Source organism: Sphaerisporangium dianthi, from assembly GCF_042654065.1.
GTDB classification, from domain to species: Bacteria; Actinomycetota; Actinomycetes; order Streptosporangiales; family Streptosporangiaceae; genus Sphaerisporangium; species Sphaerisporangium dianthi.
On sequence record NZ_JBHSFP010000012.1, the window covers coordinates 57,554 to 115,224 of the forward strand.

The 57,671-nt window shown below is 71.2% G+C and carries 44 protein-coding genes and 1 tRNA gene (2 of these 45 running past the window's edge); 35 read left to right on the top strand and 10 right to left on the bottom strand.

Features of this window, described 5'->3' with window-relative positions:
• The 11 genes from trpB to pyk all read left to right on the top strand — a co-directional run.
• Positions 1-592: the 3' portion of a tryptophan synthase subunit beta gene (gene trpB, locus ACFO60_RS19085; protein ID WP_465269884.1), read on the top strand. The gene continues 599 nt to the left of window position 1, outside the view; the window shows 592 of its 1,191 coding nt (coding positions 600-1,191); the start codon falls outside the window, past its left edge; the stop codon is at positions 590-592.
• A 33-nt stretch (positions 593-625) separates the two neighbouring features.
• Positions 626-1,420 (top strand): tryptophan synthase subunit alpha, encoded by a 795-nt coding sequence (trpA, locus tag ACFO60_RS19090; RefSeq protein ID WP_380841810.1) that lies wholly within the window; start codon positions 626-628, stop codon positions 1,418-1,420.
• Between the two features lie 381 nt (positions 1,421-1,801).
• Positions 1,802-2,347 carry a DoxX family protein gene (locus ACFO60_RS19095; protein ID WP_380841812.1) on the top strand — a complete coding sequence of 182 codons (546 nt, stop codon included), beginning with the start codon at positions 1,802-1,804 and terminating at the stop codon, positions 2,345-2,347.
• 40 nt (positions 2,348-2,387) lie between these two features.
• Entirely contained in the window at positions 2,388-3,140 is a 753-nt protein-coding gene (locus ACFO60_RS19100) for a DsbA family protein (protein ID WP_380841814.1), read from the top strand.
• Positions 3,141-3,166: 26 nt separating this feature from the next.
• Positions 3,167-4,504 (top strand): prolipoprotein diacylglyceryl transferase, encoded by a 1,338-nt coding sequence (lgt, locus tag ACFO60_RS19105; RefSeq protein WP_380841816.1) that lies wholly within the window; start codon positions 3,167-3,169, stop codon positions 4,502-4,504.
• Positions 4,501-5,385, top strand: coding sequence for a hypothetical protein (locus tag ACFO60_RS19110; protein ID WP_380841818.1), 885 nt, complete (start codon positions 4,501-4,503; stop codon positions 5,383-5,385). The genes lgt and ACFO60_RS19110 overlap by 4 nt, the downstream gene beginning before the upstream one ends.
• A gap of 11 nt (positions 5,386-5,396) precedes the next feature.
• A complete protein-coding gene (locus tag ACFO60_RS19115; RefSeq protein ID WP_380841819.1) occupies positions 5,397-6,047 on the top strand; it encodes a hypothetical protein in 651 nt (216 codons plus the stop codon).
• A 341-nt stretch (positions 6,048-6,388) separates the two neighbouring features.
• Positions 6,389-10,903 (top strand): glutamate synthase large subunit, encoded by a 4,515-nt coding sequence (gene gltB, locus ACFO60_RS19120; protein WP_380841821.1) that lies wholly within the window; start codon positions 6,389-6,391, stop codon positions 10,901-10,903.
• A 14-nt stretch (positions 10,904-10,917) separates the two neighbouring features.
• On the top strand, positions 10,918-12,402 hold the full coding sequence (locus ACFO60_RS19125) for a glutamate synthase subunit beta (protein ID WP_380841822.1): 1,485 nt from the start codon (positions 10,918-10,920) through the stop codon (positions 12,400-12,402).
• A 211-nt stretch (positions 12,403-12,613) separates the two neighbouring features.
• Positions 12,614-14,389 carry a S8 family peptidase gene (locus ACFO60_RS19130; RefSeq protein WP_380841823.1) on the top strand — a complete coding sequence of 592 codons (1,776 nt, stop codon included), beginning with the start codon at positions 12,614-12,616 and terminating at the stop codon, positions 14,387-14,389.
• Positions 14,390-14,692: 303 nt separating this feature from the next.
• A complete protein-coding gene (pyk, locus tag ACFO60_RS19135; protein WP_380841824.1) occupies positions 14,693-16,123 on the top strand; it encodes a pyruvate kinase in 1,431 nt (476 codons plus the stop codon).
• A gap of 129 nt (positions 16,124-16,252) precedes the next feature.
• Here pyk and ACFO60_RS19140 read toward each other — a convergent pair.
• A tRNA-Leu gene (locus ACFO60_RS19140) sits at positions 16,253-16,325 on the bottom strand.
• A 50-nt stretch (positions 16,326-16,375) separates the two neighbouring features.
• Here ACFO60_RS19140 and ACFO60_RS19145 point away from each other — a divergent pair.
• The 6 genes from ACFO60_RS19145 to ACFO60_RS19170 all read left to right on the top strand — a co-directional run bounded on the left by ACFO60_RS19145 (position 16,376) and on the right by ACFO60_RS19170 (position 22,174).
• On the top strand, positions 16,376-16,966 hold the full coding sequence (locus tag ACFO60_RS19145; RefSeq protein WP_354846057.1) for an ANTAR domain-containing response regulator: 591 nt from the start codon (positions 16,376-16,378) through the stop codon (positions 16,964-16,966).
• A 350-nt stretch (positions 16,967-17,316) separates the two neighbouring features.
• A complete protein-coding gene (locus ACFO60_RS19150) occupies positions 17,317-18,465 on the top strand; it encodes a branched-chain amino acid ABC transporter substrate-binding protein (RefSeq protein WP_380841992.1) in 1,149 nt (382 codons plus the stop codon).
• Positions 18,466-18,572: 107 nt separating this feature from the next.
• Positions 18,573-19,541: a branched-chain amino acid ABC transporter permease gene (locus ACFO60_RS19155; RefSeq protein ID WP_380841825.1), complete on the top strand. Its 969-nt coding sequence runs from the start codon at positions 18,573-18,575 to the stop codon at positions 19,539-19,541.
• Positions 19,538-20,689, top strand: a complete 1,152-nt coding sequence (locus ACFO60_RS19160; protein ID WP_380841826.1) for a branched-chain amino acid ABC transporter permease — start codon at positions 19,538-19,540, stop codon at positions 20,687-20,689. The genes ACFO60_RS19155 and ACFO60_RS19160 overlap by 4 nt, the downstream gene beginning before the upstream one ends.
• The gene (locus ACFO60_RS19165) at positions 20,686-21,468 is read left to right on the top strand and encodes an ABC transporter ATP-binding protein (RefSeq protein WP_380841827.1); all 783 of its coding nucleotides are present in this window, start codon (positions 20,686-20,688) and stop codon (positions 21,466-21,468) included. The genes ACFO60_RS19160 and ACFO60_RS19165 overlap by 4 nt, the downstream gene beginning before the upstream one ends.
• The gene (locus tag ACFO60_RS19170) at positions 21,458-22,174 is read left to right on the top strand and encodes an ABC transporter ATP-binding protein (RefSeq protein WP_380841829.1); all 717 of its coding nucleotides are present in this window, start codon (positions 21,458-21,460) and stop codon (positions 22,172-22,174) included. Before ACFO60_RS19165 ends, ACFO60_RS19170 begins: the two co-directional genes overlap by 11 nt.
• An 82-nt stretch (positions 22,175-22,256) precedes the next feature.
• Here the strand turns inward: ACFO60_RS19170 and ACFO60_RS19175 are convergent, their stop codons facing one another.
• Positions 22,257-22,814 (bottom strand): DUF4352 domain-containing protein, encoded by a 558-nt coding sequence (locus ACFO60_RS19175; RefSeq protein ID WP_380841830.1) that lies wholly within the window; start codon positions 22,812-22,814, stop codon positions 22,257-22,259.
• A 188-nt stretch (positions 22,815-23,002) separates the two neighbouring features.
• On the opposite strand from ACFO60_RS19175, the gene ACFO60_RS19180 reads away from it, so the two are divergent.
• From ACFO60_RS19180 to ACFO60_RS19190, 3 genes are read left to right on the top strand one after another with little or no spacing between them, the layout of a single operon-like run.
• Positions 23,003-23,839, top strand: a complete 837-nt coding sequence (locus ACFO60_RS19180) for an ABC transporter substrate-binding protein (protein ID WP_380841832.1) — start codon at positions 23,003-23,005, stop codon at positions 23,837-23,839.
• 4 nt (positions 23,840-23,843) lie between these two features.
• A complete protein-coding gene (locus tag ACFO60_RS19185) occupies positions 23,844-24,695 on the top strand; it encodes an amino acid ABC transporter permease (protein WP_380841834.1) in 852 nt (283 codons plus the stop codon).
• A 5-nt stretch (positions 24,696-24,700) separates the two neighbouring features.
• A complete protein-coding gene (locus ACFO60_RS19190; protein ID WP_380841836.1) occupies positions 24,701-25,492 on the top strand; it encodes an amino acid ABC transporter ATP-binding protein in 792 nt (263 codons plus the stop codon).
• A gap of 293 nt (positions 25,493-25,785) precedes the next feature.
• Here the strand turns inward: ACFO60_RS19190 and ACFO60_RS19195 are convergent, their stop codons facing one another.
• On the bottom strand, positions 25,786-26,205 hold the full coding sequence (locus tag ACFO60_RS19195; protein ID WP_380841994.1) for a PaaI family thioesterase: 420 nt from the start codon (positions 26,203-26,205) through the stop codon (positions 25,786-25,788).
• A 71-nt stretch (positions 26,206-26,276) separates the two neighbouring features.
• Between ACFO60_RS19195 and polA the strand changes: the two genes are divergently transcribed.
• Positions 26,277-28,979: a DNA polymerase I gene (gene polA, locus ACFO60_RS19200; protein WP_380841838.1), complete on the top strand. Its 2,703-nt coding sequence runs from the start codon at positions 26,277-26,279 to the stop codon at positions 28,977-28,979.
• A 56-nt stretch (positions 28,980-29,035) separates the two neighbouring features.
• Here polA and ACFO60_RS19205 read toward each other — a convergent pair whose 3' ends face one another.
• Positions 29,036-29,833: a DUF2127 domain-containing protein gene (locus tag ACFO60_RS19205; protein WP_380841839.1), complete on the bottom strand. Its 798-nt coding sequence runs from the start codon at positions 29,831-29,833 to the stop codon at positions 29,036-29,038.
• Between the two features lie 105 nt (positions 29,834-29,938).
• On the opposite strand from ACFO60_RS19205, the gene ACFO60_RS19210 reads away from it, so the two are divergent.
• The 4 genes from ACFO60_RS19210 (at position 29,939) to coaE (ending at position 34,022) form a co-directional block, all read left to right on the top strand.
• Positions 29,939-31,021: a polysaccharide deacetylase family protein gene (locus ACFO60_RS19210; protein ID WP_380841841.1), complete on the top strand. Its 1,083-nt coding sequence runs from the start codon at positions 29,939-29,941 to the stop codon at positions 31,019-31,021.
• Between the two features lie 221 nt (positions 31,022-31,242).
• Complete coding sequence (gene rpsA, locus ACFO60_RS19215; protein ID WP_380841843.1) at positions 31,243-32,721, top strand: 30S ribosomal protein S1; 1,479 nt, start codon at positions 31,243-31,245, stop codon at positions 32,719-32,721.
• 212 nt (positions 32,722-32,933) lie between these two features.
• Positions 32,934-33,392, top strand: a complete 459-nt coding sequence (locus ACFO60_RS19220) for a GNAT family N-acetyltransferase (RefSeq protein WP_380841845.1) — start codon at positions 32,934-32,936, stop codon at positions 33,390-33,392.
• 21 nt (positions 33,393-33,413) lie between these two features.
• Positions 33,414-34,022, top strand: coding sequence for a dephospho-CoA kinase (gene coaE / locus ACFO60_RS19225; protein ID WP_380841847.1), 609 nt, complete (start codon positions 33,414-33,416; stop codon positions 34,020-34,022).
• A 275-nt stretch (positions 34,023-34,297) separates the two neighbouring features.
• Here the strand turns inward: coaE and ACFO60_RS19230 are convergent, their stop codons facing one another.
• Complete coding sequence (locus tag ACFO60_RS19230; protein WP_380841848.1) at positions 34,298-40,333, bottom strand: WD40 domain-containing protein; 6,036 nt, start codon at positions 40,331-40,333, stop codon at positions 34,298-34,300.
• Positions 40,334-40,549: 216 nt separating this feature from the next.
• Here ACFO60_RS19230 and ACFO60_RS19235 point away from each other — a divergent pair, with 216 nt between their 5' ends.
• Complete coding sequence (locus ACFO60_RS19235; RefSeq protein WP_380841849.1) at positions 40,550-41,740, top strand: ArsB/NhaD family transporter; 1,191 nt, start codon at positions 40,550-40,552, stop codon at positions 41,738-41,740.
• Here the strand turns inward: ACFO60_RS19235 and ACFO60_RS19240 are convergent.
• The 3 genes from ACFO60_RS19240 to ACFO60_RS19250 are packed head-to-tail and all read right to left on the bottom strand — an operon-like array spanning position 41,730 to position 44,224.
• Positions 41,730-42,539: an inositol monophosphatase family protein gene (locus tag ACFO60_RS19240; RefSeq protein WP_380841850.1), complete on the bottom strand. Its 810-nt coding sequence runs from the start codon at positions 42,537-42,539 to the stop codon at positions 41,730-41,732. The two genes, ACFO60_RS19235 and ACFO60_RS19240, sit on opposite strands and share 11 nt — an antisense overlap.
• A gap of 9 nt (positions 42,540-42,548) precedes the next feature.
• Positions 42,549-43,199, bottom strand: a complete 651-nt coding sequence (locus ACFO60_RS19245) for a hypothetical protein (protein ID WP_380841851.1) — start codon at positions 43,197-43,199, stop codon at positions 42,549-42,551.
• Positions 43,196-44,224 (bottom strand): hypothetical protein, encoded by a 1,029-nt coding sequence (locus ACFO60_RS19250; protein WP_380841852.1) that lies wholly within the window; start codon positions 44,222-44,224, stop codon positions 43,196-43,198. The genes ACFO60_RS19245 and ACFO60_RS19250 overlap by 4 nt, the downstream gene beginning before the upstream one ends.
• Positions 44,225-44,386: 162 nt before the next feature.
• On the opposite strand from ACFO60_RS19250, the gene uvrB reads away from it, so the two are divergent.
• Both uvrB and ACFO60_RS19260 read left to right on the top strand, forming a co-directional pair.
• Positions 44,387-46,495 carry an excinuclease ABC subunit UvrB gene (gene uvrB, locus ACFO60_RS19255; RefSeq protein ID WP_380841853.1) on the top strand — a complete coding sequence of 703 codons (2,109 nt, stop codon included), beginning with the start codon at positions 44,387-44,389 and terminating at the stop codon, positions 46,493-46,495.
• Between the two features lie 341 nt (positions 46,496-46,836).
• Entirely contained in the window at positions 46,837-47,451 is a 615-nt protein-coding gene (locus ACFO60_RS19260) for a DUF4126 domain-containing protein (RefSeq protein ID WP_380841855.1), read from the top strand.
• A gap of 95 nt (positions 47,452-47,546) precedes the next feature.
• Here the strand turns inward: ACFO60_RS19260 and ACFO60_RS19265 are convergent, their stop codons facing one another.
• A complete protein-coding gene (locus ACFO60_RS19265; RefSeq protein ID WP_380841856.1) occupies positions 47,547-48,686 on the bottom strand; it encodes an NAD(P)H-dependent flavin oxidoreductase in 1,140 nt (379 codons plus the stop codon).
• Positions 48,687-48,874: 188 nt separating this feature from the next.
• Positions 48,875-49,780 (bottom strand): DapH/DapD/GlmU-related protein, encoded by a 906-nt coding sequence (locus tag ACFO60_RS19270; RefSeq protein WP_380841857.1) that lies wholly within the window; start codon positions 49,778-49,780, stop codon positions 48,875-48,877.
• A gap of 153 nt (positions 49,781-49,933) precedes the next feature.
• On the opposite strand from ACFO60_RS19270, the gene ACFO60_RS19275 reads away from it, so the two are divergent.
• The 7 genes from ACFO60_RS19275 to ACFO60_RS19305 form a co-directional block, all read left to right on the top strand.
• Entirely contained in the window at positions 49,934-51,604 is a 1,671-nt protein-coding gene (locus ACFO60_RS19275; protein ID WP_380841858.1) for a CTP synthase, read from the top strand.
• Positions 51,601-52,257 carry an NUDIX domain-containing protein gene (locus ACFO60_RS19280; RefSeq protein WP_380841859.1) on the top strand — a complete coding sequence of 219 codons (657 nt, stop codon included), beginning with the start codon at positions 51,601-51,603 and terminating at the stop codon, positions 52,255-52,257. The genes ACFO60_RS19275 and ACFO60_RS19280 overlap by 4 nt, the downstream gene beginning before the upstream one ends.
• Before the next feature lie 39 nt (positions 52,258-52,296).
• Positions 52,297-53,202 carry a tyrosine recombinase gene (locus ACFO60_RS19285; RefSeq protein ID WP_380841860.1) on the top strand — a complete coding sequence of 302 codons (906 nt, stop codon included), beginning with the start codon at positions 52,297-52,299 and terminating at the stop codon, positions 53,200-53,202.
• Between the two features lie 90 nt (positions 53,203-53,292).
• Positions 53,293-54,219, top strand: a complete 927-nt coding sequence (locus ACFO60_RS19290) for a ParA family protein (RefSeq protein WP_380841861.1) — start codon at positions 53,293-53,295, stop codon at positions 54,217-54,219.
• Positions 54,220-54,264: 45 nt separating this feature from the next.
• Positions 54,265-55,167: a segregation and condensation protein A gene (locus ACFO60_RS19295; RefSeq protein ID WP_380841862.1), complete on the top strand. Its 903-nt coding sequence runs from the start codon at positions 54,265-54,267 to the stop codon at positions 55,165-55,167.
• The gene (scpB, locus tag ACFO60_RS19300; RefSeq protein WP_380841863.1) at positions 55,157-55,843 is read left to right on the top strand and encodes an SMC-Scp complex subunit ScpB; all 687 of its coding nucleotides are present in this window, start codon (positions 55,157-55,159) and stop codon (positions 55,841-55,843) included. The genes ACFO60_RS19295 and scpB overlap by 11 nt, the downstream gene beginning before the upstream one ends.
• Positions 55,840-57,671: the 5' portion of a pseudouridine synthase gene (locus ACFO60_RS19305; protein WP_380841864.1), read on the top strand. Its footprint extends 115 nt past the window's final position; the window shows 1,832 of its 1,947 coding nt (coding positions 1-1,832); it begins with the start codon at positions 55,840-55,842; its stop codon lies off the right edge, out of view. Before scpB ends, ACFO60_RS19305 begins: the two co-directional genes overlap by 4 nt.

Consider the following 57,671-nt stretch of genomic DNA (forward strand, 5'->3'; position numbering starts at 1 on the left):
GTTCCCCGAGATCGTCCGCGACTTCGCGCGCATCATCGGCGTCGAGGCCCGCCGCCAGGTGCTCGAGCTCACCGGCCGCCTGCCCGACGCCGTCGCGGCGGCCGTCGGCGGCGGCTCCAACGCCATCGGCATCTTCCACGCCTTCATCGGCGACGAGGGCGTCGCGCTGCACGGCTACGAGGCCGCCGGGCACGGCGTCGAGTCCGGCGAGCACGCCTGCACCCTCACCGAGGGCTCGATCGGCGTCCTGCACGGCTCGCGCACCTACGTCCTGCAAGACGACGAGGGCCAGACCATCGAGTCCCACTCCATCTCGGCGGGGCTCGACTACCCCGGCGTCGGCCCCGAGCACGCCTGGCTGAAGGACACCGGCCGCGCCACCTACCACGGCGTCACCGACGACGAGGCGATGGAGGCCTTCTCCGTCCTCGCCCGCACCGAGGGCATCATCCCGGCCATCGAGTCGGCGCACGCCCTGGCGGGTACGATCAAGCTCGGCCGCGAACTCGGCCCGGAGGCGACCATCCTGGTCAACCTCTCCGGGCGCGGCGACAAGGACATGGGCACCGCCATGAAGTACTTCAACCTGTAGGCCCCCAGACACCTGTGAGCGGGACATCCTGACATGACGACTCTCCAGACGGTGTTCGAGAAGGCCCGGGCCGACAAGCGGGCCGCGCTCGTCGGATACCTGCCGGCCGGCTTCCCCACCAAGGACGGCGCCATCGCCGCCGCGACCGCCATGGTGGAGGCCGGTTGCGACGTCATCGAGATCGGCCTGCCCTACTCCGACCCGCTGATGGACGGTCCCACCATCCAGGACGCCGTGCACCGCGCCCTCGTCAACGGCACCCGCATCGCCGACGTGATGCGCACCGTCGAGGGCGTGGCCAAGAGCGGCGCCGCCGTGCTGGTCATGACCTACTGGAACCCGATCGACCGCTACGGCGCCGAGCGGTTCGCCCGCGACCTCGCCAACGCCGGCGGCACCGGCACCATCACCCCCGACCTCACGCCCGAGGAGGCCGGGCCCTGGCGCGAGCACAGCGCGCAGGCCGGCATCGACACCGTCTTCCTGGTCGCCCCGAGCTCCCCCGAAGAGCGCATCAGGGCCGTCGCCGAGTGCTGCACCGGTTTCGTGTACGCCGCCTCCCTCATGGGCGTCACCGGCGCGCGCGAGAGCGTGAGCGGCGCGGCCGAGGGCCTGGTCAAGCGCTGCCGCACCGAGACCTCGCTGCCCGTCTGCGTGGGCCTCGGCGTCGGCACCGGCGCGCAGGCCGCCGAGGTCGCGGGTTACGCCGACGGCGTCATCGTGGGATCGGCGTTCATCCGCCGCCTGCTGGACGCCCCCGACGAGGCCGCGGGCCTGGCGTCGGTGCGCGAGCTCGCGGCCGAACTGGCCGGCGGCGTGCGCGCCTGACGGTTTCTCCTTCCCCAAGGGGGCGTCTGCGTCCGGTCTCCGATCCCGCTGGCTTTCGTCCGTTTTTGCCCGGCGGGACGGTCGCGTTCCGCGTTCGCCCGCATGTGACCGACCAAGGGCCTTTCGTCCCGCCGGAAAGGGCCTCGCGTCCGTTTCCCGAGGTCACCAGCCTTTGGCAGTCTTCATTCGAAGATTGCTTACCCGCCTCTTATCGGCGTCATGATGGGCTGTGCAGCCGGTAGCCTTCGGCAAGGAAGGCGCCGCGCGCCGTGCGGTCCCCCCAGCCGACACAAGGGGCGGCCGTGGCATGACCCGTCCCGGGCCGGTCGGTCCGTGGGGATAAGGAGACGAGATGCTGGTGGGGTCGAGAAGGCCGCGCCGATGAGGTCGCTCAACGCGCATCCGGCGGTACCCTGGGTGACGACGGTCGCGCGGCTGGTGGTCGCCGCCGTGCTGATCGTCGCCGGCTGGCTCAAGATCGGCACCCCCGCGTTGTCGATCCAGGCCGTGGAGGCCTACGAGCTGCTGCCGGCGCAGGTCGCCACCGTGGTGGGCTACGGGCTGCCGATCGTCGAGATCGTCGTCGGGGTGCTGCTCGTCGCGGGCCTGCTCACGCGAGCGGCGGGCGCGGTGTCCGCGCTCTTGATGCTGGCCTTCGTGGTCGGCATCGCCTCGGCGTGGGCGCGCGGCCTGCGCATCGACTGCGGCTGCTTCGGCGGCGGCGGCAAGCTGGCCGCCGACCAGAGTCCCTCCTACTTCTGGGAGATCCTCCGGGACGGCGGCCTGTTCCTGCTGGGGGCATGGATCGTCCGGTACGCCCCCGGCCGCCTGTCGCTCGACGCGGCCCTCGGCCTGGTCCCGGCCCGGACGGCCCGTGACGAGGACGACGACGAGGACGACGGCGAGGACGAGGGGGAGGCCGCGTGATCGACGGCGATCACCGGCCCGACAGGAAGGGGAGTTCCTGATGGGAAAGGCCGCGCGTGAGGTCTCGGCCCGCGAGCGCATCAAGGCGCAGCGCGAGAGAGAACGCGTCCAGCAGCAGCGCAGGCGCATCGCCACCATCGTCACCGCGGTCGTCGTGGTGCTCGCCGTGGTGGGCGGGGGCTGGTGGTACGTCCAGTCGGGCAGGTCCGAGACGCTCAGCGGCGAACTGGCGCCGATCAGCCTGGCGGCCGACGGCTCGACGGTCATGGCCAAGCCCGGCGTGGAGAAGCCGGTCCTCGACATCTACGAGGACTTCCAGTGCCCCGCGTGCAAGGCGTTCGAGCAGACCAGCGGCCCGACGGTGAAGAACATGGCGGCGGCCGGCCAGGTCAAGGTCGTCTACCACGTCGTCAACATCTTCACCGAGGAGCCGACGCTCGGGAACACCACCCGCGCCGCGGCCGCCGCCCGCTGCGTCCCTGGTGGCAAGCAGTGGATGACCTTCCACGACCGCATCTACAAGGAGCAGCCGCCAGAGAGCAAGAAGGGCTTCGCGCTCGACGACCTGGTCGCCTGGGGCAAGGACTCCGGCGTCACCGACTCCGGCTTCGAGCAGTGCGTCAAGAGCCAGAAGTACGCCCAGACACAGGCCGACTACAACAAGAAGGCCGCCGAGTCCAAGGCGTTCGAGAAGGGCACCCCGACGCTGCGGCTGAACGGCAAGGAGATCGACAACAGTCTCGCCTTCAGCCCTTCCTCGCTGCGTCAGACGATCCTTGATGCCGCGAAGTAGGCCCGGAACCGGTAACGTCACCTGACATGCCCCTGGCCTCCATTCCCAGCCCGCCAGAAGGGGTCTGGTACCTCGGACCGATCCCTCTGCGCGCCTATGCCTTCTGCATCGTGCTCGGCGTCATCGCCGCCGTCTGGCTCAGCGAGCGCCGCTGGCGCGCCCGCGGCGGCGAGCCCGGCACCATGACCGACCTCGCCGTCTGGGCCGTCCCGTTCGGCCTGGTCGGCGGGCGGCTCTACCACGTCATCAGCGACTGGCAGCTCTACTTCGGGCCCGACGCCCCGAACCGCCCGATCGACGCCCTGTACATCTGGCACGGCGGCCTCGGCATCTGGGGCGCCGTCGCGCTCGGCGGAGTCGGGGTGTGGCTCGGCTGCCGCAGGCGGGGCATCTCGCTGTCTGCGGTCGCCGACACGGTCGCGCCGGGCATCGCCTTGGGACAGGCCATCGGCCGCGTGGGCAACTACTTCAACCAAGAGCTGTTCGGGGGGCCGACCGACCTGCCGTGGGGGCTCGAGATCGACCCGGGGCGCCCCGGAACGATCCCCGGTGTGTCGACCTACCACCCCACGTTCCTGTACGAGTTGCTGTGGGACCTCGCCCTGGCGGCGGTGCTGGTGTGGGTGGGCAAGCGCTACGCGCTGCGCCACGCCCGGCTGTTCGCGCTGTACGTCGCGGGCTACACCCTCGGCCGCTTCTGGATCGAAGGCATGCGGGTGGACCCTGCTCACCAGATCCTCGGCCTGCGGCTGAACCAGTGGACCTCCATCGTGATCTTCCTGGGCGCCCTGGTGTATCTGTGGGTGACCAGGAACAAGACCACCGAAGAGATCGTCGTTCCGCTGCACGGGGGGGCCGGCGCCGACCCCGCGCACGACGCCGCGCAGGCGGACGAGCACGAGATCGCCGCGGCCTCCGCCGGCACCGCCGCCGAGCCCGCGGCAGGGGCCGGCTCGGCGAAGGCCGAGGCCGATACCGCCGGCGCGGCGACCGGCTCCGCGGAGCCCGCCACAGGCTCCCCGGCCACCGAGGCCGACTCTGTGGGCACCGAGGCCGACTCTGTGGGCACCGAGACCGGCTCCGCCGCGCCGCGGACCACCGCGGCCGGGGGCGAGGCCGCTGAGGGCGAGCCGGCCGCGTCTCCGACTGAGAGCGCTCCGGCGAAGACGACCGCATCCGAGGCGGCCGGCGTTCACGAGGACACGACCGCGCCCGAGGCGGCCGGCGTCCCTGAGGGTCCGGCTGCTCCCGGGGACGTCAGCGCGCCCGAGGGCACCGGCTCGTCCGAGGGCAGGGACGACCACGATCACAAGGGCGGGCCGGCGGCCCCGGCCGCGCCGGCCTCGGAGGCGAATTCACGATGACCCAGGGCGGCCTCTCGGGGGGGCACGCCGAGACGGAGCCCGGGTCACGGTCCGACGGGCGCAAGCGCGCCGCGAGCGCGCGCAGCAAGCGGCGCCGCGCCTCGTTCGAGGTGGACGCCCTGTCCGAGCGGGGCCTGACCCAGCGGCAGCAGCGCCTCTTGCTCGGCGCCGGCACGGTGGTGGCGGTGCTGGTCGGCGGCTTCGGCCTCACAGCCGTCGTCAGCACCCTCGGCGTCTCCGATCCGCCCGCCGACGAGGGTTCCTCGGCCGCCGACGCGATCGGGCTGCTCAGCCCGGACGACTACCAGGCGTGGCCCTCGCCCAAGCTGTTCGCGCCGATCGGCGACCGCAAGGCCGACCAGGCCCCGCTGCGCGCGGAGGAGGTCTTCTCCGTCAAGACCGTGCGCAGCGGAAAGCTGACCCTCAAGCTCGCCGACCGGCGCCTGGACGCCTGCGCGCCCGCGATGTGGGGCGGCAGCGTGCTGGCCAAGCTGGGCGAGACCGGCTGCACGCAGGCGGTCCGCGGCCTCTACCTCAGCGCCGACCGCCGGTACGTCGCCCAGTACACCCTGTTCAACATGGCCGACGCCGCCGCGGCCGGCGGGTTCGTCCAGCAGATGTCCACCCTCTACCGAGGGGGTGGGTGGGTGCGCCCGCTGGAGTCCAAGGCGGCGGCGTTCCCGCAGGACGGCTACTCCGAGGCCAGCGGGCATGTGATGGGGCACTACGCCGGGTTCGTCTGGGTCGCGCGGACCGACGGCCAGGAGGCCACGCCCAAGGACGACTTCGTCTCGCTGGCCCTGGGCGCTCGCGCGGCCGAGAAGGCCGTCTACCGCCGTGTCGTCGCGGTCACCGGCCCCGCCGCGCCACCGGCCGGGTAAGCTGCGTGGCCATGCCCAGCCGCATGTTGATCACCGTGGCGGTCGCGGGCGCGCTCGCGGGGGTCGGGGCGTTGGTGTTCTTCGTCACGCGGCCCGAGACGGGGCCGGCCCCGGGCAAGGTCCGCGCCGAGCGCACCTCCGCGCTCTACGCCCCCATCGCCAGCCGCCGCGACGACCCGCGTCCGCTGAGCGAGGCCGAGGTGTTCGGGCCGGCCGCGACCACGTCCTCCTCCGGGGCGATCATGCGCCGTCGCCAGGTCACGGTGTCGTCCGACTGCTCGCAGGCGCTGTGGGGGAGCGGGCCCACGGCCGCGGCGGCGGGGTGCGCCCAGGTGGTGCGGGCGAGCTTCGCCAGCGCCGACGGCGGCGTGTCCGGCCAGTACGCGGTCTTCGACATGCCCGACGGCGGCTCGGCCGACAGGCTGGTCGACGCGCTCGGCGCCCGCGCCGGCGAGGGGTTCCTGCGGCTCGCGCCGGGTCAGCCGGCGTCGTTCGACGCCGGCCACAGCCGGGCGGAGGTGCGGGCGCTCGGGCACTTCGTCGTGGTGAACTGGGTGGGCCCGGTGGGCGACGAGGGGCGGGCCGACCTGACGCTGCCACAGGTGGCGCTGGAAGCGCTGGGCGGCTTCGTCCAGCGCCGCGTGCTCGCCGCGAGCGGCTGATCCGGGGCCTTGAGGTGTGAGGACCCTCCGAGCGTGGTATGGGAGAGCGGACACCCGGTCACGCCCGATCCTGGCCTGACGGGTTAGAGAACTCTTACCGGCGTTCTCACCAGGAATAACACCCGATATACGGCCGTTACCTCACTGCGGCCTGGGACGTACGACATCGGGCACATCGAAGTGCCCTCATATGGTGAATGTTCGCGATTCCCACCTGCTGGGCAGTATTCCGGCAGGGTGCGGTAGTCTCTACACACCTAACAGCAGCAGGGCCAACGTCGTCCCTCTTGCCTGCAATCGCCAATCCAGACGAAGCAGACGAAGACGACGGGAGGGATTCAATGCCTGCTGCCCGCCTCGGGTTCCCCGAGCCCCAGGGCCTATATCACCCCTCGCAGGAGCACGACGCCTGTGGTGTGGCGATGGTCGCCGACGTCGCCGGGCGCCGGAGCCACGACATCGTCGCCAAGGCCCTGACGGCACTCTGCAACCTGGACCACCGAGGGGCCAAGGGTAGCGAACCGGACACCGGCGACGGCGCCGGCATTCTCACCCAGATGCCGGACGCGTTCCTCCGCGACGCGGTGGACTTCCCCCTTCCCCCGGCCGGCTCCTACGCCGCCGGCGTGGCGTTTCTGCCGATGGACGAGCAGGCCCGCGCGACCGGCGTGCGGATGATCGAGGAGATCGCCGCCGAAGAGGGCCTGACCGTCCTCGGGTGGCGTGAGGTGCCGATCGACACCGCCCACGCCGGCCCGAGCGCCCGCGCCGTCATGCCGGCGTTCTGGCAGCTGTTCGTGTCCTCGCCGAACGGCGAGACCGGCGTCGAGCTCGACCGCCTGGCCTTCTGCCTGCGCAAGCGGGCCGAGCACGAGGTGGACGTCTACTTCCCCTCGCTGTCCTCGCGCACCATCGTCTACAAGGGCATGCTGACCACCCCGCAGCTGGAGCCCTTCTTCCCCGACCTCTCCGACGAGAGGTTCGTGAGCGCGATCGCCCTGGTCCACTCGCGGTTCTCGACCAACACGTTCCCGTCGTGGCCGCTGGCGCACCCCTACCGGTACGTCGCGCACAACGGTGAGATCAACACCGTCAAGGGCAACCGCAACTGGATGCGGGCCCGCGAGGCGATGCTGGCGACCGACCTGATCCCCGGCGACCTCGCGCGGCTGTTCCCCATCTGCGACCCCGACGGCTCCGACACGGCCTCCTTCGACGAGTGCCTCGAGCTGCTCCACCTGGGCGGCAGGAGCCTGCCGCACGCCGTGCTGATGATGATCCCGGAGGCGTGGGAGAACCACACCGAGATGGATCCCGCGCGGCGCGCCTTCTACGAGTACCACTCCACCTCGATGGAGGCCTGGGACGGCCCCGCGTCGATCACCTTCAGCGACGGCACGCTGGTCGGCGCGGTCCTCGACCGCAACGGCCTGCGCCCGGGCCGGTTCTGGGTGACCGATGACGGCCTGGTGATGCTGGCCTCCGAGGCCGGCGTGCTGGACATCGAGCCTTCCAGGGTCGTCCGCAAGGGGCGCCTCCAGCCGGGCAAGATGTTCCTGGTCGACACCTCGCGCGGCATGATCATCGAAGATGACGAGATCAAGGCCGAGCTGGCCGCCGCGCACCCGTACGGCGACTGGCTGCACGCCGGGCTCATCCGCTTCGAGGAGCTGCCCGAGCGCCAGCGCCCGCTCGTCACCCACGAGGCGCTGGTCAAGCGCCAGCAGACCTTCGGGTACACCGAAGAGGAGCTGCGCGTCATCCTGGCCCCGATGGCCAAGGCGGGCGCCGAGCCGATCGGCTCGATGGGCACCGACAGCCCCGTCGCCGTGCTCAGTGACAAGCCCAGGCTGCTGTTCGACTACTTCAGCCAGCTGTTCGCCCAGGTCACCAACCCGCCGCTGGACGCGATCCGCGAAGAGCTGGTCACCTCGCTGCAGACCACCATCGGCCCCGAGGGCAACCTGCTCGCGCCCGACCCGGCGTCCTGCCGCCGGCTCGTCCTGCCCTACCCGGTGATCGACAACGACGAGCTAGCCAAGATCATCCACATCAACGACGAGGGCGCGCTCCCGGGCTTCCAGCCGCACATCGTCTCCGGCCTGTTCGAGGTCGCGGGCGGCGGCGAGGCACTGCTGCACCGCCTGGAGGAGATCTGCGCCGAGGTCTCGCAGGCCATCGCGGACGGCGCGCGCATCATCGTGCTGTCCGACCGCGGGTCCGACGGCCGCCTGGCGCCGATCCCGTCGCTGATGCTCACCGGCGCGGTGCACCACCACCTGATCCACGAGAAGTCGCGCACCCGCGTCGGCCTGGTCATCGAGACCGGCGAGGCCCGCGAGTGCCACCACATGGCGCTGCTCATCGGCTACGGCGCCTCGGCCGTCAACCCCTACCTGGCGATCGAGACCATCGAGGACCTGGTCGCCTCCGGGGGGCTGGACCTCGACCCGCGCGCCGCGGTGCGCAACCTGATCAAGGCGTACGGCAAGGGCGTCCTGAAGGTCATGTCCAAGATGGGCGTGTCCACGGTGGCCTCCTACACCGGCGCCCAGATCTTCGAGGCGCTCGGGCTGAGCCAGCAGGTCGTCGACGCCTGCTTCACGGGCACCACCTCCCGGCTGGGCGGCGTCGGCTTCGACGTGCTCGCCAAGGAGTCCGCCCTGCGCCACCAGCGCGCCTACCCGCGCGCCGAGAACGCCCACCGCCGCCTGGAGGTGGGCGGGGAGTACCAGTGGCGCCGCGAGGGCGAGCCGCACCTGTTCAACCCCGAGACGGTCTTCCGGCTCCAGCACGCCACCCGCACCCGCCGGTACGAGATCTTCAAGCAGTACACCGAGCTGGTCGACGCCCAGGCCGAGAGGCTCATGACCCTGCGCGGCCTGTTCAAGCTGCGCGACGGCGTGCGCCCGCCCGTGCCGATCGAGGAGGTCGAGCCGGTCGAGAGCATCGTCAGGCGCTTCTCCACCGGCGCGATGTCCTACGGGTCGATCTCCAAGGAGGCCCACGAGACCATCGCGATCGCGATGAACCGGCTGGGCGCCAAGTCCAACACCGGCGAGGGCGGCGAGGACCCTGACCGGCTGTACGACGCGACGCGCCGAAGCGCCATCAAGCAGGTGGCCTCCGGCCGCTTCGGCGTGACCAGCGAATACCTGGTCAACGCCGACGACCTGCAGATCAAGATGGCCCAGGGCGCCAAGCCCGGCGAGGGCGGCCAGCTGCCCGGCCACAAGGTGTACCCGTGGATCGCCAAGACCCGGCACTCCACGCCCGGCGTCGGGCTGATCTCGCCGCCGCCGCACCACGACATCTACTCCATCGAGGACCTGGCCCAGCTCATCCACGACCTCAAGAACAGCAACCCGCAGGCGCGCGTCCACGTGAAGCTCGTCGCGGAGGTCGGGGTCGGCACGGTGGCGGCCGGGGTCAGCAAGGCGCACGCCGACGTGGTGCTCATCTCGGGCCACGACGGAGGCACCGGCGCCTCGCCGCTCACCTCGATCAAGCACGCCGGCGCTCCCTGGGAGCTCGGCCTGGCCGAGACCCAGCAGACGCTGCTGCTCAACGGTCTTCGCGACCGCATCGTCGTGCAGGCGGACGGCCAGCTCAAGACCGGTCGTGACGTGGTGGTCGCCGCGCTGCTCGGCGCCGAGGAGTTCGGGTTCGCCACCGCGCCGCTGGTGGTCTCCGGCTGCGTCATGATGCGCGTCTGCCACCTGGACACCTGCCCGGTCGGCGTCGCCACGCAGAACCCCGAGCTGCGCAAGCGGTTCGCCGGCAAGCCCGAGTTCGTCGTCAACTTCTTCGAGTTCGTCGCCGAGGAGGTCCGCGAGTACCTCGCCGAGCTCGGCTTCCGCTCGATCGACGAGGCCGTCGGCCACGCCGAGATGCTGGACACCACGGCCGCCGAGGACCACTGGAAGGCCGCGGGGCTCGACCTGTCGCCGATCCTGCACGTGCCCTCCCTGCCGGAGGGCACGCCGCTGCGGCGCGTGGTCGCCCAGGACCACGGGCTGGACAAGGCGCTGGACAACACGCTCATCCAGCTCGCCGAGGGCGCTCTGCAGTTCGGCGAGCGGGTGGCGCTGGAGCTGCCCATCCGCAACGTCAACCGCACGGTCGGCACCATGCTCGGCCACCAGGTGACCAAGCGGCACGGCGGCGCGGGGCTGCCCGACAACACGATCGACGTGAGCTTCACCGGCTCGGCGGGCAACTCCTTCGGCGCGTTCGTGCCCAGGGGCGTCACGCTGCGGCTCATCGGCGACGCCAACGACTACATCGCCAAGGGGCTGTCGGGCGGCCGGGTGACGGTGCGGCCGCACCCCGACGCCCCGTTCAGCGCCGAGACGCAGGTCATCGCCGGCAACGTCGGACTGTACGGCGCGACCTCGGGAGAGGTCTTCATCAGCGGCGTCGTCGGCGAGCGGTTCTGCGTGCGCAACTCCGGCGCCACGGCCGTGGTGGAGGGCGTGGGCGACCACGGTTGCGAGTACATGACCGGCGGCCGCGTGGTCGTGCTCGGCCCGACCGGGCGCAACTTCGCGGCGGGCATGTCGGGCGGCATCGCCTACGTGCTCGACCTGGAGCAGGCGCGGGTCAACCGCGAGATGGTCGCCATCGAGGAGCTCACCGAGGAGGACTCGGAGTTCCTGCGCGACATCGTCGAACGCCATCTCGCCGAGACGGGCTCGACGGTCGCCAAGAAGCTGCTGGACGACTGGGACGGCACGCTCACCCGCTTCGGCAAGATCATGCCGGTCGACTACAAGCGGGTCCTGCGGGCGCAGGCGGACGCGCGCGCCGAGGGCAGGGACATCGACCAGGCGGTCATGGCCGCCGTACAGGGTTAAGGGAGGTTTCACCGATGGCCGACCCCAAGGGGTTTCTGACGCACGCACGTGAGCTGCCGGCGCGCCGCCCGGTCGACGTTCGCATCCGCGACTGGCGCGAGGTCTACGAGGACTTCCCCAAGCCCGCGCTCACCAGGCAGGCCGCCCGCTGCATGGACTGCGGCATCCCGTTCTGCCACAACGGCTGCCCGCTCGGCAACCTCATCCCCGAGTGGAACGACCTGGTCTACCGCGACGACTGGCGCGAGGCGATCGAGCGGCTGCACGCGACCAACAACTTCCCCGAGTTCACCGGCCGCCTCTGCCCGGCTCCGTGCGAGTCGGCCTGCGTCCTCGGCATCAACGCCGATCCCGTGGCGATCAAGCGGGTCGAGGTCGAGATCGTCGACCGGGCCTTCGACGAGGGCTGGGTGACCGCGCAGCCCCCGGCGGCCAAGACCGGCAAGCGGGTCGCGGTCGTCGGGTCGGGCCCCGCCGGGCTCGCCGCCGCCCAGCAGCTCACCCGCGCCGGTCACGACGTGGTGGTCTTCGAACGCGCCGACCGCGTCGGCGGCCTGCTGCGGTACGGCATCCCCGAGTTCAAGATGGAGAAGCGGCACATCGACCGCCGCCTGGCGCAGATGCGCGCCGAGGGCACCGAGTTCCGCGCCGGCGTCAACGTCGGCGTGGACATCACGGTCGAGCGGCTGCGTGAGGAGTACGACGCCGTCGTGCTGGCCGGCGGCGCCACCGCCTGGCGCGACCTGCCGGTGGCCGGCCGCGAGCACGCGGGCATCTACCAGGCCATGGAGTACCTGCCGCTGTCCAACAAGGTGCAGGAGGGCGACTTCCCGGCCTCTCCGGTGTCGGCCGAGGGCAAGCACGTCGTGGTGATCGGCGGCGGCGACACCGGCGCCGACTGCATCGGCACGGCCGTGCGCCAGGGCGCGCTGTCGGTCACCCAGCTGGAGATCATGCCGAGGCCGTCGGCGGCCCGGCCCGACTCCCAGCCGTGGCCGACGTACCCGATGCTGTTCAAGATGGAGAGCGCCCACGAGGAGCTGGAGGCCGGGGACGGCGCGCGGGTGTACGCCGTCTCGACCACCGAGTTCGTCGCGGACGAGCAGGGCCGGGTGAAGGCCCTGCGGCTGGTGGACGTGGAGGGCCCGGCGGGCGGGTTCAAGCCCATCCCCGGCACCGAGCGGGAGATCCCGGCCGAACTGGTCACGCTGGCGATGGGTTTCGTCGGCCCTGAGAAGGGCGCCCTGCTCACCGACCTGGCCGCCTTGTCCGCCGACCCGGACTCGTTCTTCGACGCCCGGGGCAACGTCGCACGCGACAAGTCGTACATGTCGGGTGTGGAGGGCGTCTTCGTCGCCGGCGACATGGGCCGGGGGCAGTCGCTCATCGTGTGGGCGATCGCGGAGGGCCGCTCGGCGGCCGCCGCGGCCGACCGCCACCTGACCGGCCAGACGGCACTGCCCGTCGCGATCCCGCCGACGGCACGGCCGCTGGTGTGACGGCCTGAAGGACGGCCTGGAAGGACGGCGTCTCCCTCGTGGGGCGCCGTCCTTTTTGTGTCGATCGGGTTATCCCATATGAGATTTATAGCTATATATGTATGTAACGGGTCGAATGTCGGAGTATAAGTTCGCAACTTGCTTTGGTGCTCGATCCCCTGAAGGATGCTGCCTCGTTGCACGACAGGCAACAGGCATGAGGGGAAGGTCAATGGTGCGGGGGTACAAACGCCTGGCAGGCGCCGCCGTCTCGCTCGCGGTGGCGGGCACGCTCGCCGCGGCTTCGCTCGTGACGGGCGCGGGCCCCGTGGGCGCCGAGTCCCCGGCCGCGGGCAAAGGCGAGTACCTCGTCTTCTACGGCGCGGGCGGGCAGGCCGAGGCGCTGCGCGCGATCAGCGCGGGCGGCGGCGCCGCCGCCGCGGTCGACGCGAAACTCGGCTACATCGTCGCCGAGGGCCCGGGCACGGCGTTCGCCGAGGCGCTCGGCGCGAGCCCGGCCGTCGTCGGCGTGACCGGCAACCGCCGCATCGGCGCGGCCACCGCCCTGGCCGCCGGCGCGGGCCCGGCGACGGAGCCGGTGTCGCTCCCGGTGTCCTCCTCGCAGGACGCGGCAGCCTCCCGCCAGGACGAGGCAGCCTCCCGTCAGGACGCGGGCGCCGCCTCCGAGGCCGCGTCCGTCCGACGCGTCCCGTCCAGGGGCTCCGCCGCCCGGCGCGGCGAGCCGCTTTCCGGCCGCCAGTGGGACATGAGGATGATCGGCGCCACGCCCAGCGGCTCCTACGCCAAGAGCCGCGGCAGCAAGAGGGTCCTGGTCGGCATCATCGACACCGGCGTGGACGGCAGGCACCCCGACATCGCCGCGAACTTCAACCGGTCGCTCAGCCGCAACTTCGTGACCGACCACCCCAAGGACCCGAACGGCAGATCCCTCGACGGGCCGTGCGAGTACAAGCGCTGCAAGGACCCCGTCGACGTCGACGACGACGGGCACGGCACCCACGTCGCCAGCACCATCGGCTCGCCGATCAACGGCATCGGCATCGCGGGCGTCGCGCCCGGCGTGTCGCTGGTCAACATCCGCGCCGGCACGGACGCCGGGTTCTTCTTCCTCAAGCCGGTGCTCGACGCGCTCACCTACGCCGGCGACGCGGGCGTCGACGTGGTCAACATGAGCTTCTTCGTCGACCCCTGGACGTTCAACTGCGCGAGGAACCCGGCCGACTCCAGGGCCGACCAGCTCCAGCAGGCCGGCATCATCACCGGCGTGCAGCGCGCGCTCGACTACGCCCGCGCCCGCGGCGTCACGCTCATCAGCGCCCTCGGCAACGGCTCCACCGACCTCGGCGACCCCACCGTCGACAAAGAGAGCCCCGGCTACCCGCTCGGCAAGCAGCGCCAGCGCACGATCGACAACTCCTGCCTGAACGTCCCCGCCGAGTCGCGCGGGGTCATCTCCGTCTCCGCCGTCGGGCCCAGCAAGCGCAAGGCCTGGTACTCCGACTACGGCACCGAGCAGACCGACCTGTCGGCCCCCGGCGGCGACCCCTCCGACACCGGCAGCTCGCTCAAGGGCACCGCCAGGGAGATCCTCGCCGCCGCCCCGACGCGCGTGCTGCGCAAGCAGAAGCTGATCGACGCCGCCGGCAAGCCCACCTCCTCCTCGGTGGTGCGCGAATGCCACCACGGCAGCTGCTCGTACTACCAGTACCTCTCCGGCACCTCCATGGCCTCACCGCACGCCGCCGGCGTCGCGGCGATCCTCGTCAGCCGCTTCGGCAAGCCGGGCAAGGGCGGCCTGACCCTGGCCCCGTCCAGGGTCGAGCGGCTCCTGTACGCCACGGCGATCCCGGTGAGCTGCCCGGCGTCCGGCTCGACCACCTATTCGGTGAGCGAGGAGACCCACACCTGCTCGGGCTCGGCCGCGATGAACGGCTTCTACGGGCACGGCCTGGTCAGCGCCTACCGCGCGGCCACCACGAAGGGCTGAGCGCGTCTCTCACGGCCCCGCGGGGCGCCCCCGTGAGGCGGGGGACGAACCGTCCGCGGGGCCGTCCGTGCGCATACCGCTCCCGCGCACGCCGTACGGCAACTATCCTTGCCAAGGCACGGGAACACGAACACAGGCCTCGCGCGCGCTTTCGCGCCGGTCGCGGCCCTCGCCCGGAGAACCGGGCCCACCTGCGGCCACCTGCGATGCGCACCCGATGGAAAGGCCCTTGTCACCTGGATTTCTCCGGGCGCTGAGAGCTTCGTCATCATCAAGTGGTCTGTACCAATTAGGGTAGGACTTGTGAGTCGTCGAGCGAAGATTGTCTGCACACTGGGGCCCGCCACATCCTCTCCTGAGCGGCTGCGCGAGCTGATCGCCGCCGGGATGAACGTCGCGCGGTTCAACCTCAGCCACGGGAGCCACGAGCTCCACAAGGAGATCCACGGCCGGGTGAGAGAGGCGGCCGCCGAGCTTGGCAAGGCCGTCGGCGTCCTCGCCGACCTGCAGGGGCCGAAGATCCGTGTAGGCCGTTTCGCCGAGGGCCCCGTGCGGCTCGGCTTCGGCGACGTCTTCACGATCACCACCGAGGACGTCCCCGGCGACCGCGCCATCGTCTCCACCACCTACGAGGGCCTGCCGGGCGACGTCCAGCCGGGCGACAAGATCCTCGTCGACGACGGCCGCCTGGTCCTGGAGGCCACGGAGGTCGACGGCCCCCGCGTGGTGACCAAGGTGCTCGTCGGCGGCATGATCTCCGACAACAAGGGCCTCAACCTGCCCGGCGTCGCCGTGTCCGCCCCCGCCCTCACCGACAAGGACGAGGAAGACCTGCGCTGGGCGCTGCGCACCGGCTTCGACATGATCGCGCTGTCGTTCGTGCGCAGCCCGGACGACGCGCAGATCGTCCGCACGATCATGGACGAGGAGGGCGTCCACCTGCCGCTCCTCGCCAAGATCGAGAAGCCTCAGGCGGTCGACTGCCTCGAAGAGATCGTCGACGCCTTCGACGGCATCATGGTCGCCCGCGGCGACCTCGGCGTCGAGCTTCCGCTCGAGCAGGTGCCGATCGTGCAGCGCCGCGCCATCGCCCTGGCCCGCGAGAAGGCCCACCCGGTCATCGTGGCCACCCAGATGCTCGACTCCATGATGAGCGCCCCCCGGCCCACCCGAGCCGAGGCCTCCGACGTCGCCTACGCCGTCATGGACGGAGCCGACGCCGTCATGCTGTCGGGCGAGACCTCGGTCGGCAGCTATCCCATCGAGTCGGTCGCCACCATGGCCCGCATCGCCTCGGCCGCCGAGGCCGAGTCGCTGGAGGCCACCCACACCTTCGACCGGCTTCCCGAGACCACCGGCGGCGCCATCGCCCGCGCGGCGGCCGAGGTCGGGGCCATCGTCGGCGCCAAGGCCCTGTGCGCCTTCACCATGTCGGGGGAGACCGCGCGGCGGCTGGCCCGCTATCGCTCCCCGATCCCGCTGCTGGCGTTCACCTCGGCGCCGGAGGTGCGCGGGCAGCTGGCCCTCACCTGGGGCGTCGAGACCTTCGAGGTGCCGTTCGTGCACCACACCGACGACATGGTGCGCCAGGTCGAGTCGGCCCTGCTGTCCCTGGGCCGCTACGAGAAGGGCGACAAGGTCGTCATCGTCGCCGGCTCGCCTCCCGGCAACCACGGCTCGACCAACGCTCTGCGCGTCCACACGATCGGGTCGGCGGTCTCCAGCTCGAGCTGACCTTCGGCCGCAGATGGCCGGCGGGCGCCTTCGCGCCTGCCGGCGGTACGCCGGCGCCGCGAGACGGCGCGGTGAGACGGCGCATAGGAAAACCGCGCGGCCATCGGCCGCGCGGTTTTCGCATGTGAGTGCCCCGAGTGGGATTCGAACCCACACTGTATGGATTTTGAGGCCATCGACTCTGCCGTTGGTCTATCGGGGCGCCGTGGTGCTCGTGCCCCTAATCTAGCGGACGTCGGTACTCTCTTGGTCGTGAGTACGCAGCGGCGAGTGGTGATCGCGGAAGACGAGGCGCTGATCCGCCTCGATTTGAAGGAGATGCTGGAGGAAGAGGGCTATGCGGTCGTCGGTGAGGCCGGGGACGGCGAGACGGCGATCAAGCTGGCCTTGGAGCAGCGCCCCGATCTGGTGATCCTGGACGTCAAGATGCCGATTCTCGACGGCATCTCGGCCGCCGAGCGCATCGTGTCCGAACGGGTGGCGCCGTGCCTGATCCTGACGGCGTTCTCCCAGCGCGACCTGGTCGAGCGGGCGCGGGACGCCGGGGCGATGGCCTATCTGGTCAAGCCGTTCACCAAGTCCGACCTGGTGCCGGCGATCGAGATGGCCGTGAGCAGGCACGAAGAGATCGCGGCGCTCGAGCGAGAGGTGACGACCCTCGGTGAGCGCCTTGAGACGCGCAAGCTCGTCGAGCGGGCCAAGGGCCTGCTGATGGCCGAGCACGGCTGGACCGAGCCGCAGGCCTTCCGATGGATCCAGAAGGCGTCGATGGACCGGCGGCTGAGCATGCGCCAGGTCGCCCAGGCGGTCGTGAGCGAGGCCAAGCCTCCAGAAGAGTCCTGAACATGACGGCTCGCTTGACGCGGCGCCCGCCCGGTCTGTCAGATCGGGCCGCCCTGTCGGCGATCCGCCGCCCGTGGACACACCTAGTTGATCTTCGGTGACTCCGCCACCCACGATGTGACCTTTACTTTTCGTGCGGATCGCCGAAGAGGACCGGTGTGATAACGAAGCGGTAACGTGATGGGTCTCTGTATCGACCTGTGACTTGAGCTGGGTGTAATTCCGTCAACGACCCCTGGCCAGTCTGCCAGGGTGGTTCTGTGGACCCGATCCCGCGCGCGGGGTCAGGCGAAAGGAAGGCAACCTTGCGGCCCAAGATTGCTCGCCTCGGGGGCGTGCTCGCCGTCGGTGTGGCACTTACCGTTGGTCTCGCCGCTTGTGGCGGCGGTGACACGGGCTCGACTACCGGTGGCGGCGAATCCGCCGCAGCCACCACGCTGAAGATCGGCTTCATGGGTGACCTGTCGGGTGAGAACTCCGGCATCGTCATCCCGCCGAGCAACGGCGCCCAGCTGGCCGTGGACGAGTACAACGCGACCAACCCCAAGGTCAAGCTTGAGATGATCAAGTACGACAGCCGCGCCGACGCGACGACGGCCGTCTCCTTGGCTCAGAAGGCGATCAAGGACGACAAGATCGTCGGATTGGTCGGGCCGGCTTTCTCCGGCGAGTCCAAGCAGGCCGTGCCGCTGCTGGAGGAGGCGAAGATCCCGAACGTCTCCGCCTCGGCCACCAACGTCGACCTCGCCAAGAACGGCTGGAAGTACTGGCACCGCGTCGTCCCGAACGACGGCGTGCAGGGCCCGGCCATCGCCGACTTCATCGTCGGGGCCGCCGCGGCCAAGAATGTCTTCGTGGTCGACGACAAGTCCGAGTACGGCAAGGGCATCGGCGACGCCGTCCGGGCGCAGCTGAAGACCAAGGGCGCCACGGTCACCGACGACGCGCTCGACCCGGCCGCCACCGACTACTCCTCGACGGTGAACAAGGCCGCGAGCGCCAAGCCGGACGCCATCTTCTTCGGCGGCTACTACGCCGGGGCCGGCAAGCTGCTCAAGCAGCTCCGGGACAAGGGCGTGGACGCGAAGTTCTTCTCCGGTGACGGCTCGCTGGACAAGGGCATCATCGAGAGCGCCGGCGCCAAGCAGGCCGAGGGCGCGCTCATCGGCTGCCCCTGCCGCATCCCGACCGCGGCCGAGACCGACGAGAAGGTCAAGAAGTTCGCCACGGACTACAAGGCGAAGTTCGGCGCCGACCCGCTGATCTACGCGACCGAGGGCTACGACGCCATGACGGCGTTCACCAAGGCCCTCGCCGGCGGTGCCACCACCCCCGACGCGATCAACGAGGCGATCGGCAAGTCCGACTTCGACGGGATCTCCAAGCACATCTCGTTCGACCCCACCGGTGAGCCCTCCGCGAAGTCGATCTATATGTACCAGGTCAAGGAAGGCCAGATCGGCCTGCTCGGCGACACGACGACGGCCAAGCTCGGCTGACGGACGTCACGTCAACGGCAAGTCAGTGAGGGGCGGGAAACGCAACGGCGCTCCCGCCCCTGTCCGTGTCCGACCTCGCGTGAAGGCTTCCTTGAAAGCGATACCCCGTGTTCGATAACCTCCTCGGCTCCTTCTGGCCGTACACGATCGACGGCCTCATCCTGGGCGCGATCTACGGCCTCGTCGCCCTCGGCTACACGATGGTGTACGGCGTGCTGCGCCTCATCAACTTCGCGCACTCCGAGATCTTCATGATCGGCACCATGGCGTCGGCGTTCGTGGTGATGGCGCTCGGCATCACCACGCCTCTCACCGGGTTCGCCCTGGTCGGCGGCCTGCTACTGATGGTGCTCGTGGGAGGCTTCGCCTCCGCGGGCTCGGCCATGCTGCTCGAACGCATCGCCTACCGCCCGCTGCGCAAACGCGGCGCCTCGCGCCTGGCCGCGCTCATCTCGGCCATCGGCGCCTCGCTCTTCCTCCAGGAGCTGTTCGCCCTGGTGCTCATCCCGCACGTGTTCAACCGTCCGCAGCAGGGCCGCAACCAGATGGGTGTGGCCCGCATCATGGAGAAGGACACCCTCTTCACGATCGGCGGCGCGCAGATCCGGGCCGACCAGGTCCTGATCTTCGTTGCGGCGATCGGCATGATGGTCCTGCTGGACCTGCTGGTGAACCGCACCAAGATCGGCCGCGGCATCCGCGCCACCTCCCAGGACCCCGAGACCGCGGTGCTGATGGGCGTGGACATCGACAAGATCGTGCGGATGACGTTCCTGATCGGTGGCCTGATGGCCGGCGTCGCCGGCGCCCTGTTCATCCTGCAGTTCGAGGTCACCAAGTTCTCCATCGGCTTCCTCCTCGGCATCAAGGCCTTCACGGCCGCGGTGCTCGGGGGCATCGGCAACCTACGTGGAGCGTTGGTCGGCGGCCTGTTCCTCGGTCTGATCGAGAACTACGGCGCCGCCGTCTTCGGCTCGGGATGGAAGGATGTCATCGCGTTCACGGTTCTCGTCCTGGTCCTGATGTTCCGGCCCACCGGCATCCTCGGTGAATCACTCCAGCAGGCGCGCGCATGAGCACGAACACGACGATCAGCAACGGCAGGAACGCCTTCTCGTCGTTCATCGACGGCGTCCGCGACCGGTGGGCGAGCGCCCCGAGCTGGCAGCGCTGGACGCTCTACGTCCTGCTGTTCATCGCGGCGCTGCTGCTGCCCTCCGAGTCCCTCGGCCCGATCATGTCGCCGTACAGCGACTGGGCCAGCGTCCTGTTCTTCCCCATCGGCACGTACGTGGTCCTCGCGATCGGCCTCAACGTGGTCGTCGGGCAGGCCGGCCTGCTCGACCTCGGGTACGTCGCGTTCTTCGCCATCGGCGGCTACTCGATGGCCCTGCTCGGCACCCGCATGGGGCTGAACTTCTGGGAGATCCTCGTCGTCGGCGTGATCCTGTCGGCGGTCTCGGGGGTGGTCCTCGGCGGCCCGACGCTGCGCCTGCGCGGTGACTACCTGGCCATCGTCACCCTCGGCTTCGGAGAGATCGTCCGCCAGACGGCCGAGAACACCGACGCCATCGGCGGCCCGCGCGGCATCGCCGGCATCCCGCACCCGCCGAGCATCGACGGCGTCTCGATCTTCGGGGTGGACATCTTGCACTACGGCCTGCTCGACCCGCGGCCGTACTACTACCTGCTGGTGGTGGTGGCCACCGCGATCATCATCTTCGTGAAGCGGTGGGAGAAGAGCCGGGTGGGCCGCGCCTGGGCCGCCATCCGCGAGGACGAGGACGCCGCCGAGGTCATGGGCGTGCCGACCTTCAAGTTCAAGCTGCTGGCGTTCGCGATCGGCGCGTCGATCGGCGGCGCCATGGGCGTCGTCTGGGCGTCCAAGACGATCTCGATCAACCCGAACGACTTCCTGTTCATGTTGTCCGCGACCATCCTCGCGGCGGTCGTGATGGGCGGCTCCGGCAACATCCCTGGAGTCATCCTGGGCGCGTTCCTCGTCGCCTGGCTGCCCGAGCGGTTCCGCGGGCTGTCCGAATACCGCATCATGGTGTTCGGCGCCGTGCTGGTCGCGTTGATGATCTTCCGTCCCGAGGGCCTGCTGCCCTCACGGCGCCGCAGAGCGGAGCTGGCCGAGGGAACGGGCGGCATGGGCGCCATGGGCGCGGAGGTCCCCGCGCCGGATGCCCACACCGCAGCAGCCGAAGGGGCAGCGAAATGAGCGATCCGCGTCCGCTTCTGCAGCTGCAGAAGGTCAAGATGCAGTTCGGCGGCGTCACCGCGCTGCGCGAGGTCGAGCTGACGATCAACGAGGGCGAGATCTTCGCCCTCATCGGGCCGAACGGCGCCGGCAAGACGACGGTGTTCAACGTCGTCACCGGCGTCTACCGCCCGACGTCCGGCCAGGTGGTGTTCGACGGCGACCGCATCGACGGCATGAAGCGGTTCAAGGTCACCAAGCGCGGCGTCGCCCGCACGTTCCAGAACATCCGGCTGTTCCACAACATGTCCGCGCTGGAGAACGTCATGGTGGGCGCCGACGCCCACCACCGCGCCGGCATGTTCAGCGCGGCCCTCGGCCTGCCGTGGCACCGCCATGAGGAGCGTGACGGCAAGGCCCTGGCCCTCGAGCTGCTGGAGTTCGTGGGCATCGGCAACCGCGCCGAGGAGACGGCCAAGAACCTCCCCTACGGCGACCAGCGGCGGCTGGAGATCGCGCGGGCGCTCGCCACCAAGCCCAAGCTCCTGCTCCTGGACGAGCCCGCGGCGGGCATGAACCCGGCCGAGAAGGAATCCCTGCAGGGCCTGATCCGCCGGATCCGCGACGCCGGGCGCACGGTGCTGCTGATCGAGCACGACATGGCCCTGGTCATGGGCATCAGCGACCGCATCGCGGTGCTGGACTTCGGGCAGAAGATCGCCGACGGTCTCCCCGCCGAGGTGCAGAACGACCCGCGGGTCATCGAGGCGTACTTGGGGGCTCCCGCAGATGCTTCTTGAAGTCAAGGACATGCACGTCCACTACGGCAAGATCGAGGCGATCAAGGGCATCTCGCTCGAGGTGGCCGAGGGGGAGATCGTCACGCTCATCGGCGCGAACGGCGCGGGCAAGACGACGACCCTGAAGACCATCTCGGGCCTGCGGCCCCTGTCGTCGGGCTCGGTGACCTTCGACGGCAAGGACATCAGCAAGCTCCCCGGGCACAAGCGGGTGCTGGCGGGCATCGGGCAGTCTCCGGAGGGCCGCGGCGTCTTCCCGGGCATGACGGTCACCGAGAACCTCCTGATGGGCGCCTACACCCGCAGCGGTGACCTGACCAAGGACCTGGACGAGGTCTTCGAGCTGTTCCCCCGGCTGGCCGAGCGCAAGAACCAGGCGGGCGGCACGATGTCCGGCGGCGAGCAGCAGATGGTCGCCATCGGCCGCGCGCTGATGAGCAAGCCGAAGGTGCTGCTGCTCGACGAGCCGTCGATGGGCCTGGCGCCGATGCTGGTCGCCCAGATCTTCTCGATCATCAAGGAGATCAACAACCGGGGCACCACCGTGCTGCTGGTCGAGCAGAACGCCCAGCAGGCGCTCCAGCTCGCCCACCGGGCGTACGTCCTCGAGACCGGGCGGGTGGTGAAGTCGGCCGCCGCGTCCGAGCTGCTCGACGACCCGCAGGTGCGCGAGGCCTACCTCGGCGGCGAGCTCGGCGCCCACTGACGGGCCCTGCGCGAGCAGCCGCCGCGCCGTCCCGCGCGCGGCCCGGCCGGACGTCTCCGGCCGGGCCGTCGCACGGCCCGGCTCAGCGAATCGTCACCTCGACGCCCTTGGACCTGCCGATGACGCCGAGCGGCGGCTCGCCGAAGAACCGCATCTTGGTGATCTTCACGTCCTTGGGCACGTCGAACCACAGGTCGAACTCCATGCGCACGAAGCTGCCGACCGCCAGCTCGAAGGGCTGGCGCTTGGTGGTCTGGGCGGCGAGGTCGATGGTGAACGACCGCCCGTCGGAGGCGATCGCGAGCTGCTGGCGGGCGTCGAACGCCTGGTTGCTCCGGTCGATGCTCTCGATGAGGACGCGGACCCGGACGTACTGTCCCTTGGCGGGCCACTCGGCGTGACTGCCCACCAGGCTGGGCATGCCGTCGCGGAACCCCAGGACGCGGAAGCGCATCAGGCCGTCCGTCACGACGGGGGCCTTGATCACCGTCTCGTCCGGCCGCGCGGTCTCCGCGGGGATGACGTACGTCGCAGAGGGCTTCGGCGTTGGCTTGCCGGGATCGCCGGAAGCGCCGGAGCAGCCGGACAGGGACATGGAGGCGATGAGCGTGAAGCCCACCGGGAGGAGAGGCGCCCGCACGATCGAACACTAACCTTCCGATGATCCCGGAGCGCCAGGCGCGGTGATGTGTTGTGCGATCGTTTCTTTCCGGTAATACCCCTGGTGACCAGGTGCGGGACCATGGCCAGGGTTACGGTAACTTAACTTAACTCCGACATACAGCTAAAGAGGAGGACGTTGTGGTCTTTTGGTCCAAGCGTCGCCGTATGACATCAATCGGGGCGCTCGCCGTGGGCGCCGCGTGCCTTCTCTCCGCCTGCGGCGGCGGATCGGACACCGGTGCCACCGCCTCCAACGCGCCCGCCGGCAGCGCCCCGGCGGCCGCGGAGATCAAGCTGATCAACCCCGGCAAGCTGACGACGTGCACCAACCTGCCCTATGAGCCGTTCCAGTTCAAAGAGGGCAACAAGGTGGTCGGCTTCGACGTCGACATCGTCGACCTGGCGGCCAAGAAGCTCGGCGTGACGCAGGACATCGTGGACATCGACTTCGCGGTGATCAAGAGCGGCGCCGCCATGGCCGCCGGCAAGTGCGACGTGGCCGCGGCCGGCATGACGATCACCGACGAGCGCAAGAAGAACATCCTGTTCTCCGACCCCTACTTCGACGCCACGCAGGCCCTGCTGGCCAAGAAGGGCACCGGCGCCAAGTCCCTGGACGACGTCAAGGCCAAGGGCCTCAAGCTCGGCGCCCAGGCCTCGACGACCGGCCTCGACTACGTCAAGGGCAAGGGCTTCGACCCCACCGAGTTCGCCGACTCGCCGAAGGAACTGCTCGGCCTGCAGTCCGGCCAGGCCGACGTGATCGTCCAGGACCTGCCCGTCGTGCTCACCTGGCTGAAGAAGCCCGAGATCGCCGACAAGTTCGAGCTGATCGCGAGCCTCGACACCGGCGAGCAGTACGGCGTCGGCATGAAGAAGGGCAACGACGCCCTGGCCAAGGTGATCAACGAGGAGATCGCCAAGGCCAAGTCCGACGGCACCTACGAGCAGATCTTCGTCAAGTGGTTCGGCAAGAAGCCTGGCGAGCTCGGAGCCTCCTGAGCCCATGACCGACCAGTCCATGACGGCCGAGCCGGCCGGACCCGCCGGGCAGACGCCCGGCGGGTCCCGGCTCAGCCCCCGGAAGAAGCAGCGGATCAGCCGCGGCGTCCAGTACGTCGTCCTGGTCCTCGCGGTCGTCGCGGTCGCGTTCCTGACCAACTGGAACGGGCTCGCCGAGAACTTCGCCAAGATGGACGTGGCGCGGCAGGCGTTCCCCGACCTGTTCACGGTCGCGCTCGTCAACACCATCATCTACACGGTCGGCGGCTTCGTCTTCGGCTCCCTCGGCGGCCTCCTGCTGGCCCTGATGCGGCTGAGCTCGGTGCGGCCGTACCGCTGGATCGCCGTGACCTACATCGAGATCTTCCGCGGCCTGCCGGCGCTGCTGATCTTCCTGCTGATCCTCTTCCTGCCCCTGGCGCTGCCCGGGTTCGAGGTGCCGGGCGGCACGTACGGGCAGGGCATCCTCGGCCTGACGATCGTCAGCTCGGCGTACATGGCCGAGACGCTGAGGGCCGGCCTGCAGGCCGTCCCCAAGGGGCAGGCGGAGGCCGCGCGCTCGCTGGGCATGTCGCACACCAGGGCGATGGTCTCGGTGGTCATCCCGCAGGCGATCCGCATCGTCATCCCGCCGACCACCAACCAGTTCGTGTCGCTGCTCAAGGACTCCTCTCTGGTGCTGTTCCTCGGAGTGAGCGGCCAGTACGTCGAGCTGACCAAGTTCGGCAACGATCTGGCGTCGACGACGGGCAACGCCACGCCCATCATGGTGGTCGGACTGACGTACCTGCTGGTCACCATCCCTCTGGGATATCTGGCGGGACGCCTTGAGAAGCGTCAGGCGAAGGGACGGTGACGGCGATGGCGCACGTGGTCGAGATCAAGGACCTGCACAAGTCCTTCGGCGAGCTCGAGGTGCTCAAGGGCATCGACTTCACCGTCGACCAGGGTCATGTGGTCTGCATCATCGGCCCGTCAGGGTCGGGCAAGTCGACGCTGCTCAGATGCGTCAACCTGCTCGAGCAGCCCAGCAAGGGCACGGTCCGCGTCGGCGGCGTCGAGCTGACCGATCCCGACGTGGACATCGACGCGGCGCGGCGCAGGCTCGGCATGGTCTTCCAGTCGTTCAACCTGTTCCCCCACATGACGGTCCTGCAGAACGTCATGATCGCGCAGCGGCGGGTGCTCAAGCGCGGCAAGGGCGACGCCGAGCGCATCGCGCGCGAGAACCTGGAGAAGGTCGGCGTCGCCGACAAGTGCGACGCCTTCCCGCCCCAGCTGTCGGGCGGCCAGCAGCAGCGCGTGGCGATCGCGCGCGCGCTGGCCATGGACCCCGACCTCATGCTGTTCGACGAGCCGACCTCCGCGCTGGACCCCGAACTGGTGGGCGACGTGCTGTCGGTCATGCGCAAGCTCGCGCGCGACGGCATGACGATGCTGGTGGTCACGCACGAGATGAGCTTCGCGCGGGAGGTCGCCGACCGCGTGGTGTTCATGGACGGCGGGGTGGTCGTCGAGGAGGGGCCGCCCGCGCAGGTGATCGGCGCGCCGCGGCACGAGCGCACGCGCACGTTCCTCAAGCGGGTGCTCGACCCGACGCACGCGGGCGACGACGCGCCCGGCCCCGAGGACGCGCCGGAGCCCGCTCGCTGAGACCGCGCCGGCCGGGTGGAACCGCGCCGGCCGGGCGAGATCGCGGTGCCGCGAGACCTCGGCCCCCGCACGGCCGAGGCCGGCGGGGGCCGGCGTGTTCCCGGCCCCGGCCGGGCAGGCGCCGGCCCTGGACGGCAAGGAGCCCGCGGGTGGTCTTTGGGGCCATGTAGGGCTTCCCCGGCCGCACACGTTGTCTACTCGACCACCCACGGGCTCTGGCGTCACAACGCTAGCGACCTATGAGGCCCTCGTGCAAAGAGAGTGGCAAATCGCCCTCTGATACGGCCGGAATATCACCGGGCGTCACGGAGCATGCAGGTGAGCCGCGAGGTGCACACGCGGCGGCCCTCGTCGTCGGTGATCTCGATCTCGTAGGTGGCGACGGTGCGCCCGCCGTGGACGCGGGTGGCGACCCCGGTGACGTGACCGGAGGTGGCCGCCCGGTGGTGCGTGGCGTTGATCTCGACGCCGACGGCCTGGCGCCCGGGCCCGGCGTGCACGGCGGCGCCGGTGGAGCCGATGGTCTCGGCCAGAACGCAGGAGGCCCCGCCGTGGAGCAGGCCGTACGGCTGGGTGTTGCCCTCGACCGGCATGCGCGCGACCACGCGCTCGGCGCTGACCTCCACGAACTCGATGCCCATCGTGGTGATCAGAGAGCCCTTGTGGTCACCGTGGTACACCGCGTCGAGACGGGCCTGGTCGTCGGGGTTCATCATGGTCAAAAGGAGGCCTCCACTTGCACAGCCCTGGGTGTTCTGTCGTACATGGAGACTAGGCTGCGGGTGTGCCGAAGAAGGAACCGACCCCCTCCCGCCCCTGCCTGCTCCTGCTGGACGGGCACTCGCTCGCGTACCGCGCGTTCTACGCGCTGAAGGACGCGAATCTCATGACGACCGAGGGCCAGCACACCGAGGCGGTGTACGGCTTCACCTCGATGCTGATCAACGTCCTGCGCGATGAGAAGCCGAGCCACGTCGTCGTCTGCTTCGACCGGTCCGAGCCCACCTTCCGGCACGAGGCGTACGAGCAGTACAAGGCCAACAGGCAAGAGACCCCCGAAGACTTCCGCGGCCAGGTCAGCCTGATCTTCGAGGTGCTCGACGCGCTGCGCCTGCCCTATCTCTCGCTCGCCGGGTACGAGGCCGACGACCTCATCGCGACGCTCGCCCACCAGGCCGCCGAGCGCGACATGGACGTTCTGATCGTCACGGGCGACCGCGACGCCCTCCAGCTCGTGAACGACCGCATCACGCTGCTCATGACCCGCCGCGGCATCAGCGACATGACGCGCTTCGACCCCGCCGCCGTCGTCGAGAAGTACGGGCTGACCCCCGCGCAATACCCCGACTTCGCCGCGCTGCGCGGCGACCCGAGCGACAACCTGCCCAACATCCCCGGCGTGGGCGAGAAGACCGCCGCCAAGTGGGTCAAAGAGTTCGGCTCGCTGAACGCCCTGGTCGACCGGGTGGACGAGGTCAAGGGCAAGGTCGGCGACAAGCTCCGCGAGCACCTCGGGCAGGTCATCCACAACCGCCAGCTCACCGAGCTGCGCCGCGACGTGCCGCTGGACGCCGACGTGGCCGACCTCAAGATGGGCCAGTGGGATCGTGACGAGATCCACAAGCTGTTCGACACGCTCCAGTTCCGCGTGCTCCGCGACCGCCTCTACCAGAGCATCGGCGCCGCCGAGCCCGAGGCCGAGTCCGGCTTCGAGGTCGAGGTCGCCACGCCGGGCCCCGACGAGGTCGAGGCGTGGCTCGCCGCCATGCCCGAAGGGCGCGCGGGCCTCGCGGTCAAGGGCGCTCACGGCAGCGGCACCGGCACCATCGAGGGCCTGGCCATCGCCGTCCCCGCCGATGGGCAGGGGCGTCAGCGGGCCGCCTATCTCGACCTGACCGCGCTCACCCAGGCCGACGAGACGGCGCTCGCCCGATGGCTGGCCGACGAGTCGCGCCCGAAGGCCCTGCACGACGCCAAGGGCCCGCTGCTGGCCTTGTGGGCGCACGGTCTCGACCTGCGCGGCCTCACCTGTGACACCGCCCTGGCGGCCTATCTGGCGATGCCGGGGCAGCGCTCGTTCCCCCTCGACGATCTCGTGCTGCGCTACCTGCACCGCGAGCTGCGCGCCGAGGCCGACACCGGCGGCCAGGCGGCCCTGTTCGACGACCCCGCCGACAACGCCGGGGAAGAGCTCGCCGTCCGGGCGCAGGCCGTGCGCGACCTCGCCGACGCGCTCGAGGCCCACCTTGAGCCCCGGGGCGGCACCCGGCTCATGCGCGAGGTCGAGCTGCCGCTGGTGCGCGTGCTCGCCGAGCTCGAACGCGCCGGCATCGCCGCCGACCGCGACTACTTCACCGGGCTGGAGGCCGAGTTCGGCGCCGCGGTGAAGCAGGCCGTCGAAGAGGCCCACCGCGTCGTCGGCGAGCAGTTCAACCTGGGCTCGCCCAAGCAGCTCCAGGAGATCCTGTTCGTCAAGCTCGGGCTGCCCAAGACCAAGAAGATCAAGACGGGTTACACCACGGACGCCGACGCGCTGGCGACCCTGGCCACCCAGACCGACAACGAGCTGCCGACGATCCTGCTGCGTCACCGCGACCAGGCCAAGCTGCGCACCACCGTCGAGGGCCTGATCAAGGAGGTCGGCGACGACGGGCGCATCCACACCTACTACAACCAGATCATCGCGGCGACCGGGCGCCTGTCGTCCGAGAAGCCCAACCTGCAGAACATCCCGATCCGCACGGCCGAGGGCCGGCGCATCCGACAGGGCTTCGTCGTCGGCGAGGGGTACGAGAGCCTGCTGACGGCCGACTACAGCCAGATCGAGCTGCGCATCATGGCCCACCTCTCGCAGGACGAGGCGCTCATCGCCGCCTTCGAGTCCGGGCATGACTTCCACCAGGCGACCGCCGCCCGGGTGTTCGGCATCCCGCCGGAGCAGGTCGACGGCGAGCTGCGCGCCCGCATCAAGGCGATGAACTACGGCCTGGCCTACGGCCTGTCCGACTTCGGGCTCGCCGGCCAGCTCACCATCCCGGTCGCCGAGGCCCGCGCGCTGAAGGAAGAGTACTTCGAGGAGTTCGGCGGGGTCCGCGACTACCTCGGGGCGATCGTCGCCCAGGCCCGGCACGACGGCTACACCGAGACCATCCTCGGCCGCCGCCGCTACCTGCCCGACCTGACCAGCGACAACCGGCAGCGCCGCGAGATGGCCGAGCGCATGGCGCTCAACGCGCCCATCCAGGGGTCGGCCGCCGACATCATCAAGGTGGCCATGCTCAATGTGCAGCGCGCCCTGCACGACCAGGGCCTGCGCTCGCGCATGCTGCTGCAGGTCCACGACGAGCTCGTCTTCGAGGTGGCCCCGGGCGAGATGGAAGGGCTGCGCGAGCTGGTGGTCGGCCAGATGCGCGACGCCTACCACCTGCGCGTGCCGCTGGACGTCTCGGTCGGCGCCGGCCGCACCTGGCAGGACGCCGGCCACTGACGCCCCCGCCGCCCGTCCCGCGCCGGGCGGCGGCGACCGGGCGGCGGCGTCCTCTGTCAGTCGGCTGTGGTGTGGGCGTGGTGGCGGTGGCCTGGAAGCGACTCTTCGACGGCCGCGGCCTCGACCTCCAGCAGGCTCGTCTCGTGCCGCTCGGCCTCGTGCGCCGCCCGCCCGCCCCGCAGGCCGAACAGCCGCTTCGACAGCAGGATGTACAGCACGGCCGCCAGGTTGATCAGCAGGATGACGACCCTGAGCCAGGTGACCTTCTCCACGAGCTCGTAGATCTCGACCGGGACGAACAATGACGTCGCCACCACCGCGAAGTACTCGCCCCAGCGCTTGAGCAGCCACAGGCCGACGCCCTCGGTCAGCAGCAGCGCCCCGAAGACCAGCAGGCCGAGCATGACCCACGTCAGGGTGCGGGTCTCGGCGCTCAGCACGGTGCGCAGCGTGTGCACCACGCCGGACTCCTCCAGGTTCCAGCCGAGTTTGTCGGCCAGCGGCTGCAGCAGCGGCAGGTCCTCGTCGAAGGCCAGGCTGATGGCGTCCTGGTGGGCGCGGAACCTCCAGATGCCGAACGCCGCCCCGAGCACGAGCAGACCCTTGCCCCACCGCAGGACCGCGAGCATGCGCAAGATCGTGGCGTCGCGCAGGGCCTTGCCGCGCAGCACGATGGGCGCCTCATCGGCCGGGCCCGTGCCGTGCGGCGCGCCGAGGGTGAAGTCGCCGCACCGCAGGCAGCGCCACGCCTCCCCGAGGGCCGTGTCGGCCCGCAGGCGCCCGCGCAGCGCCTCCTCGGCCGGCGCGTAGGTCACATGGCCGTGGCGGCCGCAGGCGCGCAGACTCCAGTTCACGAGCAAATTTCAACACATGCCTGGCGTGCGCGCTGGATCGCCACGAGGTCGATTGGTCTGTCCTAGGGTGAATGCCGACCAGCCGTCCGATCCAGGAGAGCGTCTGTGCGGAGCACGCCCGGCCTGACCACCGTCATCGGCATCGTGAACGTCGGTGTCATGATCGTCGCTGTCGTGGCGCTGTTCGTCCTGCCGCTGGGCGGCGGCGCGCCGGACGACAGGCCCGACGCCGCCCCGTCGCCGGCGGCGTCCTCCACAGGGCCCACGCCGCCGCCCGCCGCGGCCGCGACCGCGGAGTCCGCCAAGCAGGTCCGGGCCAACGAGCTCGGCGCGATACCGGTGATCATGTACCACCGGATCCTGAAGAAGCGCCGGGCCTCGATCGACCGCACCCCGTCGCAGCTGCGCGACGAACTCGAGCGGCTGGCCTCGGCGGGCTACGTGCCGATCACGGCGGCGGAGTTCGCGGCTGGCCTCATCGACATCCCGGCGGGCGCCCACCCGGTCGTGCTGACCTTCGACGACGGCCACCCCTCGCACTTCGCCCTGGACTCCGCGGGGACGCCGAAGAAGGACACCGTGGTCCGCATCATCTACGACGTGGCCGCGAAGCACCCCGGCTTCCGGCCGGTGGCGACCTTCTGGGTCAACAAGAACCCTTTCGGCCTGACCGGCCGCGACCGTCAGGCGGCGGCCGTGCGCTGGCTGGTGGACCGCGGCTTCGAGGTGGCCAACCACACCTTCGGCCACCCTGACCTGCGTCGGCTGAGCAAGAAGAAGGTGACCGAGGCGATCGGCCGCGAAGAGCGGTCGCTGAAGGAGCTCGGCGCCCCCGCGTCGGCCACCTTCGCCTTGCCCTACGGCAGCAGGCCCAAGAAGCGCTCGGCGGCCCGCGCGGGCACCTGGAAGGGGATCTCCTTCCACTTCCAGGCCGTCTTTCTCGCCGGGGCGGAACCCGCGATTTCGCCCTACGCGAAGGCCTACGACCGGTATGACATCCCGCGAATCCAGTCAAACGGTAAAAAGGGGGAGTGTCGCAAATGGTGCTCCCAGTACTGGCTGGGATGGCTCGACAAGCACCCTGATAGGCGATACACCTCCGACGGAGACCCCACGCACGTCTCCGTGCCGCGTCGGCTCGAGGGTAAGATCCAGGCAAGGTTCGACAAGATGAAGATCGTTTACTGAGGGCTCGCGGGGTGGTGCGAGTGAGCGCCGGATTGACCACGCCCCCGTACTCTCATATGCTGATCGCTGCGCTGTGGGCTCGCGTGCGCCTCGGACGGAGCGGGCTCGCGCTCGGTCATGTCGACCAAGGGTCAACCGACCATCCTCGGCTTGAGCGATAAATAGGGCCTGCCGCGCGTCCGCCACATCGACATCTGTCCGCGTTCGGAGCAATTCCACACATGACGAGCAGCACTGAGGCCACCTCGAGCACCCCGCAGGTAGCGGTCAACGACATCGGTTCCGAGGAGGCCTTCCTCGCCGCGATCGACGAGACCATCAAGTACTTCAACGACGGCGACATCGTCGAAGGCACCGTCGTCAAGGTCGATCGAGACGAGGTCTTGCTCGACATCGGCTACAAGACCGAGGGTGTCATTCCCTCGCGCGAGCTCTCGATCAAGCACGATGTCGACCCGGCCGAGGTCGTCGAGGTCGGAGAGCACGTCGAAGCCCTGGTCCTCCAGAAGGAGGACAAGGAAGGCCGGCTGATCCTCTCCAAGAAGCGCGCACAGTACGAGCGCGCCTGGGGCACGATCGAGAAGATCAAGGACGAGGACGGCATCGTCACCGGCACGGTCATCGAGGTCGTCAAGGGCGGTCTGATCCTCGACATCGGCCTGCGCGGCTTCCTGCCGGCCTCCCTGGTGGAGATGCGGCGGGTCCGCGACCTGCAGCCGTACGTCGGCCGCGAGCTCGAGGCGAAGATCATAGAGCTGGACAAGAACCGCAACAACGTGGTCCTGTCCCGCCGCGCCTGGCTCGAGCAGACCCAGTCGGAGGTCCGCCAGACCTTCCTCAACACCCTGCAGAAGGGTCAGGTCCGCAAGGGCGTCGTCTCCTCGATCGTCAACTTCGGCGCATTCGTGGACCTCGGCGGCGTCGACGGCCTGGTGCACGTCTCCGAACTGTCCTGGAAGCACATCGACCACCCCTCCGAGGTGGTCGAGGTCGGCCAGGAGGTCACCGTCGAGGTCCTCGACGTGGACATGGAGCGCGAGCGCGTCTCCCTCTCGCTCAAGGCGACGCAGGAAGACCCCTGGCAGCAGTTCGCCCGCACCCACCAGATCGGGCAGGTCGTCCCCGGGCGCGTCACCAAGCTGGTGCCGTTCGGTGCGTTCGTCCGCGTCGAGGAGGGCATCGAGGGCCTGGTCCACATCTCCGAGCTGGCCGAGCGCCACGTCGAGATCCCCGAGCAGGTCGTCCAGGTCGGCGACGAGATCTTCGTGAAGATCATCGACATCGACCTCGACCGCCGTCGCATCTCGCTGTCGCTCAAGCAGGCGAACGAGGGTGCGATGGGCGCCGACGTCGAGTTCGACCCCACGCTGTACGGCATGGCGGCGACCTACGACGATCAGGGCAACTACATCTACCCCGACGGGTTCGACCCCGAGACGGGCGAGTGGCTCGAGGGCTTCGAGAAGCAGCGCGAAGAGTGGGAGCGGCAGTACGCCGAGGCCCAGACTCGCTTCGAGGCCCACAAGTCGCAGGTCGAGAAGGCCCGCGCCGAGGAGGCCGAGGCCGCTGGGCCGTCGTCCTACTCCGGCGAGACGCCTCCCTCGTCCTCCACCGGTGGCGCGGCTCCGGCCGCGGGCGCCCTGGCCTCCGACGAGGCCCTGGCCGCCCTTCGCGAGAAGCTGGCGGGTGGCCAGAGCTGACGCTCTGAGCTGAGAACCGTTAAGAAGGGGCCCCACTCCGGTGGGGCCCCTTTCTCATGCCCACGGCCGCCCCCGTGCGGGGGCTCCCCGCGGCCCTGTAGGGGTGGGTGACGCCCTCGCGTGCCGCCGGCGGACAAAGAGGGCCTTCCGCCCTCTCCCGTCCTTCTGGCGACTGACGCGCGGCTCGCCGGGACGCCCCCTACAGTGGGCGGGTGACGCCGATCGAGCGGGCCCGGCCCGAGGACGCCGGAGAGATCCTCACCCTTCAGCGGGCGGCCTACGTGGTCGAGGCCCAGCTGTACGGGGACCCGTTCATCGCGCCGCTGGTGGAGTCGCTGGAGGGCGTCCGCGCGGCCATCGACTCGGCGACCGTGCTCAAGGCCGTCGACGGCGGCCGCATCGTCGGCGCCGTGCGCGGCAGGCTGGGCGACCGCGCCGGTCTCATCGGCCGCCTCGTCGTGGCCCCCGACCGGCAGGGCCTGGGGCTCGGCACCGCGCTGATGCGGGCCATCGAGGACGAGATGAGCTCGCAGGTCAAGGCGTTCGACCTGTTCACCGGGCATCTGTCCGAGGGGAACCTGCGGCTCTACCGCCGCCTCGGCTACCGCGAGACCCGCCGCGAGCGGGTCCACGAGCACCTGACCATGGTGTACATGCGCAAGCACTCCTAGTGTTGGCTACGCTTTGCGTTCATGGTGAAAGTCGGGCTCACTGGCGGCATCGGGTCGGGTAAGAGCGAGGTCGCCCGGCGCCTGGCCGAGCGCGGAGCGGTGGTCATCGACGCCGACAAGATCGCGCGTGAGGTGGTTGAGCCGGGCACCAGCGGGCTCTCGCTCATCGAGGCGGCCTTCGGTTCGGGGGTGCTGCGCGAGGACGGCTCGCTCGACCGCGAGAAGCTCGGGCGCATCGTGTTCGCCGACGCCGACAAGCTCGCGCGCCTGAACGCGATCGTGCATCCGAGGGTCGGCGAGCGGGTGGCCGAGGTGCAGCGTGCGACGCCCGCCGACGCCGTGCTGGTCTACGACGTGCCGCTGCTCGCCGAGAACAACCTGGCGTCGATGTACGACGTGGTCATCGTGGTGGACGCCTCCGACGAGACCCGCCTCGCCCGTCTCACCGGTTCGCGCGGCATGGCCGAGCAGGACGCCCTCGCCCGCATCAAGGCCCAGGCCGCCCGGGAGGACCGGCTGAAGATCGCCGACATCGTCATCCCGAACGAGGACGGCCTCGACGAGCTCGACGCCCGCGTCGAAGAGGTGTGGGCGCGCCTGCTAGAGCGGCGCGACGCCGGCGACGCCTGACGGCGCGTCACCATGTGCGCTGTTCACGAACGTTCGCCGCGTCGGGCGCCGTACGGCGGATTCGGCATCGCCGTGCTACGACTCGCCTGCCCGGCGCCGGCCACATGCGGCACATCGAGGGGAGAACGGCGCCTGGTCAAGGCAGCTGGTCACCGCCGCGGGGCGGCTGCCGCCGGCCGATCGGCCCGGCGTGCCGGCGAGGCGGTCTGACGCCGCCCGGGAGGAGGTTGGACAGGGCCCGGGCGGCCCGGGTGGGCGGTCGGGGGCGGCGTGGCTCAGAAGGGGGCGTCCAGGGCGATTTGGCGTACTGCGGGCAGGTACGGGTCCAGCTCGCCGGGGTCGAACCGGCACATCCCGATGACGTACCAGAACTGCCCCGTCACGTCTCCCTCGATCTTGTACCGGCCGTCCGGGCTGATCGCCGCCCAGCCCTCGGCCAGCCCGAGCAGGGTGGCCCGCTGAAGCGGGACGTCTCCGGTGAGGTCCCACAGGATCACCACGCCGTCGTCCCCCGCGCTCGCGAGCACGTCGCCCGAGGGGGAGAACGCCACCGACCAGACGCGGCGGGTGTGGCCGACGAGCGTGTGCAGGTGGCGTCCCGACGCGGCGTCCCACAGCCGCACGACCAGGTCGTCCCCGCCTGTGGCGAGCAGTACGCCGTCGGGGCTGAAGTCCACCGTCCAGAGCCGTCCGGTGTGCCGGCTCAGCGTGTGCAGCAGGTTCTCCGCGGCCGGGAGGGCGCCCTGCGGGCCGAGCTGCCAGATGCGCGCGGTGCCGTCGTTGCCGGCGCTGGCCAGCAGCCTTCCCGTGGGGTCGAAGCGCACCGCGTACACCCGGTCGGTGTGGCCTTCGAGCACGGCCAGCCGCCTGCCTGAGTGCACATCCCACAGTCTCACGACACGGTCGTCGCAGCCGGTGGCGACGGTGGCGCCGTCCGGGCTGAACGCGATCGAGCGCACCCGCCCCCGGTGGTCGGCGAGGTTGCCGACCTCCCGTCCCGAGGTGCGGTACCACAGCCGGACGCTGTCGTCGTCGTTGGCCGTGGCGAGGATCTCGCCGTCCGGGCTGAACGCCTCGGCCCAGACGTGATCGGTCTCGACGTTGAGCTCGCGCTCGAACGTGCCCGCCGCCACGTTCCACAGGTAGACGCCGCCGTCGTTGCTGGCGGTGGCGAGCAACGGCCCGGCCGGGCTGAAGATCGCGGAGATGAGCCGGTCGGCGGTGCCGGTCAGCTCACGCAGCCGGCGCCCGGTCCGCGGGTCCCAGAGACGGACGTACCCGTCGTTGCCGCAGGTGGCCAGCATGGTGCCGTCCGCGCTGAACCGTACCGCGTTGATGCGCCGCCCGTGGCCGCGCAGCGTCTGCCGGCACTGGCCGGTCTCGGGGTCCCAAAGCCGGGCCGTGCCGTCGTTGCTCGCGGTCGCGAGCTGCCGGCCGTCCGGGCGGAAGGCGAAGGGCCACACCGAACCGCGGTGGCCGGACAGCTCGGCGCGCTGGCGGCCGGTGTCCGGCTCCCACATGCGCACCACGCCGTCGCTGTCGCCGGTGGCGAGGGTGTCGCCGCCGGGGCTGAAGAGCACCTGGTACACCGCCCCCGAGTGGCCCGCGAGCGCGCCCTGCGGCCGACCCGTGCGCGGATCCCACAACCGGACGGCGCCGATGGTGTCACCGGAGACCAGGAGGTCCCCCGAGGGGTGGAAGTCCAGCGCGTAGACCCGGCCGGTGTGGCCGCGCAGGTCGTGCAGCGGCGCCCCGGTGGCCGGGTTCCAGATCTTGACGGCCCCGGTGTGGTCGCCGGCGGCCAGCAGGCGGCCGTCCGGGCTGAGCGCGAGGCGGTAGACCGTGCCCTGGTGGCCGGTCAGCGAGTGGCTGAGCCTGCCGGTGGCGAGGTCCCAGACGCGGATGGCGCCTCCCGCGTCGCCGGTCACCAGCCTGCCGGGGAGGAAGACCGCGCTGTAGATGGGGGAGGTGTGGCCGGGCAGCGAGGCCAGCGGCTCGCCGGTGGCCGCCGACCAGACGCGCATCACGCCGTCGGCGCCGCCCGCGGCCACCAGCTCGCCGGACGGGCTCAGCACGACCGGCCACACCCCTTCGGCGTGCCCGGTGAGGACGTGGCGCGGGGTGCCCATGGACGGGTCCCAGATGCGCACGGTGCCGTCCGCGGCGCCGGTGACCAGCATGCCCGGCCCGTAGACCACCTTGTACACCCGCCCCCGGTGGCCGTGCAGGGTGCGCAGAGGTGATCCGCTGACGCTGTCGCACACCAGCACCCCGCCGTCCTCGCTGCCGAAGGCGAGCAGGCCGCCGTCGGAGCTGTAGGCCACCGGTTGCGGCAGGCGGCTGCTCTGGTAGTGGTAGCCGTACGGCACGCCGACGAGCGGGGGCGCCAGCTCGGGGGTCACGGGATGGCCCGGGGCGATGGCGGCGCCGCGCAGGGCGGGGTCGGACGCCAGCGAGGCCGAGGCGGTGACGTCGATCAGCGCCGCGCGGTCCCAGCGGCTTCGTTCGGTGGCGATGTCGCGCAGGTCGGCCCGGGGGAGCCGGGCGCGGGTCAGGTCGGCGCCCCGCAGGTCGGCCCCGGCGAGGACGGCCTCGTCGAGCCGGGCGCCGTTGAGGCGGGCGTCGCGCAGGATGGCGCGGGTGAGGTTGGCGCCGACGAGCTGCGCGTCGGTCAGGTCGGCGCCGGTGAGGTCGACGCCCGCGAAGTCGCGGTAGGAGAGGTCCTCGCCGTGCAGCCGCGCGCCCCGCAGGTCGGTCCTGGCGGGGGTGCGCAGCCTGGTGGTGATCTTTATGGCGTTCGCGCGGGCGATGTCGTCGGCCGCCGGGTCGGCGAGCGTGCGGCCCGCCCACGCCTGGAGAGGCCCGGTGTCGGCCAGGTCGCACAGGAAGTCCACGATCAGCGGCGACAGCGCACGCCGCGAGAGCGGCTCGCCGAGCGTCCGCGCTATGTGGCAGGCGACCAGCCACTCCATCACCGAGGAGTGGATGAAGCCGAAGAGCCCTTCGTCGGTGCGGACGAGCAGGCTGCCCGTACCCATCGCGTGCGCGGTCTGGCCCGCCGACAGACGGCTGTCGGCCAGCTCGGCGAGGGGTTCGGCGACCTCCGTGAGCTCGGACGGCCGCAGGTAGGACTCGCCGTTCTCCCACAGGCGCAGCGCCAGAGTCGTCGCCGCGTGCCGCAGCTCGGCGGAGGTCAGGCCGCCGGGCGCGCCGGGCACGTGCGTGCGCCGCTCCTCGAACAGCAGCCAGTTGTCCAGGATCTCGGAGTACAGGCCGGCCGGGCTGATGGTGTCGCCGGCCTGCGCCACCGCGCGCAGCCGATCGTCGGGCAGGTCGGCGATGAAGCTCAGCATGCGCGGGTTCTGCGCGAGGCCGAGCAGGTCGGAGATGCCGGCGAGCAGGCTCATCCGGTCGTCGGCCGCGCGCGCGTCCCCGCCGTACCGGTTGGCGAGGTAGGCGCGCACCTGGGCCTGGGTGAACTCCTCCACGCTCAGCACCCGCCGGTTCGGCAGCATGCCGACCCGCTCGCCGAGCGCGGTCAGCACCTGGGCGTGCGACTTGAAGTGCTGGGTGCGGCTGGCCACGATGACCTTGGCCTTGTCCTCGGCGGCCTGCAGCAGCGTGTCGAGGTGGTCGGCCGCGCGCTCGTAGGTGACCCGGGTGACCAGCTCGTCGAACCCGTCGAACAGCAGGACGATGCGGCCCTGCCGCAGCATGTAGTGGAAGGCCTTGAGGTCGATCAGCTCTTCACCGTGGTTGGCCAGGTGCGCCGCCACCAGCCCGTCGACCGAATGCGCCTTGTCCAGGGCCCGCAGCTCGATGAGGATCGGGGTCAGGTGGGGCAGCTCGGCGGGGATCCTGCGCGCGAGCTCCCGCAGGGCGAAGGTCTTGCCGCGGCCGAAGTCGCCCAGCAGCAGCACGAACCGGCCGTGGTCGGCGGCGAGCAGCCGCAGCAGCTCGCCGGTGAGGTCGTCGCGCACGCCCTGGCCGGCGCGGTCCATCTCACGGTAGCGCTGCGGGACGTAGAGCCCGGCGGGGTAGCGGCGGTCGCTCAGGAGCCTCGCGGTCTGGTCGGCGACGTGGTCGGACAGGTCGAGCAGCCCCTGGAACTCGGTGAAGCTGCGCAGCCGCACGCCCCGCCGCAGGGCGTCGTCCCGGACGGACCGCGACGGGGTGACACCCTGGTACACCAGCTCGGAGCCGTGCTCCAGGCCGGCCGCGTGGACCTGCCGGAGGAAGGCCGACACGTCGCCGGCGGTGACCGGGCCCGCGTGCGCGCCGATGAGCTGCTGGCGGACGAAGCCGTCCTCGGCGAGGGTGACCAGCAGGTGCGGAGGATCACCCGGCACCTTGCGGATCTTGGTGCGGTCGCTGCGCGTCTCGCACACCTCGGCGATGCGGTCCAGCAGCAGGCTCGACGGGCTCGCCTGCCGCTCGGGCTCGCCGCCGGTGTCCGGCGGAGTCTCGAGCGGGTCGAGCGCCACCCGCTCGACGGTGCTCGCCGGCGGGAACGTGCCGTGCACGGACCGGCGGTCGTAGGCGATCTCGTCGGGCGGGGAGATCTCCTCCCGGTCGCGCGCCCAGCGGCGCACGCCGTCGGGGGTGATCTCGATGATCTGGTGGCGTCCCGGCGCCAGGGACGGCACGCAGGGCAGATCGCCGAGCCGGCCGATCTCGTCCGGGCCGCCGCCGTGCAGCAGCAGGTTGAGCCGCGTGCCGAGCAGCCGTTCGAGCGTGCCGCGGTCGCGCAGGGCCGAGGGGTGGTGGCCGACCGTCCCGATGCGCAGCCACCCCGTCTCTTCGAAGGGGCGCAGGCGCTCGGCGAACCAGGCGGCCTGCGCCTGCCCGATGTGGCCGTAGGCGTCCTCCTCGCGGTGGCTCATGGCCATGGTGGAGTTGAGCCCGGCGACGACGACCTTCAGCTCGGGGTCGGCGAACAGGCTCCAGGGCTGGGCGCTGTCGAACTCGGGGTCGGCCAGCCCCTGGTAGACGTCCTTGAACAGGCCGGAGAAGTGCCGCCATTTCGGCCAGTAGGGCGGCTCGGGCGCCACGTCGTCGGCCTCGCACGTGGCGAAGTAGGCGCGGCTGGCCGCCTTGGTGACGTCGCGGGGGCCGGGCACGATCACCAGCCTGCGCTGTTCGAGGCCGAGGAGCACCCGCAGGCCGGTCAGGAACGCGAGCGCCTCGCCGTACTCGCGGACGCTGCCCGACTCGGTGATGTCGCCGCTGACCAGCAGCAGGTCGGGGCGGGGGACGCCGGCGTCGGCCAGGCGCGTCAGGTCGGCCCAGACGCTGGACTGGAGCTCGCCGGCCCCGAGCGGCTCGTCCGCCTCGGCGAGCCCGCGCCCGAAGCGGGGCCCGGCGACGTGCAGGATCGTGACCGAGGAGCGTTCTCCCTGGACGCGCGCGGCGGCAGGGAACGCGGGCGGGGTCACGGGCGTCCTGCGCCGGTGGCGCATGGACGGCGGCTCACCGCCCGCGGCGGGGACGGGCGACGGGGCGCCCGCGCCGGTGAGCGGATCGCCGGCCAGGACGTCCTGCCCGGGGCGGGGGACGCCCGTCCCGGCGCCTCCGCCCGGGTACGGCGGCGTCGCGTGGCCGCCCTGTTCCGGCGCCGTCGTAGGGCCGGCGGAGCCCGGCGCCGTCGTAGGGCCGCCCTGTGCCGGCACCGTCGTGCGGCCGGCGGGCCCCGGCGTCGTCGTGCGGCCGCCTTGCCCGGGCGCCGTCGCGTGTGCGGCCGGCTCCGGCGACGCCGGTCGCCGGGGGATCTCCGGCGAACCGCCGAGGGGGGCCGCGCGCCCGCCGCGCGCCTCCTGGACCAGCGTGCCGGGGATGGTCTTGGCCGGCGCGCCCGGGAAGCCGGGCTGCTCCTCGGGCTTGGCCCGGCCCGACAGGGTGTGCCGGATGCGGTCGAGCAGCAGGGACCTGGCCTGGCCGGCGTCGGTCACGCCGACCAGGTCCACCCACGTGATCGTCGAGAGCAGTCCTTCGAGCGGGCACTCTTCGATGCGGATCGTCACCAGCCGGTTGCCGGGATTGTCGGGGTCGGCGCGGAAGGCGGTCAGCCACTCCTGGCGTCCGAAGCGGGACCCGAGGTAGTTCTTGGACAGGATCGCCACCATCAGCTTGGCCTGGCTGACGCCCCGGTCCATGAAGTCGACGAAGTTGGTGCCGGGGACGAAGTCCCAGGCCTGGAGCATGGTGCGGTATCCGGCGGTCTCCAGCTGCCAGGCGATCCAGCCGGCCCAGCGTTCGTCGGCGGGGGAGTAGCTGATGAAGATGTCGATCCGCGTGCCGTTCCCGCCGTCCATGCGGACTCCCGTCCCTCGCGTGCGCCACCCCGGCGTGACCGCCCGGTCCCGGCCGCCCTTTCCGCGCTGATGATCGGCGCCCTTCCCGGTCTCTCTCTCGCGCTCGTCGCCGCGTTCCCGGCCCGCGCCCCGGCCGGGCGGGGACGTTCACCGCCGTCATTATCGCTTGCGCCGCCGGGGGTTTCGAGGATTTCGATCTCTCGCCGGTGTGGGATCATGGCGGACGTGATACGGCGGCTGGCGGTGCTCGACTGGGTTCGCCTCGGGGTGCTCGCCGCGGGGCTGCTGTGCGTGGCGACCGGGTTGCTCCCCGCCGAGGAGGCCGTCGCCAACGTGCGCCGCATCGGCCCGCTGCTGCTCTTCCTGGCCGCGGTGATCGTGCTGGCCGAGCTGACCAAGGAGGCGGACGTCTTCGACGTCCTCGCCGGCCGGATGGCGATCCTCGGACGCGGCAACTATGTCGCCCTTTTCCTGCTTTGCACGGCTTTCGCGTCTTTCGTGACGATATTTCTGAACCTGGACACGACGGCGGTGTTGCTCACACCCGTCATGCTGGCCCTGGCGCCCCGCGCGCGCATCGCCACGCTGCCGCTGGCCATGACCACGATCTGGCTCGCCAACACCGCGAGCCTCCTGCTGCCGGTCTCCAACCTGACGAACCTGCTGGCCATGGACCGCGTCGAGTTGTCCACCCACGACTTCGCCGCCCGCATGTGGGCGCCGCAGGCCGCCTCGATCGCCGTGACGATGCTGTTCCTGTGGGTCTTCTACTGGCGGCGCGGCGAGCGCGGCGCCGACAGGTACCAGCCGCCGTCCCCGGCGCCGGTGGGCGACCGCGTGCTGTTCACCGTCGCGGGCGGCGCCTGCCTGCTGTTCATCGCCGCCATCCTCGCCGGCGTCCAGATCGGCGCCGCGGCCGCGGTGGCCGCCCTCGTGGTGATCGCGGCCTTCGCCTGGCGCGACCGGTCCAAGCTCACCTGGGGGCTCTTCCCCTGGCAGCTCCTGGTGTTCGTCACCGGGCTGTTCCTCGTGGTGCCCACGCTGAGCCGGTACGGGCTCGACGACCTCATGCGCGCGCTCGTCGGCGGCACGGGCGACACCGCGGGCGACTACCGCGCCGCCGCGGCGGGCGCGGGGCTGTCGAACCTGGTCAACAACCTGCCCGCCTACTACGCCGGCGAGCGGGTGATCGCCCCGGCGAACCACGATCAGCTGCTCTCGCTGCTCATCGGCACCAACGTCGGCCCGTTGATCACGCCGTGGGGGTCGCTGGCGACCCTGCTGTGGTTCGAGTGGTGCCGCCGCCGCGCGGTGAAGGTGCCGATGGCCAAGTTCGTGCTGACCGGGCTCTGCCTGTGCGCGGCGGGCATCGCCGCCACCGTCACGGCGCTGCTGCTCACCGCGTAGCGGCGGTGACCAGCCCGAGCAGGTCGTCGACCAGCTCGGGACAGGCGGCGACGAAGTTCCTGCGACGCGCCGGCAGCCCGGTGTGCCCGTCGAAGAGCTCGCCGTCGAACCCCCGCACGCACAGACCGGCCTCCTGGGCGATCAGCAGCCCGCCGGGAAGGTCCACGGCCTCGGCGCGGTAGCCCACCACGGCGTCGATGTCGCCGCGCGCGAGCAGCACCCAGCCCAGCAGGGGCGCCCACAGTTGCAGCACCCTGCGCGCCCGGACGTCCAGGGCCGCCTTCAGCGACCGGACGGCGGGGTCGTCGCGGGAGACGTCGTGCCCCTGCGTCCAGGCGATCACCGGCCCGTGCGGTCCCCGCGGGCGCCGCGGGAGCGGCACAGGACCCCGGGGGCCGAGGGCGCCCCGCCCGCGCACCGCCGACCACGTCTGCCTCCCGACGGGGTCGTGCACGACGCCGAGCCGCGGCAGCCCCTGGTGGCACAGCGCCAGCCCGACCACGTACAGCGGCAGGCCGATGGCGAGGTTGTTGGTGCCGTCCAGCGGGTCGACGAACCAGGTCCAGGCGGCGGCGGAGTCCCCCGAGACGCCGGACTCCTCGGCCACCACGCGATGCTCGGGAAACGCGGCCCGGATGCGATCGAGCAGGAGCTTCTCGGCGGCGAGGTCGAGGTCGGTGACCAGGTCGCCGCCCTCCTTGGCGCGGACCCCGAACCCGCCCGGCGCGCGCTCTCTGAGCAGCGTCCCCGCCGCCTCCGCGGCCTCCACGGCGACCCGCCGGGCGTGATCGAGATCCATGGGATCCTCCTATGCTCGCGCCAGGTGCTCCGCGGCCAGCCGGGCGGCCCGCGCGGTCTCCTCATCGTCGCAGCGCCGGCGGACCACGCGGTGGGCGCGCGTGCCGAGCGGGCCGAGAGACAGGTCGGCCATGCCCGGGCGCCCGCTGCCCAGGGCGATCGTCGCGGTGACGGTGCCCTCGGGGATCACGCTGCGGTGGAACACCCCGGCGCGCAGCGTGTAGACCTCGCCCGCCCGATAGGCCACCGACGCGCCCGGGGCATAGGTGACGGTGCGGCCCGTGGGCCTGATGCTGTCGACCTCACCCGCGCTGAGCACCTCGAACACCCGATGCGACGCTCCGGGGCCGCGGTCGGCGATCGCGGCGAGCTCGTTGCGCACCTGGCCGAACAGGACGTAACTGACGAGGTCCCAGCTGTGGCAGTGGATCTCGGAGGTGGTGGCGGCGACGCCCGGGAGGTCGTCCGACCACAGATGCACGCAGACGCCGTGCTCGCCGCTGCGTTCCACCGGCAGGCAGACGAAGCCGAGCGGATGGCGGACCGCCCTGATCGCGGACCTGCCCGCCGCGATGTCCAGGAGCAGGCGCAGCGCCCGCCCGGGCAGGGCGCTCGGGACGGCGCCCGCCGCCAGCTCCTCGTACAGATCGTGGTACATCATGCCGAGTAGGGATTCTTGGCGCGGATGGCCTTGCGGATGATCTCGACCACGTCGCGGTCGCCGTAGGACCTCGGCAGGCCGAGGCCGAGCGCCTCGAACAGCTTGCGGACCTCGTCGACGGTGGGCTCGTCGCCGACCTGCGTCGCCTTCGCCGACTCCAGGGGCACGCGCCGGGCCTGATCGAGGCTTGCGATCAGCTCGGTGGCGCAGTGGTCGTAATAGAAGCTGCCGCGCCGGCTCATCAGGGCGCGGTTGGGGTCCTCCACCGTGATGATCACATGATTGGCCGACAGGTCCCAGCGGAACGTCGTCATCGTCGCCGACAGCCCGAGATGGATGTCGAGCAGGCTGAACCGCTGCCGGTACCAGGAGGCCGCCAGGATCGTGGCGTAGGACTCTTTGCGGGTGCGGTCGACCGTCCAGTACTCGCCGGTGCCGTCGGGCGCGTCGGACACCGACCGGCGGAAGCGCCCGTACGCCTCGCAGACGCCGATGTGGGTGGGGTCGATGATCTCCAGGCGCACGAGAAGGGCCTTGCGCTCTCTGCGGGCGGCGCCGACCAGCTCGGGCAGCGTCACCGCCCGCACATAGGTGCCCGTGCCGCCCTTGAAGTACCAGCGGTCGGTGGACCGCCGAGCCTCGGCGAGCGCCTCGGCGATCTCGTCGGAGCCGTTCAGCACCTGGACCACCTGCAGGTCGTCGAGCACGCGCCGGGCGCTCTCGACGACCGTCTCGAGGCGCGTGAGGCGGTCGAGGCGCTCGGGCAGGTCGGCCAGCGCGCCGGAGGTCGTGCGGAAGTTCTCCCTGATCGTCTCTTCCATGGGCTCCTGCCGCCAGCGGTCGCGCAGGATCGCGGCGGTCAGCAGGCCGAGCACGAGAAGGGTCACCCCGCTGATCAGCTCACTCTTGGGCTGGCCCATGATCTGGTCGCTCGCGGTGAGGCCGAGGAAGGCGATGAAGACGGCCAGCACGAGGGCGATGACGCCGTCGGCGTTCTTGCCGACCCAAGCGACGAATTTGCCCATGCGCTCCATGGCGCCCGCCCCGCCTCGACGATCCGTAAGCCCCGTGGTCATGGTAATGGCAGGGTAAAGCCGCGGCCAGTGCCCGGGCGCCCGGGGCGCCCGAGTGGCCCGGCGGACTCGCGGCACAGGAATTGTCGGTGGCGGCGCGTAGGTTATGGAGGTGTGAGGCCGGTAACCGATTTGCAGCGCAGGGTGGCGCCCTTCGAGGTCGTCACCGACATGACTCCCGCAGGCGACCAGCCGGCGGCGATCGCCGAGCTCGAGCGGCGAGTGAAGGCCGGTGAGAGGGACAACGTCCTGCTGGGCGCCACCGGCACCGGCAAGACCGCCACCGTGGCCTGGCTCATCGAGCGGCTGCAGCGCCCGGCTCTGGTGATGCAGCCGAACAAGACGCTCGCCGCGCAGTTCGCCAACGAGCTCCGCGAGATGCTGCCCGGCAACGCGGTCGAATATTTCGTCTCCTACTACGACTACTACCAGCCCGAGGCGTACGTCCCGCAGACCGACACCTACATCGAGAAAGACTCCTCGATCAACGACGAGGTCGACCGGCTGCGCCACTCGGCGACCAACTCGCTGCTCACGCGGCGCGACACCGTCGTGGTCGCCTCGGTGTCGTGCATCTACGGCCTCGGCACCCCGCAGGAGTACGTCGACCGCATGGTCCGGCTCAAGGTCGGCCAAGAGATCGAGCGCGACCAGCTCCTGCGCCGTCTCGTCGACATGCAGTACGCCCGCAACGACCTGGCCTTCACCCGGGGCACCTTCCGGGTGCGGGGCGACACCGTCGAGGTCATCCCGCAGTACGAAGAGCTCGCCGTCCGCATCGAGATGTTCGGCGACGAGATCGAGAAGCTCGCGACGCTCCACCCCCTCACCGGCGAGGTGATCACCGAGGACGAGGAGCTCTACATCTTCCCCGCCTCCCACTACGTCGCCGGCCCCGAGCGCATGGAGCGCGCGATCGGCGACATCGAGACCGAGCTGGCCGCGTCGCTGGCCACGATGGAGAAGCAGGGCAAGCTGCTGGAGGCCCAGCGGCTGCGCATGCGCACGACCTACGACATCGAGATGATGCGCCAGGTCGGCACCTGCTCCGGCATCGAGAACTACTCGCGGCACATCGACGGCCGCGCCCCCGGCACGGCCCCCAACACCCTGCTCGACTACTTCCCCGAAGACTTCCTGCTGGTCCTGGACGAGTCGCACCAGACCGTGCCGCAGATCGGGGCGATGTACGAGGGCGACGCCTCGCGTAAGCGCACTCTGGTCGACCACGGCTTCCGGCTGCCCTCGGCGATGGACAACCGGCCGCTCAAGTGGGAGGAGTTCCTCGAGCGCATCGGGCAGACGGTCTACCTCTCCGCCACTCCCGGGCCCTACGAGCTCGGCCGCAGCAAGGGCGAGGTGGTCGAGCAGGTCATCCGCCCCACCGGCCTGGTCGACCCCGAGGTCGTCGTCAAGCCGACCAAGGGGCAGATCGACGACCTGGTCCACGAGATCCGCGAGCGCTCCGAGAAGGACGAGCGGGTCCTGGTCACCACCTTGACCAAGAAGATGTCGGAAGATCTCACCGACTACCTTCTCGAGCTCGGCATCCGCGTGCGCTACCTTCACAGCGAGGTCGACACGCTCCGCCGCATCGAGCTGCTCCGCGAGCTGCGCATGGGCGAGTACGACGTGCTCGTCGGCATCAACCTGCTGCGTGAGGGCCTCGACCTGCCCGAGGTGTCGCTGGTGGCCATCCTGGACGCCGACAAGGAGGGCTTCCTGCGCAGCGAGACCTCGCTGATCCAGACGATCGGGCGTGCCGCGCGCAACGTCTCCGGCCAGGTCCACATGTACGCCGACCGGGTCACGCCGTCGATGGAGCGCGCGATCGACGAGACCAACCGGCGCCGCGCCAAGCAGATCGCCTACAACGAGGCGAACGGCGTCGACCCCCAGCCGCTCCGCAAGAAGATCGCCGACATTCTCGACTCCCTTGTCCGGGAGGACGCCGACACCGAGCAGTTCCTCGGCGGCGGCCGCCAGCAGAGCCGGGGCAAGGCGCCGGTCCCCGGCCTCAGCGCCCGCCAGTCCGGCCAGCACGCCAAGGCCATCGCGGGCGAGATGCCGAGGGCCCAGCTGGAGTCGCTGGTCCAGTCGCTCACCGAGCAGATGCACACCGCGGCCGCCGAGCTGCAGTTCGAGGTCGCCGCCCGCCTCCGCGACGAGATCAAGGAACTCAAACGCGAAGTCCGCGACATGCGCGAGGCCGGCGTCCACTGACCCACCAAGCCGCATGATCGTCCGGCCCACCTGGCAGGCTGCCCGCCCGGGCCGCTCAGGGCCTCCGCACGGGTGTCTCCGTTCGGAGGCTCCGCATGGGTGTCTCCGCTCGGGGCCGCTGCATGGGTGTCTCCGTTCGGAGGCCGTGCACGGATCTCCCCGCTTGGGGGCCCTGTACGGGTTCTCCGTTCGGGCCCTGCACGGGCTTCTCCGCTCGGCTCGTGTCGGCGACAGGATAGTGAACGTGGGTTCGATTTCGGGGTGAGGCGCTTGGCTCCGGGAACGCTGGGCATCTGCTCATTCGTCTTCTCCATCGGAATACATGGAAGATGGGAGGTGCGATGCTCGCGGCGCTGACAGGTCTCGGGCTGTCCACCGCGGCGGGGCTCAACGCCTACATCCCGTTGCTGGTGGTCGGTCTGCTGGCGAATTTCACCGACGCCGTCCGGCTGCCGCACGACTACGCGTGGCTGAGCAACGGGTGGGTGCTCGCGATCATCGGGGTGCTGCTCGCCGCCGAGATGGTGCTCGACAAGGTGCCGGTCGTCGATCACGTCAACGACATGATCCAGACCGCGGTGCGGCCCGCGGCCGGTGGTGTGGTGTTCAGCGCCACTCAGGCCGCCTCCCAGCTCGACCACTCGACCTGGATGACCCAGAACCCCTGGGTGAGCTGGGTGCTCGGCGTCGGCGTGGCCCTGGCGGTGCACGTGATGAAGGCCACGGCCAGGCCGGTCGTCAACGTCTCGACGGCCGGTGTGGGAGCTCCGGTGGTGAGCACCGTGGAGGACGCCGGGTCGCTCGGCATGAGCCTGGTCGCCGTGTTCTTCCCTGTACTGGTCGTCGTGGCGCTGGTCGTCTTCGCCGTCCCCTCCTGGTGGGCGTACCGCCGCCTGCGCAGACGGCGCGCCCGCAGGGCCGCCTCCCGCCTCCAGCAGGCGTCCCAACCCTCGTAGCCGCGCTCACGCACCCTCGTCTCACGTCACCGGATTCCGGGCTGCCCGGGCCGTCCGCGGCCGGCCGGGCTCGCCGGCGGCCACGCGGCCGCCGGTCAGGAGCGGGTGATGCGCCCCAGGCGGTCGAGGGCCGAGGAGAACTCCGCGACCATCTCGTAGACCACCTGGCGGCAGGGCTTCACCTGGTCGAGCTGGCCGACGACCTGCCCGACGAAGGAGTTCACCAGCTCTCGCGCGCCCGCCTCGCCGTTCTCCGCCGCGTCGCCGATGCGGGCCAGCGCCCCCTCCGCCAGCAGCATCTGCAGCGGCATCGGCAGCGGGCCGGGGCTCTCGGGCGCCTCGTCCCACTCGGTGGTCCAGGCTGAGACGAGCTGACGCGCCGGCTTGCCGGTGCGAGAGCGGGACCGGACGGTGTCCAGGGAAGTGGCGGCGAGCATCTTGCGCTTGACGACCGAAGGCGTCTCGGCCTCGTCGGTGGTGAGCCAGACCGAGCCGCACCACACGCCCGACGCGCCCAGGGCCAGCGCCGCGGCCATCTGCCGCCCGTTCGCGACGCCGCCCGCGGCGAGCACGGGGACGGGCGCCACGGCGTCGACCACCTGCGGCACGAGCACCATCGTGGACACCTCGCCGGTGTGCCCGCCGGCCTCGGTGCCCTGGGCGACGATCAGCTCGGCGCCGGCGGCGACCTGGCGGCGGGCGTGCTCGACCGTGCCGACCAGCGCGGCGAGCGGCACACCCGCGGCCCGCGCCTTGTCGGACATCTCGGCGGGCGGCGGGCCGAGCGCGCTGGCGATCAGGCGGATCGGATGCCGGAGCGCGACGTCGACGAGGCCGGTGGCGCCGGAGTGCGTGACCCGGCGCCCGACCTCGTCGGCGTGGCCGCCGACCGAGCCGAGCGTGAAGCTCTTGCCCTTCCCCACGCGGTACTTGGCGAACAGGTGGGAGACGAAGTCGCGGTGGACCTCGGGGATGTGGTCCAGCAGCCGGGCGGCGGGGTCGCCGGCCGCCCTGTCGATCTGCCCGGGGACGAGCACGTCCACCCCGTACGGCCGGCCGCCCACCTGCCGGTCGATCCAGGAGAGCTCGCGGTCGAGCTGCTCGGGGGAGTAGGCGACCGCGCCCAGGACGCCGAACCCGCCCGCGTTGGTCACCGCGGCCACCACGTCCCTGCAATGGCTGAAGGCGAACAGAGGGAACTCGACGCCGAACCTGTCACCGATCTCCGTCCGCATGCCGCGACGGTAACCCGGCCGCCCGTCCCGGTCCAGGTCCGCATCCGGACGCCAGGGCCCGCGGCGGGCCGGGGCCCTGGCGGCGGGCGGCGGGCGCGCTGGAGGCGGCGGGCGGCGGGTGCGGGGCGGTCGGAAGCCGGGTGCCGGGCGGCGCGGGGGCCGGGCGGCGCCGGCTCCGGCGGGCAGGCTCACCCGGGGATCGGTGAGGAGATCTGCCCGGGAATCGGTGAGGAGAGGTGACCGGGAGCCGGTGCGGGCGACCGCCCGGGCACCGGGGAGGACGCCTTTCCCCGCGCCGGTGAGGGCGTCCGGCCGAGGGGCGGCGCGGGCGGGTGCCCGGCGAGGCCGCCGGGGACCTCGGAGCCGCCCTGGATGCCGTGGACGTCGGAGCCGCCATGGTCGCCGTGATCGTCGGAATCGCCGTGGTCGCCATGATCGTCAGGGTCGCCGTGAGCGGCGTCGGCGGGGGAGTGCCAGCCGGAATCGGGGGAGTAGCGGCGGACGATCCTGGCGGGGACGCCGGCGATGACGCAGTGGTCGGGGAACTCCCCGCGCACGACGGCGCCGCCGGCGACCACCGACTGCCTGCCGATGCGCGTGCCGGGCAGGATGATCGCCCCGGCGCCGAGCCAGGAGCCGGCCCCGATGGACACCGGGTTGTTGCGCGGCCACTGGCGGCCGATGGGCGTCTCGGGGTCGTCGTAGACGTGGTTCTGGTCGGTGATGTAGACGTACGGTCCCGTGAAGACGTCGTCGCCGATGTCGATCGACTGGTGGCCGACGATGTGGCTGCCCCGCCCGATGGAGCAGCCGCCGCCGATGCGGACGATGGAGTCGGGGCCGAGGTCGACGCCCGGGCCCATCCCGGCCGAGATGGACACGCGTTCCCCGACCAGGGTGTGGTCGCCGATCTCGATCCACGCCTCCCCGAAGATCGCTCCCTGCGGGAACGACAGGCACGCTCCTTCGCCGAGGCGGCGGAAGCGGTACCCGGAGGGAGTCTTGGGGGTGACCGCTCCGGTCGCGCGGATCGCGGCCCAGGCGCGGTGAACGAGGCCGCTGAAGATCCGACGTAGTGCATCACGGGGTGACATAACCGGAAAAGTTACCGCTTGGTTAGCATGCTGGGAACGGACCCCCAGGGCCGTTCGGGCACTTCGCGAGCGTCCTTTGATATTCTGAGAGCCCGTGGACACGAGGTCGCCCGTCGGACGGCCACGATCAGAACGGACCACGGGAGACCCTCCTTGCGCAGCGCCGCAAACACCAAGCATCTGTTCGTCACCGGAGGCGTCGCCTCCAGTCTCGGCAAGGGGCTGACCGCCTCGAGTCTGGGGCGTCTGCTGAAGCTCCGCGGCCTGCGGGTCACCATGCAGAAGCTCGACCCCTACCTCAACGTCGACCCCGGCACCATGAACCCCTTCCAGCACGGTGAGGTGTTCGTCACAGACGACGGGGCCGAGACCGACCTCGACGTCGGCCACTACGAGCGGTTCCTGGACACCGAGCTGCACGGCTCGGCCAACGTCACCACCGGCCAGGTGTACTCCAACGTGATCGCCAAAGAGCGGCGCGGGGAGTACCTCGGCGACACCGTCCAGGTGATCCCGCACATCACCAACGAGATCAAGGACCGCATCCGCGGCATGGCCGCCCCCGACGTGGACGTGGTGATCACCGAGGTCGGCGGCACCGTCGGCGACATCGAGTCGCTGCCCTTCCTCGAGGCCGTCCGCCAGGTCCGCCACGAGGTCGGCAGGGACAACGTCTTCTTCCTGCACGTCTCGCTCCTGCCCTACATCGGCCCGAGCGGCGAGCTGAAGACCAAGCCGACCCAGCACTCGGTCGCCGCGCTGCGCAGCATCGGCATCCAGCCGGACGCCATCGTCTGCCGCTCCGACCGTCCCATCACCACCTCGCTCAAGCGCAAGATCAGCCTCATGTGCGACGTCGACGAGGACGCCGTCGTGTCGGCCATCGACGCGCCGAGCATCTACGACATCCCGAAGGTCCTGCACTCCGAGGGCCTGGACGCCTACGTCATCCGCCGCCTCGGCCTGCCGTTCCGCGACGTCGACTGGCACGAGTGGGACCAGCTCCTGCGCCGGGTGCACCGCCCGGCCAAGGAGGTCACGATCGCGCTGGTCGGCAAGTACATCGACCTGCCCGACGCCTACCTGTCGGTCACCGAGGCGCTGCGCGCCGGCGGGTTCGCCTGCGACGCGCGGGTCAACATCCGCTGGGTCAAGAGCGACGACTGCGAGACCCCCGAGGGCGCCGAGCGCGAGCTCGACGGCGTGGACGGAGTGCTCATCCCCGGCGGCTTCGGGGTGCGCGGCATCGACGGCAAGGTCGGCGCGATCCGGCACGCGCGCGAGCGGCAGGTCCCGCTGCTCGGCATCTGCCTGGGCATGCAGTGCATGGTGATCGAGGCCGCGCGCCACCTGGCCGGCGTGGAGGAGGCCAACAGCACCGAGTTCGACCCCGACACCGCCGACCCGGTGATCAGCACCATGGCCGACCAGGAGGACGTGGTGGCGGGCGAGCGCGACATGGGCGGCACGATGCGGCTCGGCCTGTACCCCGCCCGGCTCGCCGAGGGGTCGATCGTGCGGCGGCTGTACGGCGCCGCGACGGTGAGCGAGCGCCACCGTCACCGCTACGAGGTCGGCAACGCCTACCGCGAGCCGCTGGAGCAGGTCGGCATGGTGTTCTCCGGCCTTTCGCCCGACGGCAGACTCGTCGAGTACGCCGAGCTGGACACCGATGTCCACCCGTTCTTCGTCGGCACCCAGGCGCACCCGGAGTTCCGTTCCCGCCCGACCCGGTCGCACCCGCTGTTCCGCGGCCTGATCGACGCGGCGCTGACGTACGCCGACGTGCGCGAGAGCGTCACCAAGGCCGGGCGGGGCGCATGAGCGTGACCTCCGGCGACACGCCGAACGGTGAGCTGACCCGCGAGGACGTCCGCGACGTGCCGGCCTCCTGGGAGGTCCGCGGCGGGAAGACGCGCTTCGAGGCGCGGGTGATCACGGTGCGCACCGACACCGTGGTCATGCCCGGCGACGAGGTCGCCGACCGCGACTATGTCGTCCACCCCGGCTCGGTGGTCGTCCTCGCGCTCGACGACGACCACCGGGTGCTGCTGCTGCGGCAGTACCGGCATCCTGTGCGCAAGCTGTTGTGGGAGCTGCCGGCGGGCATCCGCGACGTCGCGGGCGAGCCGCTCGCCGAGTGCGCGGCGCGCGAGCTCGCCGAGGAGACCGGCTACCGGGCCGGGACCTGGCAGGTCCTGCTGGACACCTACTCCTCGCCCGGCATGTCGGACGAGCGCGTCCGTATCTTCCTGGCCCGTGACGTGGCGCCGATCCCGCAGGAGGAGCTCGCGTTCGTCCGCCGGCACGAGGAAGTGGACATGCCGGTTGTATGGGTTCCCCTGCTCGATGCCGTGCAAAAGGCGCTGAGCGGAATGATCCACAATGGACCCGCCGTCGCAGGTATTCTCGCCGCGTACGCCGCATTGCCGGACGGCTTCACCACCCTGCGTCCCGCCGACGCCGAGGAGGCCTGACAGGAGGTCCCCCTGAGCGCCCACGCCGACGCCGAGGCCGTGTCCGCCGCCTATCTCGACCACCTCGCCGTGGAACGAGGGCTGGCGGTCAACACGCTCACCTCCTACCGGCGTGACCTCGGCCGCTATCTGGAGCACCTGCGCTCGCGGGGGCGCCCGTCCCTGGCGGAGGTGGCCGAGGCGGACGTGGAGGCGTTCCTGGCGGTGTTGCGCGAGGGCGACGAGCGTCATCCCGCCCTGGTCGCCAGCTCGGCGGCCAGGGCCGTCTCCGCGGTGCGCGGGCTCCACCGGTTCGCCGTCCGCGAGGGCGTCACCGCGCACGACCCCGCGCGCGAGGTCCACCCGCCGAGCAGGCCGCACCACCTGCCCAAGGCCATCGGGGTGGCCGAGGTCGAACGGCTCATCGCCGCGGCCGGGCCCAACGACGCGCCGCTCACCTTGCGCAACCGGGCCCTGCTGGAGGTGCTGTACGGCACGGGCGCGCGCATTTCCGAGGCGGTCGGGCTGACCGTGGAGGACATCGAGGCCGAGCGGGTGCGGCTGCGCGGCAAGGGCGGGCGCGGCCGGACCGTCCCGCTCGGCAGGTTCGCCCGCGAGGCCCTCGGCGCGTACCTGGCGAGGGCGCGCCCGCTGATCTGGGCGCAGGGAGGCGGCACCACGGCGCTGTTCCTCAACGCCCGCGGCGGGCGGCTCACCCGGCAGGGCGCCTGGGAGGTGCTGAGGTCGGCCGCCGAAAGGGCGGGGCTGACCGGTGTTTCGCCTCACATGTTGCGCCATTCGTTCGCAACTCACCTCCTGGACGGAGGAGCGGACGTTAGGGTTGTCCAGGAACTGCTCGGCCACGCCTCGGTGGCGACCACCCAGGTCTACACACTGGTCGGCGTCGACAGGCTCCGTGAGGCGTACGCGGCGGCCCGACTGCGGGCCGATCGTCCAACTTCATAGCTTCCGGGCGCGTCGCCTTGCCGCTTACGTGCCCACCCCATAGTGTCCGTCCGGACGGTCCGGTTCGGGGCCGTCAGGGAGGTTCAACTGGTGACTGCGACCACAGACGCTTCTATCCGGGAGGTTCCCGGTGCCCCCGACGGTGCCTGGAGCGACACCAGGAGCGAGGGGATCCTCGGTCCCACCGGCCGGCCGCGTCCCGTCTTCCCAGACCCGGTGCCGCCGACCACGCACGGCCCCGCGCGGGTCGTGGCGATGGTCAACCAGAAGGGCGGCGTCGGCAAGACCACCACGACGATCAACCTCGGCGCCTCGCTCGCCGAGTGCGGGCAGAAGGTCCTGCTCGTCGACTTCGACCCGCAGGGCGCGCTGTCGGTCGGCCTCGGCATCGACCCGCGCCCGCTCGAGGCGACGGTCTACGACCTGATCATGGAAGAGAACGACGTCACGGCCGAGGACGTCCTCCTCGCCACCAGCGTCGAGGGCATGGATCTCCTGCCCAGCAACATCTTCCTGTCCGGCGCCGAGATCCGGCTGGTCAACGAGGTCGCCAGAGAGTACGCCCTGGGCCGTTCCCTGGAGCCGTTGCTCCCGCACTACGACATCTGCCTCATCGACTGCCAGCCCTCGCTCGGCCTGCTGGCGGTCAACGCGCTGACCTGCGCTCACAGTGTCATGGTGCCGCTCGAGTGCGAGTTCTTCGCGCTGCGCGGCGTCGCCCTGCTCATGGAGTCGATCACCAAGGTGCAAGAGCGCCTGAACAAGAACCTCGAGATCGACGGCATCCTCGCCACCATGTACGACCCGCGCACCCTGCACGCGCGCGAGGTGCTCCAGACGATCATGCAGGGCTTCGGCGACAAGGTCTTCCACACGGTGATCAACCGCACGGTCCGGTTCCCCGACGCCACCCTCGCCGGAGAGCCGATCACCCAGTTCGACCCCGCGTCCATGGGCGCCACCGCCTACCGCGAGCTGGCCCGCGAGGTCCTGGCCCGCTGGTCCCTCGCCCAGTGAGCGTGGTCCCGCGCGGCGGCGGCCGTCGTGCGGGACAATGGGCCGGTGATCCGAGAGCAGTCGACCGCCCAGGCCAGGCCTGACGCCTTCCAGGTCCACCTGGAGGTCTTCGAAGGCCCCTTCGACCTGCTGCTCGGGCTGATCTCCAAGCACAAGCTCGACATCACCGAAGTGTCCCTGCACCAGGTGACCGACGAGTTCATCGCGCACATCCGCTCCCGCGGCCCCGAGTGGGATCTCGACCTGGCCAGCCACTTCCTGCTCGTCGCGGCCACGCTGCTCGACCTCAAGGCCGCCCGCCTGCTGCCCACCGGCGAGGTCGAGGACGAGGAGGACCTCGCGCTGCTGGAGGCCCGCGACCTGCTGTTCGCCCGCCTTCTGCAGTACCGCGCCTACAAGGAGGTCGCGAAGGTCTTCGCCGGCCGCATGGCCGACGAGGCACTGCGCTTCCCCCGGTCGGTGCCGATGGAGCCGCAGTTCGCCGGGCTGCTGCCCGAGCTGGTGCTCGGCATCGGCCCCGAGCGGCTGGCCAAGATCGCCGCCCGGGTCTTCACGCCCAAGGTGGCGCCGTCGGTCTCCACGGCCCACATCTACCAACCGGTCGCCAACGTCCGCGAGCAAGCGGCTATCCTTGTGCAGCGGCTCCGGCGCGTGCGCACCGCGACGTTCCGGGCCCTGACCGCCGACTGCGCGGGCACCTTCGAGGTCATCGCACGCTTCCTCGCCGTCCTCGAGCTCTACCGGGAGGCCGCGGTCTCCTTCGAGCAGATAGAGCCCCTCGGAGATCTGCACGTGACCTGGACGGGCGCCGACGACGGAGACGTCGCGGTGGTCGACGACTACGACGAGGACCTCGCGGGCGACCGCGACCGGCAGGGCGCGGACGCCCCGCAAGGCCGGCCGCACGCCGAGGACCAAGAGAGCGAAGATGCAGCCGATGAGTTCTGAAGGCGGGCGCGTACCCGGCGGCGAGCCCGTCCCGCCGAGCCAGGCCTCCGGGCCCGGCACGCGGGCCACGGGCGAGTTCCCGGGGTTCGAGGCGCGCCTGCCGGGCGGCGGCGACGCCGCCGGCGTCGCGGCCGAGCCCGGCCTGCGGGCCTCCCTGGAGGCCATCCTGCTCGTGGTCGACGAACCGGTCGCCGAGGTGACCCTGGCACAGGTGCTCGAACGCCCCTCGCGCGAGATCGCCGAGGCGCTGCGGGCCCTGGCGGCGGAATACACCGCCTCCGGCCGGGGTTTCGACTTGCGGGAGGTCGCCGGAGGCTGGCGTCTCTACACGCGCGCCGAGTGCGCCGCGGTGGTGGAGCGCTTCGTCCGGGACGGGCAGCAGGCCCGTCTGACGCAGGCCGCCCTGGAGACCCTCGCGGTCGTGGCCTACCGCCAGCCGGTGAGCCGCGCGAGGGTCGCCGCCGTACGAGGCGTCAACAGCGACGGCGTCATGCGCACGCTGGCGGCGCGCGGGCTGGTCGAGGAGGCCGGCACCGATCCCGAGAGCCAGGCGGTGCTCTACCGCACGAGCTCGTACTTCCTGGAGAGGCTGGGGCTGCGGAGCCTTGATGAACTGCCCGCGCTCGCCCCGTTCCTCCCCGACGACGTGGAAACCCTAGAGGAGCAGCAGAAGTGAACAACAGGCGTGGTACCCCGTCCGGTGATGGACGCGGTCGAGGACGCGGTGGCGCCCCCGGCGGCGCCTCAGGCTCCCGTGGAGGGGCCGGAGCCCGTGGCGGCTCCGGCGGCGGCTTCAGGAGCGGAGGCGGCCCGCGAGGAGGCGCTCAGAGCGGCTCTCGCGCGCGATTCGGCAGGCCCGGCGACGACCGTGGCGGCTCCTTCGGCGACGACCGGCGGAGCTCCTTCGGCGACGACCGCCGCGGTCCCGCCCGTGACGATCGGGGGGGCTTCTCGCGCGGCGACGACCGCCGGGGTTCGTCCCGTGACGATCGGGGCGGCTTCTCCCGTGGCGACGACCGCCGCGGTCCCGCCCGTGACGATCGGGGGGGTTTCTCGCGCGGCGACGACCGCCGCGGTCCCGTCCGCGATGACCGGGGCGGCTTCTCGCGCGGCGACGACCGCCGGGGCCCTTCCCGTGACGACGACCGCCGCGGCTCGTTCCGCGACCAGCGCGGCGGGGCGTACGGCGACGACCGGCGCGGCTCCTTCGGCGACGACCGCCGCGGTCCCGCCCGTGACGATCGGGGCGGTTTCTCGCGCGGCGACGACCGCCGCGGTCCCGCCCGTGACGATCGGGGCGGTTTCTCTCGTGGCGACGACCGCCGCGGTCCCGCCCGCGATGACCGGGGCGGCTTCTCGCGAGACGACCGCCGGGGCTCCTTCGGCGACGACCGGCGCGGCTCCTCCCGCGATGACGACCGCCGGCCCCCGAGGGCCGACGACCGCGGGCCCTTCCGCGCCGGGCGCGGCGGGTCCCGAGACGGCTCCGGCAGGGACGACGCCTTCCGCGGCCGTCCCGCCCGCGACGACAGGCGTTCCTCCGGCCAGGCGGCGGGCGCGACCCGCGGCCGTTACGGGCGCGACGACCGGCGTGACGAGGTGCAGACCATCGGCGGCTCGCTCGACGGCTCCCGGGGCCGGTACGGCCGCTCGGAAAGCGGCCGGGCGCAGGAGCGCTACCCTCGCGGCGGCGCCATGGCGGGCCGCGGCAGGACCGGCCGTGACGGAGCGCCCACGGGTGCCGGCAAGGCCACGCGCGGCGGCGCCCCCGCCGGGCGCGGACAGGCCGCCCGCCCCGGGCGCGGCGGCGCGTTCAAGACCTCCCGCCAGCCGGTGCGCGACCCCGACTTCTTCCCCGCCGGTTACACCGACGAGCGCGACACCACCGAGGTGCCGGACGGCATCCGGCTGCAGAAGGTCCTCGCCCAGGCCGGCGTCGCGGCGCGCCGCACCTGCGAAGAGCTGATCGGCGAGGGCCGGGTCACCGTGGACGGCCAGGTCGTCCGCCGGTTCGGCGCCCGCGTGGACCCGGCCAAGCAGGTCATCCACGTCGACGGCAAGCGCATCCCCACCGCCCCCGACCTGGTCTACTTCGCGATCAACAAGCCGATCGGCGTCGTCAGCACCATGTCCGACCCCGAGGGACGCCCCTCGCTGGCCGACTACGTGGTCGACCGCACCGAGCGGCTCTTCCACGTGGGGCGCCTGGACACCGAGACCGAGGGCCTGATCATCCTCACCAACGACGGCGAGCTGGCCCACCGGCTCACCCACCCGAGCTTCGGCGTGCAGAAGAAGTACTGGGCCAAGGTGCCCGGGCCGATCCCGCGCGACCTGGCCCGCCGTCTGAAGAAGGGCGTCGAGCTGGAGGACGGCCTGGTCAAGGCCGACGAGTTCAAGATCGTCCAGGAGCACGGCCAGCAGGCGCTGGTCGAGATCGTCCTGCACGAGGGCCGCAAGCACGTCGTCCGGCGGATGCTCGAAGAGGAGGGCCACAACGTGAT

Bases quoted from the DNA above. Each gene is read 5' to 3' on its own strand.
- trpA (WP_380841810.1), top strand. From the start codon at position 626: ATGACGACTCTCCAGACGGTGTTCGAGAAGGCCCGGGCCGACAAGCGG.
- ACFO60_RS19095 (WP_380841812.1), top strand. From the start codon at position 1,802: ATGAGGTCGCTCAACGCGCATCCGGCGGTACCCTGGGTGACGACGGTC.
- ACFO60_RS19100 (WP_380841814.1), top strand. From the start codon at position 2,388: ATGGGAAAGGCCGCGCGTGAGGTCTCGGCCCGCGAGCGCATCAAGGCG.
- lgt (WP_380841816.1), top strand. From the start codon at position 3,167: ATGCCCCTGGCCTCCATTCCCAGCCCGCCAGAAGGGGTCTGGTACCTC.
- ACFO60_RS19110 (WP_380841818.1), top strand. From the start codon at position 4,501: ATGACCCAGGGCGGCCTCTCGGGGGGGCACGCCGAGACGGAGCCCGGG.
- ACFO60_RS19115 (WP_380841819.1), top strand. From the start codon at position 5,397: ATGCCCAGCCGCATGTTGATCACCGTGGCGGTCGCGGGCGCGCTCGCG.
- gltB (WP_380841821.1), top strand. From the start codon at position 6,389: ATGCCTGCTGCCCGCCTCGGGTTCCCCGAGCCCCAGGGCCTATATCAC.
- ACFO60_RS19125 (WP_380841822.1), top strand. From the start codon at position 10,918: ATGGCCGACCCCAAGGGGTTTCTGACGCACGCACGTGAGCTGCCGGCG.
- ACFO60_RS19130 (WP_380841823.1), top strand. From the start codon at position 12,614: ATGGTGCGGGGGTACAAACGCCTGGCAGGCGCCGCCGTCTCGCTCGCG.
- ACFO60_RS19160 (WP_380841826.1), top strand. From the start codon at position 19,538: ATGAGCACGAACACGACGATCAGCAACGGCAGGAACGCCTTCTCGTCG.
- ACFO60_RS19165 (WP_380841827.1), top strand. From the start codon at position 20,686: ATGAGCGATCCGCGTCCGCTTCTGCAGCTGCAGAAGGTCAAGATGCAG.
- ACFO60_RS19170 (WP_380841829.1), top strand. From the start codon at position 21,458: ATGCTTCTTGAAGTCAAGGACATGCACGTCCACTACGGCAAGATCGAG.
- ACFO60_RS19180 (WP_380841832.1), top strand. From the start codon at position 23,003: ATGACATCAATCGGGGCGCTCGCCGTGGGCGCCGCGTGCCTTCTCTCC.
- ACFO60_RS19185 (WP_380841834.1), top strand. From the start codon at position 23,844: ATGACCGACCAGTCCATGACGGCCGAGCCGGCCGGACCCGCCGGGCAG.
- ACFO60_RS19190 (WP_380841836.1), top strand. From the start codon at position 24,701: ATGGCGCACGTGGTCGAGATCAAGGACCTGCACAAGTCCTTCGGCGAG.
- ACFO60_RS19195 (WP_380841994.1), bottom strand. From the start codon at position 26,205: ATGAACCCCGACGACCAGGCCCGTCTCGACGCGGTGTACCACGGTGAC.
- rpsA (WP_380841843.1), top strand. From the start codon at position 31,243: ATGACGAGCAGCACTGAGGCCACCTCGAGCACCCCGCAGGTAGCGGTC.
- coaE (WP_380841847.1), top strand. From the start codon at position 33,414: ATGGTGAAAGTCGGGCTCACTGGCGGCATCGGGTCGGGTAAGAGCGAG.
- ACFO60_RS19230 (WP_380841848.1), bottom strand. From the start codon at position 40,333: ATGGACGGCGGGAACGGCACGCGGATCGACATCTTCATCAGCTACTCC.
- ACFO60_RS19235 (WP_380841849.1), top strand. From the start codon at position 40,550: ATGGCGGACGTGATACGGCGGCTGGCGGTGCTCGACTGGGTTCGCCTC.
- ACFO60_RS19240 (WP_380841850.1), bottom strand. From the start codon at position 42,539: ATGGATCTCGATCACGCCCGGCGGGTCGCCGTGGAGGCCGCGGAGGCG.
- ACFO60_RS19245 (WP_380841851.1), bottom strand. From the start codon at position 43,199: ATGATGTACCACGATCTGTACGAGGAGCTGGCGGCGGGCGCCGTCCCG.
- ACFO60_RS19250 (WP_380841852.1), bottom strand. From the start codon at position 44,224: ATGGGCAAATTCGTCGCTTGGGTCGGCAAGAACGCCGACGGCGTCATC.
- ACFO60_RS19260 (WP_380841855.1), top strand. From the start codon at position 46,837: ATGCTCGCGGCGCTGACAGGTCTCGGGCTGTCCACCGCGGCGGGGCTC.
- ACFO60_RS19265 (WP_380841856.1), bottom strand. From the start codon at position 48,686: ATGCGGACGGAGATCGGTGACAGGTTCGGCGTCGAGTTCCCTCTGTTC.
- ACFO60_RS19270 (WP_380841857.1), bottom strand. From the start codon at position 49,780: ATGTCACCCCGTGATGCACTACGTCGGATCTTCAGCGGCCTCGTTCAC.
- ACFO60_RS19280 (WP_380841859.1), top strand. From the start codon at position 51,601: ATGAGCGTGACCTCCGGCGACACGCCGAACGGTGAGCTGACCCGCGAG.
- scpB (WP_380841863.1), top strand. From the start codon at position 55,157: ATGAGTTCTGAAGGCGGGCGCGTACCCGGCGGCGAGCCCGTCCCGCCG.